The sequence below is a fragment of the Mucilaginibacter roseus genome (assembly GCF_021215455.1).
Taxonomy (GTDB): Bacteria; Bacteroidota; Bacteroidia; order Sphingobacteriales; family Sphingobacteriaceae; genus Mucilaginibacter; species Mucilaginibacter roseus.
The window spans coordinates 692059-749729 of the sequence record NZ_JAJPWV010000002.1 but is presented as its reverse complement, the minus strand read 5'-3'; the positions used below and the strand labels follow the sequence as shown (position 1 = coordinate 749729).

Below are 57671 nucleotides of genomic sequence, written 5' to 3'. Positions count from 1 at the left end.
TGCAACGCCATAGGCGCTCACCACGATGAAATAGAGATGACCTCAATGTTGTCTCCAATCATCCAGGTATGCGATGCAATATCAGGCGCACGCCCTGGTGCACGTCGTGAGGTGGTTGAAAGCTATATTAAACGTTTAAAGGAACTTGAAGACCTGGCCTTATCATATCCGGGTGTTGAAAAAACATTCGCTATACAAGCCGGCCGCGAACTGCGCGTAGTGGTTGAAAGTGAAAAGATAACCGACGCACAATCAGAAGTATTGGCGGCTGATATCTCCAACCGCATACAAACCGAAATGACCTATCCGGGCCAGATCAAGGTAACAGTGATTAGGGAAACGCGTTCAGTTTCATACGCAAAATAATAACAAACCCTCTGCCTGGCAGAGGGTTTTCGCTTTTACTACGGTGTCTAAAAATAAAACAGTACAAAAATCTTCTCCGACGGTAGAGCCCCGGCGCAAAGTCCACCAGCTCTTTGCAGCTTACGAGGCTGCCCATCAGCATCCGGTTAATAAAGTCATTAGCTATATAGCCACACCTTTTTTGTTTTTCGGTTTATTCGCACTGGTGTGGGCCATTCCATTTCCGCACATTGCTTTCTTAGGCCAGTATAACGGCTTTGTTAATTGGGCTTCCTTTGTGCTGGCTATAAGCGTATTTTGTTATTACCGGTTGTCGCCGGTGCTGTCATATTTCATTTTGTTTACTTACTTCGCGTTCAGCTTTTTTATTATCAAACTCGAGCATTGGGAACAAGCCGGTGGGCCTGCATTTTACATAGTTCCGCTGATAGTAACCGTTGTAAGTATCACTGCTATCATGCTTGCTGAAGGGTTAGAGCAGGCTAAACCCAGTGCTTCAGTGAGGCTACGAAACCTGCTTATAGGGCCTTTATATTTATGGCACCTCATACTAAAGCCATTGCGTCTGAATATTTAGGTTGTTAATATTGAATTAACATTTATACTAAATTAACGTAATGTACCTGTAACATACCGCTAACATTGGGTTAATAATTTTGCGCTTGATTAAAATCAGATCAAGTGAAAAAATTATTTACATTAATTGTTACCCTGCTCACGATAAACCTATCTGCAGGTAACTTATTTGCTCAGTCGGCCGGTAAAATAGCCGGTAAAATCATCGATCAAAAAACCGGGGAAACCCTCATTGGCGCTACAGTAGTGTTGCAAGGGTCAACCAAGGGCGCTGCTGCTAACGTTGAAGGCCGTTACTCGCTCGCTAACGTTGCGGCGGGCCGCTACACCGTAGAGGTTAAATATGTAGGTTATCAAACCAAATCAATATCCGATGTCGTGGTTAAAGCCGGCGCTACAACTAATCTGGATGTCAGCCTATCTGAGTCAGCCAGCAACGCCCTGGGCGAGGTAGTGATCAAAGCAACTTACCGACAGGCATCTGTAGCATCGTTATACGCCGCTCAAAAAAATAATGCATCTATATCTGATGGTATTTCATCAGAGGTAATCAAAAGGTCTCCGGATAGAAACACGGCCGACGTTTTAAAACGTGTAAGTGGTGCCACCGTGCAGGATAACAAGTTCGTGGTTATCCGCGGTTTGAGCGATCGTTATAACTTAGCTTTATTAGATAACACTGTACTACCAAGTACCGAGATCAATACCAGGGCTTTCTCTTTTGACATCGTTCCGTCATCACTGGTTGAAAACTTAACCATCACCAAAACAGCCACGCCTGACCTGCCTGCCGATTTTGCCGGTGGTGCCATCAATATCTCTACAAAAGATATTCCTGATCAAAACTTTATTAGTGTAGGTATAAGTGGTGGTTATAATACGGCGTCAACGTTTAAAGATTTTAAATCAGGCGCACGTAACGCTACCGATTATTTCGCATTTGATAATGGCGACAAATCACTAAGTAAAAACTTCCCGAACTTTACTCAGATAGAAAACGGACTTACCGCTCAGCAAAACGTTGCTGTTGCACGTAATATTCCGCTTAATCTGAAAACGTATACCAACACCGCGTTGCCAACTCAAAATCATCAATTTACTATTGGCCGTGTTAAGGATTTTGAAAATGGAAACCGTTTTGGTGCCATAGTAGGCCTTACTTACCGTAACTCGCAAAACATTGTAAATGATCTGAAGATCAACTATCTGGATTACCGTAATTATAGCGATGATATCACCAAGTTTTCTACAAGCGTAGGTGCGCTGGCTAACTTTGGTTACACCTATGGTAAAAGCAAAATTACCTTTAAAAACATCTATAACCGCGTATATGATGATCAGTACCTTGCACGTACCGGTGAGAATACCGCCCGCGGTGCTGATATTCGCTATTTTGCTTACGATCTGCTTCAAAAATCGTTGTTCAAGTCAACATTAGAAGGTACTAACCCGCTTGGCGATAAAGGCTCAAAAATTAACTGGACCTTGAGCTATGCCAACGTGATAAATGATCAGCCTGATCAGCGTAAGGTAGGTTATGCCCGTAACATAAGCGACAGGAATGATCCTGATGCCCAATTTATGGCTGACGTTACTACCGTTGGTAAGGATAATACTACCTTATTTTCAAAGCTGAATGAGAATAATTACAACGCCGCTGTTAATTACTCTCTGCCGCTAAAAATGTTCAATCAGTCGGCAACGTTTAAAGCCGGTTTAAGCAGCTACTATCGCGACAGGAACTTTGATCTGCGTTTCCTTGGCCTGCAAATTCGTTCAAGCAATGGCGATGAGATCAATAACTGGATCAGGACCTTGCCGCCAAGTCAGTTGTTTGACAAAGCTTTGCTTAACAATAACTATTATGAAGTGCGCGAGCCATTTGGTAACGTCGACTCATATAAAGCAAACTCTTTCACCAATGCGGCTTATGTCATGTTAGATAACAAGTTTGGTGAAAACCTGCGTGTAGTTTGGGGTGTACGTGCCGAGAAATTTAACCTGGAGCTTGATCCGAAAGGATTGAACGCTGAAACGATCAAAAAGGATTACCTGGACGTTTTACCATCGGCTAACTTTACTTACAGCCTTAACGAAAAAACAAACTTAAGAGCATCATATTACCGCACGCTTGCCCGTCCGGAATTCAGGGAGCTGGCACAATCTCAGGTATATGATTATGAGTTACTGCTTATCCGCCAGGGTGATCCAAACCTAAAACGCACCTTGATTGATAACTTTGACTTACGTTATGAGCTTTATCCTTCAGCAGGTCAAATTATTTCGGTATCAGCCTTCTACAAAAGGTTTAACAATGCTATAGAGGCCTACAATAACGATGTTACCTCAACCCGTATGATATCTTACTTTAACCCTGATAAAGCCTACTTATACGGTGCTGAATTGGAGTTACGCAAAAGCCTCGAATTTTTATCATCAGCTGATTTGTTAAAAAATACCACTGTTTACACAAACGTAGCTGTTATTAAATCAAGGGTTGATAACCCATCTAACGGTGGTGTCAATTTCCTTGAAGCCGGCAGACCGATGGTTGGCCAGGCGCCATACGTTATAAACGCAGGTTTACAGCATAGCTTCCTGAACAATAAATTTAACTTCAATGCTTTGTATAATCGTGTTGGCCGCAGGCTTTACCTGGCAGCAGGTACTTATGTGCCAAGTGTTTGGGAAGCGCCCCGTAACGTGGTTGACCTTCAGTTGAGCACTAAAATGCTTAAAGGTAAAGGTGAGTTAAAATTCAATGCTAACGATATATTGAACGCTCGTTACAACTATTACTTTGATAACAATACCAGTAAAAAGTATGAACCAAGTGCTGATGAGACATTACGTTCATACCGTGTAGGAACCAACTACTCGTTTACCTTCACTTATAACTTCTAAAATTAAATTAATGTAAACACAGCATGAGTATTATTAACACACATTTTAACGTGCGGTAATAATGAATTTATGTTGTGTTTACACTTTTGAGGAAAGAAACAGAAACGATAAAAATGAAAAAAAAATTATTACTTGTTTTACTGAGCGCGGCCGTTGTGGTAACAAGCTGCTCTAAGAGCGATTCAGATGGCGAACTGATTATACCTCCAATTACTGGTGGCGAAACAGGAAACGCGGTTACTGTGCAAGGCGATATTACAAGCAATACCACCTGGACTGCAGATAAGATTTACCTTTTAAAGGGTAATGTTTTTGTAACTAACAATGCCACGTTAACCATTGAGCCAGGTACAATAATTAAAGGTGACAAAGCAACTAAAGGTGCTTTGATTATTACCCGCGGTGCAAAAATAAATGCTACAGGTACTGTAGATAAACCAATCGTTTTTACATCAAACGTAGCTGCAGGTGCACGTAAAGAAGGTGATTGGGGTGGCTTGATCCTTTTAGGTAAAGCTAAAAACAATGGTGGTACATCAATCTCTATCGAAGGCATATCTGATGCTACCGATAAAGGTAAACACGGCGGTACTGATGATACTGATAACTCTGGTACTTTAAAATATGTACGTGTTGAGTTTGCCGGTATCGCTCTAAGCCCTGATAACGAGATCAACGGTATTACCTTTGGTAGCGTTGGTTCAGGCACTACAATTGATTATGTAGAGGTTTACCGCTCAGGTGACGACGCTTTCGAGTGGTTTGGTGGTTCAGTAAACGCTAAACACTTATTAGCTATCGATACCTGGGATGATGATTTTGATACCGACAACGGCTTTTCCGGTAAAATTCAATATGCTTTAGCCCAGCGTTTAGCTGCTACTGCTGACGTATCAGGCTCAAACGGTTTCGAGTCAGACAACAACGCAAACGGTACTAACGATGCCCCTCAAACTAACGCTGTATTCTCAAACGTTACCATATTAGGTCCGGTTGAAAAAGCAGACATGAGCAACATCAACGCTAACTTCCAGCACGGTGCTCAAATCCGTCGTAACTCTGCTATCAGCATCTTTAACTCTGTAATTGCGGGTTACACTGAAGGTGTTTTTTATGACGACGCTCGTCCGGCTAACAGCACTATCAATTCATCAAAAGCATTGTTAGATGGTACATCAGTATTCTCAGGTAATATTGTAGCTGGCAGCAATGGTAAAAGTAATCAAATCAAAGCTTCAAGCGCTGCGCTTGCTGCGGTTACTACCCTGCTAACTGCTGATAATAGCTTCTTGCCAGCATCTTATGCTTCAGATTTTTATACTGATCCATATAAGTTCTCAGCTGATATAGCTGGTGGTACAAGAGCTGGTGTTCCAAACTTTACTCAAAAATCAGGTTCAGTTGCGTTAACAGGTGCAGTTTTCACCAATGCTAAAGTAAACAACAGCTGGTTTGATAAAGTAGCTTTCAAAGGTGCTTTCGGTACCGAGAACTGGGCTTCTGGATGGGCAAGCTTTGATCCTCAAAGCCTTCCGTACACAACTCCTGGTGCTGTTAAATAATCAAATAGCAACTACATAGAAAAGGGTTGGCAATTTTGCCAACCCTTTTTGTTTTATGAGCTTTTTGCAAGTTTGTCGAGCATCTCCTGAGGTACCTTTTCCAGGTCGAGTACAAGGAAACCGTCAAGCGAGTCGGCAAACTTAGGATCGATATTAAAGCAGATGATCTTGGCATTTAAACCAATATACTGGCGAAGCAATACAGGTACCTTCATGCTGCGTACTTCGATGTCAGATATAATGCTATCAAGCATCTTGAAATTATCCTCGCCGCCTTTTAATATATCAGTATCAACGCTCGAAAAATCAACCTTGAATTTTTTACGCGGCTTTACGTACTGCGCCAGTTCATGATCAAAGTGATTGCGGTTGATATAATCAACAATGAGCGATTTAGAGAGATTTGAAAAGGAGTTACTGATGCTTACCGGCCCGATCAGGTAACGGTAGCGCGGGTTTTCAACCAGGTAGCGGAAGATTCCCTTCCACATTAGGAACAGCGGTATGGGCTTTTGCTGGTATTCCTTGCGGATGAATGACCGGCCAAGCTCCAGGCTTTTACGCAACACCGGCATTAATTGCGACTTTATTTTGAATAGCTCAGCCACATAAAAACCTTTTTTGCCCATGCTGTAAAATATCTCATCGCCCAGCCCTATGCGATATGCGCCAACAATCTTTTTGGATTCAATATCCCATATAAACAGGTGATGATAATAGATGTCATATTCGTCAAGGTCTATCTTTTTGTTGGTGCCTTCGCCCACTTCTCTAAACGTTATCTCGCGCAGGCGGCCAATCTCCCTAATCACACAAGGCACAGTTGATGGCGGCGCAATAAACAATTCGTAATTGCCTTCAGCCACATAGCGGTATTTTTCGCGCAATGCCGCAACTTCTTTTTCGAGCACGGCTGCATCGGTCTCAGCCACGATCTCCTCGGGTGTCTTACGTATCTTAAACAGGTTGCTTGGGCTAAACAGTTTTTTCTCCTCAGCCAATCCTGCACCTAAGGCATAGGTTTTGGCGCGTAAAAAACTTAATACTTTGGTGCCGTTATTATTATCAGGTATATCAGCATATTGAATAGGTTTGCCAATGCGCAGCTTAATGGTATGGCCCTGCTTGTTGAATAACTCCGACGGTAACTTTGCCGTGCGCAGGGTAGGGTGGATGAGGCTAAGCAGGTTAAATATTAAACCATTATTCCCGTGGAAATAAATAGGCACCACAGGCACTTTGGCTTTCGCTATGATTTTACCTACTACGGGATGCCACAATTTATCAGTCACCTCACGCTGGTCTATCTGGAACGTTGACACTTCGCCTGCCGGGAAGATGCCGATAGGGGTGCCATTAGTTAGCAGTTCAAGCGTATTCTTTAACCCGCTGATGCTCGACGAGTGGTCGATGTTTTCGAACGGGTTTACCGCGATAAAATAATCTGCCAGGTTAGGTATCTTTTTAAGCAGAAAGTTGGCCATTATTTTGGCATCAGGCCTAACGGTACAAAGCATTTTTAGTAATACCATACCCTCAATGCCACCATAAGGATGGTTGGCAATGGCAATAAACCCACCTTCGCGGGGTATGTTTTTAAGATCGGCCTCGTCATATTCAATGCTAACGCCGCAGCCTTCCAATATGGCGTCAACAAAATCAGGTCCTTGTTTGGGTTGGGCCTGGGCAAACAAATCGTTCACCTGGTTTATTTTCATCAACTCCATCAGCAAAGAAGCAAGTCCGGGCATTTTCAGCTTGTCCAGCTTGGTTGCTTTTGCAAATTCGTCGGTAGTTATTATTTTCATCAGTTAACGTAATCAGGTAATCGTGCACAAAAAAAATTAAATATCCGCAATTTTCTCTAATATTGATAGCGTAGCCCACTCAATATGGCATATTTAAATAAGCAACTGGCAATAACTAAAAAAACGTGGAACGGGCTGGTTGTATTATTTGCAATCATCATTGTTGTATATTTCTCGAGAATATATACTTTTAATGTTACTGCTGATATTATCGATGATAAAGCTCTAAAGGATCTGGTTAAGAAGCTGAACAGAGCAAATGCAGAGGCTAATTACCCCGTTGCCGCAATTAAAAAATTCAATCCCGACACGCTTTCACTATCCGGGTGGAAAAAGCTCGGTTTAACGGAAAGGCAGGCTACGGTTATCATGCACTATCGCCAAAAAGGCGGCAGGTTTTATACCAAGACAGATGTTGCCAGGCTTTACAGTATATCAGCCCGAAAATATAAACAACTCGAGCCTTTTATTGATCTGCCCGAAGGCAAGTCTGGTCATACTCACAAGGCAAAACTTATTGTACCGCTTGAGTTAAACAGCGCTGATACCGCTAAATTGAAAACGGTTTATGGCATTGGCCCCGCTTTTGCAAAACATATCATCAAGTACAGGGAATTGCTGGGTGGTTTTCATAGCAAACGGCAACTACTCGAAGTTTATGGTATGGATAGAGAGAAATACCAGGAAATTGGTGATCAGCTGAAAGTGAATCCGGCATATATTAAAAAGATTGATGTTAACCAGGCAGAAGCCGAGGAATTAAACCGTTTGCCATACCTTAATTACAAGCAGGCTAATGCCATAGTACAGTACCGGTTGCAGCATGGCGAATATTTATCGGCAGATGATTTGGCAGATATTGCGATATTAGACGCCGCAACTATAAATAAGATTAAGCCATATTTAGTATTTAAATGATAGCGCAAAAAATAAAGCAAGCCATACGTGATATACCTGATTTCCCGAAGGCGGGAATAGTATTTAAAGACATCACACCTATATTAAAGGATGCGGAACTATGCGTTGGGATTACTGATGCCTTTGTTGAGCAACTTAAAGACAAGCATATAGATGCCGTTGCAGGTGTGGAAAGCCGCGGCTTTTTGTTTGGGCTCACACTGGCTAATAAACTGGGTGTGCCGTTTGTGCCCGTGCGCAAGGCAGGTAAGCTTCCGTATACGGTAAAGCAAAAAGTTTATGATCTGGAATATGGTACCGCCACCATTGAACTGCATACCGATGCGTTTGAACCCGGCGCACGGATATTGATTCACGACGATTTATTAGCTACGGGGGGCACTGTAAGCGCCGCCAGCGAGTTGATACAGGAAATGGGTGGCGAGGTAGTGGGTTTTACCTTTGTGGTAGGCCTTGGTTTTTTAAACGGCCGCGAACGTATAGCGCCCGTAAGTGATAATATTATTGTATTGGCCGAATACTAAAATGCAAGTGCTTATAAATCATAAAAATAAAACGCAGCAGGCATTTTAAAAATCAAAACTTTATATCTACCTTTGTCGTCCCTGAAAGGAGGTATTTAAGAGCATATGATCATTATCAACGTTAAAGAAGGCGAATCATTAGATAAAGCGTTAAAACGCTTCAAAAAGAAATTTGAAAAAACTGGTGTTTTAAGAGAACTTCGCAGCCGCCAGGCTTTCGAGAAAAAATCAGTTACTCGCCGTACGGTAGTTAAAAACGCTATCTACAAACAAGGCTTAAACTTAGATACTACTGCGTAATTCTTTTCAGTCGATCAAGAATTTTTCAGTTTTTCTATAAAACATATTAAAAACTATTTGTACATTCAATTTACACGGATGCGCAAATAGTTTTTATGTTTTTAGAGCGTTTTATAAATTATTTACAGTTTGAGAAAAGGTATTCGCCACATACGGTTGCTGCGTACCGCTCAGATCTGGAACAGTTTTTCGCTCATCTAACCATAGGAGGGGGCACGCCTCAAAGCCCTTCCGAAATTTCACATCATGACATCCGCGCCTGGATGGTTACCCTCATGGACGAGGATAAGCGCAGCGCGCGCAGCGTTAACCGTAAAGTAGCCACTTTACGCAAATACTTTAAATTTTTATTGCAGGAGCAGGTAATTGACGTTAACCCCGCCGCCAGGGTAAATACGCCAAAGGTGCCTAAAACACTACCTGTGGTGGTTGAAGATTATAAGCTTGCCCGCATGCTGGATAATGAAACCGTTTTCGACGGGAGCTTTGAAAGCCAGCGGGATAAATTAGTGATCGAGTTGCTTTTTGGAACCGGCATCCGCCTTGCGGAGTTGTTGGGATTAACAGATGCAGATTATAACGCCCATGAGGGCACTATAAAGGTTTTGGGTAAGCGTAATAAACAGCGTATAGTACCTGTAAACCGTGAACTGTCCGTTTTGCTTGCTGGTTATATAGAGTTAAAGAAAATTCAAAATTTCGATAACAATTTGTTAACGCTGATCGTTACAAATAAAGGAGCAAACGCGTATCCGAAACTAATTTATTTGATAGTGCAAAAATACCTCTCCTACATATCAACCCAAAAAAAGCGCAGCCCGCATGTGCTGAGGCATACCTTTGCAACTACGCTTTTAAATAAAGGCGCGGACCTTAATTCTATTAAAGAATTACTGGGCCATGCCAGCCTCAGTGCAACGCAGGTGTATACGCACAACTCAGTTGAACGATTAAAGTCTATTTATAAACTCGCCCATCCCAAGGCATAAAAAGGAGGAACCATGAAAATCACAGTGCAATCAATTCATTTCACCGCAGACAAAAAATTGTTAGACTTTATCCAGAAGAAAGCAGATAAGCTCGACACCTTTTACGATCATATTGTAAGTGGCCAGGTTTATCTGAAACTGGAGAATGTTGAAGACGAAGCAAACAAAATAGCCGAGATAAAATTGCAGCTTCCGGGCAGCCAGTTGTTCGCCAAGGAGCAATGTAAAACGTTTGAAGAAGCAACCGACCTTGCCATTGAAGGCTTACGCAAGCAAATAGAAAAACACAAACAAAAGAAAAATGCAACCGAAGCGGCGGCTAAAAAAGCCATTTTAACCAACGCTGAGTACGAAATATAATTTATAAAATACTGTAAATCAAACAGCCAATCGGCAGGTATTTTACCTGCCGATTTTTTTTGTGAAAAAATTTGCAGGCGCATTTAAATTTTGTAGATTTGCAGTCCATTTCGGGAGGGTGCTTTTGCACAACGTGTAACTCGAAAAAGGACGTTCATTAAAATAAAAAAATAAAGTTTGTAATTAATAAACCATTGATATCTTTGCACCCACAATTGCGGGAAGATGCAGAGAGGACAAAGGTGAAAAGTATAAGCCTCCTTAGCTCAGCTGGTAGAGCAACTGACTTGTAATCAGTAGGTCATTGGTTCGATCCCGATAGGAGGCTCTTTTGTTAGTTTCAAAATTTGAGAATAACAAAACGGGGGGATACCAGAGCGGTCAAATGGGACGGACTGTAAATCCGTTGCTTCGGCTACGAAGGTTCGAATCCTTCTCCCCCCACATTATTGAATTCTAAAAATCTAAATGCCAAATCCAAAAGGTAACACTTCGGGTTTGGAATTTAGATTTTAGAGTTTAAAAAAAGCGGAAGTAGCTCAGTTGGTAGAGCGATAGCCTTCCAAGCTATAGGTCGCGAGTTCGAACCTCGTCTTCCGCTCAAGTACATAGCATGCAGAAGGCGGTTCGCAGTAAGCAGTTTAGCTGCAAACTGAAAACTGGTAACTGTAAGCTGAAAGAAAAATAAGCCGACGTAGCTCAGGGGTAGAGCACTTCCTTGGTAAGGAAGAGGTCATGGGTTCAAATCCCATTGTTGGCTCAGGTATTATATACAAAAGTTAAATTAACCTACAAATTAATATAAATCATGGCAAAAGAAAAGTTTGACCGTAGTAAGCCGCACTTAAACATCGGTACTATTGGTCACGTTGACCACGGCAAAACCACCCTTACAGCTGCAATTACTAAAGTTTTAGCTGATGCGGGTTTATCTGAAGCTCGTTCTTTCGATTCAATCGACTCTGCTCCTGAAGAAAAAGAGCGTGGTATAACAATCAATACTGCACACGTTGAGTACTCAACTGCTAACCGTCACTACGCTCACGTTGACTGTCCAGGTCACGCGGATTACGTGAAAAACATGGTTACCGGTGCTGCTCAGATGGACGGTGCAATCATCGTAGTTGCTGCTACTGATGGTCCGATGCCACAAACCCGTGAGCACATCCTGTTAGCTCGTCAGGTAGGTGTACCTGCACTTGTTGTTTTCATGAACAAAGTTGACATGGTTGATGATCCGGAATTATTAGAATTAGTTGAAATGGAAATTCGTGAATTATTATCATTCTACGAATATCCAGGTGATGATATTCCAGTTATCCAAGGTTCTGCACTTGGTGGCTTAAACGCTGATCCGAAATGGGTTGGTAAAATCATGGAGTTGATGGATGCTGTAGATAACTACATTCCAATCCCTCCACGTTTGACAGATCTTCCATTCTTGATGCCAGTTGAGGACGTGTTCTCAATCACTGGTCGTGGTACAGTTGCTACTGGCCGTATCGAGCGTGGTGTAATCAACTCTGGTGATCCGGTTGATATCCTGGGTATGGGTGCTGAGAACTTAAAATCAACCGTTACTGGTGTTGAGATGTTCCGCAAGATCCTTGACCGTGGTGAAGCTGGTGACAACGTAGGTTTATTGTTACGTGGTATTGAGAAAACTGATATCCGTCGTGGTATGGTTATCTGTAAACCAGGTTCAGTAACTCCTCACACAGATTTCAAAGCAGAAGTTTACGTACTTTCAAAAGCTGAAGGTGGCCGTCACACTCCATTCTTCAACAAATACCGTCCGCAATTCTATTTCCGTACTACTGACGTAACTGGTGAAATTTCACTTGCTGAAGGTGTAGAAATGGTTATGCCTGGTGATAACGTAACGATCACTGTAAAACTGATCAACGCTATCGCAATGGAAAAAGGCTTACGTTTCGCTATCCGTGAAGGTGGCAGAACAGTAGGTGCTGGTCAGGTAACTGAGATCTTAAACTAATCTCTCCTTATCCTGCAATAGCAGTAAAAGGTTAGGTTAATTATAAAACAAAGTACTCGGAAGCAATTCTGAGTACTTTGTTTAATATAACAAAACTAATCACACGGGAATAGTTCAACGGTAGAATAGAGGTCTCCAAAACCTTTGATCAGGGTTCGAATCCTTGTTCCCGTGCTTATACAGAGAGAGCAAACACTAAAATGGCTAACGTAACTGAGTATATAAAAGAGTCGTACATAGAGTTGACCGAGAAGGTAACCTGGCCTACATGGAGAGAGTTGCTTAACAGCGCTATTTTGGTGTTGGTAGCAGCTATCATCATTTCAGCGGTTATTTTCGGGATGGACCAGTTAATTGGTTACGTTCTGAAACAGTTCTATAGTTCACTGGCTTAATTTTTTGAATAGGATGAGTGATCAGTTAAAATGGTACGTGGTTAGAGCCATCAGTGGTAAAGAGAAAAAGGTTAAGCAATATATTGATGCCGAGGTTAGCCGTTTAGGTATTTCACATCTGGTACCTCAGGTGCTTATACCTACTGAAAAGTACTACCAGATGCGTGATGGAAAGAAGATCGCTAAAGAGCGTAACTACTTTCCGGGTTACGTTTTAATGGAAGCCGCTCTGGATGGTGAGCTTGAACACATCATAAAAAATATAAACAGTGTAATAGGCTTTTTAGGTGATAAAGCCGGAAATGCCATACCGCTACGCCAATCGGAAGTTAACCGTATTTTAGGTAAGGTTGACGAGATGACTACCCAAACCGAAACCATCAACGTGCCATACTATGTGGGCGAAAACGTGAAGGTGATGGACGGGCCTTTCAACGGTTTCAGCGGTGTGATTGAAGAGGTGAACGAAGAGAAGAAGAAACTAAAGGTAATGGTAAAGATATTCGGGCGACGTACGCCGCTTGAGTTGAATTACATGCAGGTAGAAAAGGAATAAACACAAAAGAGATCAAATACCGTAAAAAGCAATTCTTGCGGGGTTTGATCTCTTAAACATATTAAAGGAACGAGAAAAGAGAGCGAGTCTCAAACCTCACAATCTCACTACTCCTCCGCTAAAGATCTAAATGTTACATAGCTTCCACTTACTAACATTGAGTAATTAATTAAAGTAGAACAAAAATGGCAAAAGAAGTCGGTGCGTTAGTAAAACTACAAGTTAAAGGCGGCGCTGCAAATCCATCTCCTCCAATTGGCCCTGCATTGGGTGCAAAAGGTGTGAACATTATGGAGTTTTGCAAGCAGTTTAATGCACGTACCCAGGATCGTCCTGGTAAAGTGTTACCTGTGGTTATTACTGTGTACGTTGACAAGTCATTTGATTTTATCATTAAAACCCCTCCGGTAGCTATCCAGTTGCTTGAAGTGTCGGGTTTAAAAAGTGGTTCAGCTGAGCCTAACCGTAAAAAGGTAGCTACAGTAACCTGGGAACAGGTTGAAACCATTGCTAAAGATAAAATGACTGACTTAAACGCGTTCACAGTTGAATCGGCCATGAAAATGGTAGCAGGTACTGCGCGCAGCATGGGGATCAACGTATCAGGTACGGCTCCCTGGAACAATTAATTTTTAAAATCAGTTTAAGACAGTGGCAAGATTAACAAAAAATCAAAAAGCGGCACTATCCAAAATTGAGGCCAATAAAGCATACTCATTACAGGATGCTTCTGCTTTGGTAAAGGAAATTACCTTAACCAAGTTTGATGCATCAGTAGATATAGATGTACGTTTAGGTGTTGACCCACGTAAAGCCAATCAAATGGTGCGTGGTATAGCTACCTTACCTCATGGAACCGGTAAAACTGTACGTGTACTGGTACTTTGTACTCCTGAAAAAGAGCAGGAAGCAAAGGACGCAGGTGCAGATTACGTAGGTTTGGATGATTATATTGCCAAAATTGAAGGCGGATGGACTGATGTTGATATTATCATCACAATGCCAAGTGTTATGGCTAAAGTAGGTCGTTTGGGTCGTATATTAGGCCCGCGTAACCTGATGCCTAACCCTAAATCAGGTACCGTAACTACCGAGATCGGTAAAGCGGTAACTGAGGTAAAAGCTGGTAAGATCGACTTTAAGGTTGACAAAACCGGTATCATCCATGCCTCAATAGGAAAGTCATCTTTCCCTGCTGATAAGATTTATGAGAACGCTCTGGAAATTTTACAGACTATCTCTAAATTAAAACCATCAGCAGCAAAAGGAACATATTTCAAGAGTATCCACATCTCTTCAACTATGTCGCCAGGAATCGAAGTTGAAACCAAAACAGTAGCGGGGATCTAATCATGAATAAAGAAGAAAAATACGAACTTGTTCTTGCCCTCACTGAGCAAATCAAAGAGTACGGTAATTTCTATATTACTGATACTGCTGATTTAACGGTTGCAAAAATCAATGATATCCGCCGTAAGTGTTTTGAGAATGACATCAAAATACAGGTAGCTAAAAACAGCTTGATCAAAAAAGCTATGGAAGCTGCAGGTGGAGAATTTGATCCGATATATGATGTATTAAAAGGTTCATCATCTATACTTTTCTCAAAATCAGCAACAGCTCCGGCTAAGTTGATCAAACAATTGAGAAAACAAGGTGCTAAACCGGTATTAAAAGCAGCATACATCGATTCAGCTGTATTCATTGGTGATAACCAACTTGATACTTTGACCAAACTAAAGTCAAAAGAAGAGTTGATTGGCGAGATCATCGGATTACTGCAATCACCGGCCAAAAACGTTGTTTCAGCCCTTCAATCAGGCGGCAACAAGCTGGCAGGTATTGTAAAAACATTACAAGAGAGAGAAGGTTAACGAACACCTTATTAAAGTTCGCAATTAACAAACACAAAGCATTAAAGTAAAAATTTAAATAAAATGGCAGATTTAAAAGCGTTTGCTGAACAGTTGGTAAACTTAACAGTAAAAGAAGTAAACGAATTAGCTCAGATTTTAAAAGACGAGTATGGCATTGAGCCTGCTGCTGCAGCTGTTGCTGTTGCTGCTCCTGCTGCTGGTGGCGATGACGCTGCTCCTGCTGCTGCTGAGAAAACTTCATTCGACGTTATCCTGAAAGAAGCTGGCGGTCAGAAATTAGCTGTAGTTAAATTAGTTAAAGACTTAACCGGTCTTGGTTTGAAAGAAGCTAAAGATCTTGTTGACGGTGCACCAAAAGAATTAAAAGCTGGTGTATCTAAAGAAGAAGCTGAAGCTCTTAAAAAACAATTAGAAGAAGCCGGAGCTGTAGTTGAGGTTAAATAATTTAACCTAACACACAATAGCATCAGACTCCGACCGTTTTAGGTCGGGGTCTATTGCTGTTTATACAGGTTTTAGATTTGAGAGAGCAGATATGGGTATACAGATAGGTCTCAAATCGTTATGAATCAGGAAAGAAAACTCATATCTGACAGTATAAGTAAACTAAAATTTTAATCCCTTGGCAAACACAAAAAATCAAAGAGTAAACTTTGCAACCAGCCGTAAGGTATTGGAATACCCGGATTTCCTGGATGTTCAGTTACAATCTTTCCGGGAATTTTTTCAATTGGAAACAACTTCAGACAACCGTTATAAAGAAGGGTTGTTCAAAGTATTTGCCGAAAACTTTCCTATATCAGATTCAAGGAACATCTTCGTTCTTGAATTTCTTGATTATTTTATTGATCCGCCACGTTACGATATACAGGAATGTATTGAACGCGGATTAACTTACAGCGTGCCGTTAAAAGCAAAGCTTAAGTTATCATGTAATGACGAGGAGCATGAAGATTTTGAAACAATAGTACAGGACGTGTATTTGGGTACCATCCCTTACATGACGCCTAAAGGTACTTTTGTTATAAATGGTGCCGAGCGCGTTATCGTATCGCAATTGCACCGCTCACCAGGTGTGTTTTTTGGCCAAAGCCGCCACACCAACGGTACTAAACTTTACTCAGCCCGTGTAATTCCGTTTAAGGGATCGTGGATTGAGTTTGCTACTGACGTGAATAACGTTATGTATGCTTACATTGACCGTAAAAAGAAATTCCCGGTTACCACGCTGCTTCGCGCTATCGGTTACGATTCAGACAAGGACATCCTTGAGCTGTTTGAACTGGCCGATGAGGTTAAGGTGAGCAAATCAGGCCTGAAAAAATTCATTGGCCGTAAGCTTGCCGCGAGGGTGCTTAAAAAATGGGTTGAAGACTTTGTGGATGAGGATACCGGTGAAGTGGTATCTATTGACCGTAATGAGATCATCCTGGAGCGCGAAACCATACTGGAAGACGATCATATTGACATGATAATTGACGCGGGTGTAAAAACCATCATCCTTAACAAGGAAGATGCGGCCACCAGCGGCGATTATACCATTATATATAATACTTTACAGAAAGATACTTCAAACTCAGAGAAAGAAGCGGTTGAACACATTTACCGCCAGTTACGTAATGCTGAACCACCTGACGAGGAAACCGCTCGTGGTATCATCGACCGTTTATTCTTCTCTGATAAACGATATGATTTGGGTGATGTGGGTCGTTACCGCATTAACCGTAAGCTTAAGTTAGATACTTCTGAGGAGATCAAAGTATTAACTAAGCAGGATATCATCGCCATTGTCAAATATTTGATCAAACTGATCAACTCTAAAGCTGAGGTGGATGATATCGATCACTTGTCAAACCGTCGTGTACGTACCGTAGGTGAGCAGCTTTATGCTCAGTTCGGCGTAGGTTTGGCGCGTATGGCCCGTACCATACGTGAGCGTATGAACATTCGTGACAACGAGGTGTTCACACCAACCGACCTGATCAACGCGCGTACGCTATCATCAGTGATCAATTCTTTCTTCGGTACCAACCAGCTGTCACAGTTTATGGACCAAACCAACCCACTGGCAGAGATTACGCACAAGCGTCGTCTGTCAGCCTTAGGTCCGGGTGGTCTGTCTCGTGAGCGTGCCGGTTTCGAGGTTCGTGACGTTCACTACACCCACTACGGTCGTTTGTGTACTATCGAAACTCCGGAAGGTCCGAACATCGGTCTGATCTCATCTTTGTGCGTTCACGCCAAAATCAACAACCTGGGCTTTATCGAAACCCCCTACAAACGTGTGGTTGAAGGTAAGGTAGCGGTTGATGAGCCTGTTGTGTATTTGTCAGCAGAGGATGAGGACGGTAAAACCATTGCACAGGCAAACGCCATGTACGATGATAAAGGTAACTTTGATACCCCACGTGTTAAAGCACGTTTCGAAGGTGACTTCCCGGTAATTGAGCCTGAAAGGCTGGATTATATGGACGTTGCGCCGAACCAGATCACGTCTATAGCGGCATCACTGATTCCATTCCTGGAGCATGATGACGCCAACCGTGCATTGATGGGTTCGAACATGCAACGCCAGGCCGTGCCGCTTTTACGCCCTGAGGCGCCAATTGTAGGTACAGGTTTGGAAGGCCGTGTAGCAAAAGACTCTCGTACGCTGATCAACGCCGAAGGCGATGGTGTTGTGGAGTACGTTGATGCTAACGAGATCCGTATTAAATATGATCGCAATGAGCTTGACCGCCTGGTTTCGTTTGATGGCGATTCAAAATCATACCGCTTAACCAAGTTTAAGAAAACTAACCAGAGCACTACCATGAACCTTAAGCCTATTGTTAAAAAAGGCGAAAGGGTTGAAAAAGGCCAGGTGCTTTGCGAAGGTTATGCAACACAGGATGGCGAGCTGGCATTAGGCCGTAACCTAAAAGTGGCGTTCATGCCTTGGCAAGGATACAACTTTGAGGATGCGATCGTTATTTCAGAGCGTGTGGTATCTCAGGATATATTCACTTCGTTACACGTTGAGGAATTCGAGCTTGAAGTTCGTGATACCAAACGTGGTGAGGAAGAGCTGACTGCAGATATCCCTAACGTATCTGAAGAAGCTACCAAAGACCTTGACGAAGACGGTATCATCCGTGTAGGTGCTGAGGTTAAGGAAGGCGACATCCTGATCGGTAAGATCACTCCTAAGGGCGAATCAGATCCTTCTCCGGAAGAGAAACTGTTACGCGCGATATTTGGTGATAAAGCCGGCGACGTTAAAGATGCTTCGTTAAAAACTCCGCCGTCAATCAGCGGTGTGGTAATTGATACCAAGTTGTTCTCACGTGCTAAAAAGACTTCAAAAGCTGAAGAAAAAGCACAATTAGAGAAATTAGATACCAAGCATGACAGGGCTTTAAAAGAGCTTAAGGCTACTTTGGTTGACAAGTTGTTCGAGATTGTTAACGGCAAAACATCACAAGGGGTTTACAACGTTTACAAAGAGCTGTTTGTAGCTAAAGGCGTTAAGTTTACCCAAAAGATACTTGCTGAGCTTAACTACGAGAACATCAACCCAACTAAATGGACCACTGATGATGATAAGAATGATCAGATCAAATTACTGCTTCATAACTACAACATCAAGGTAAATGAGGAACTGGGCGCTTACCGTCGTGATAAATTCGCGATCAGCGTAGGTGACGAGCTTCCATCAGGTATAGTTCAGATGGCTAAGGTTTACATCGCTAAAAAGCGTAAGCTTAAAGTAGGTGATAAAATGGCTGGCCGTCACGGTAACAAGGGTATTGTTGCCCGTATAGTACGTGATGAGGATATGCCATTCCTGGATGATGGTACTCCGGTTGATATTGTACTTAACCCACTGGGTGTACCTTCGCGTATGAACCTTGGGCAGATATATGAAACTGTGTTAGGTTGGGCAGGTAAAGAGTTAGGCGTAAAATTCGCTACCCCGATATTTGACGGTGCAACCCACGAAGAGGTAGAGGAGTGGATTAAGAAAGCTGGTGTTCCCGAGTCAGGTCAAACTTACCTGCACAACGGCTTAACCGGTGAGCGTTTTGACCAGCCGACAACCGTAGGTATCATCTACATGCTTAAACTGGGCCACATGGTTGACGATAAGATGCACGCCCGTTCAATCGGTCCGTACTCGCTTATCACACAACAGCCATTGGGTGGTAAGGCACAATTTGGTGGTCAGCGTTTTGGTGAGATGGAGGTTTGGGCACTGGAAGCATTCGGTGCAGCTAACATCCTGCAGGAGATACTTACCGTTAAATCGGATGACGTTATCGGCCGTGCCAAAACTTATGAAGCCATTGTTAAAGGTGAAAACCTGCCTACACCATCAGTTCCGGAATCATTCAACGTATTGGTTCACGAGCTGCGCGGCTTAGGTTTGGATATTACGCTGGAATAATTAAAGAGTTATTGAAGGACTGAATTATTGATTTAATTCAGTCCTTTAAAATATTCAGTAGTTCAATAATTAATTCCTTCAATAATTAAAATCAAAGGGGACTATGTCTTACAAAAAGGATAATAAAATCAAAAGTAACTTTACCAGCATTACCATCAGTCTGGCCTCTCCGGAGTCTATACTGGAGCGTTCAAGCGGTGAGGTTTTGAAGCCGGAAACCATCAACTACAGGACTTACAAGCCTGAGCGCGATGGTTTATTTTGCGAACGTATCTTTGGTCCGGTTAAAGATTATGAGTGCCATTGCGGTAAATACAAACGTATCCGTTACAAAGGCATTGTGTGCGACCGCTGCGGTGTTGAAGTAACTGAGAAAAAAGTACGCCGTGAGCGCATGGGCCACATTAACTTAGTGGTTCCGGTTGCGCACATCTGGTACTTCCGTTCGTTACCAAACAAAATAGGTTATCTTTTAGGCTTACCAACCAAAAAGCTCGACCTTATTATTTACTACGAAAGATATGTAGTTATACAGCCAGGTATTAAAGAAGGTGACGGCATCCAGAAAATGGATTTCCTTACTGAAGAAGAATACCTTGATGTATTAGATACATTACCGAAAGAGAACCAATATCTTGACGACAAAGATCCGCAGAAGTTTGTGGCTAAGATGGGTGCTGAAGCGCTTGAAGAATTGTTAAAGCGTATTGACCTGGATTCACTTTCATACAACCTGCGTCACCAGGCTGCAAACGAGACTTCACAGCAACGTAAAAACGAAGCTTTGAAACGCTTGCAGGTTGTTGAGGCTTTCCGCGATGCTAAAAACCGTATAGAAAATAACCCGGAGTGGATGATCGTTAAGATCGTTCCGGTTATTCCACCTGAGCTGCGTCCGTTAGTTCCATTAGAGGGTGGACGTTTCGCTACGTCTGACTTGAACGACCTTTACCGTCGTGTGATCATCCGCAACAACCGTTTAAAACGTTTGATCGAGATCAAGGCTCCGGAAGTAATCTTGCGTAACGAAAAACGTATGCTACAGGAAGCTGTTGACTCGTTGTTCGACAACTCACGTAAGGTTAACGCGGTAAAAACTGAAGGTAACCGTGCCCTGAAATCACTTTCAGACATCCTGAAAGGTAAACAAGGCCGTTTCCGTCAAAACTTATTAGGTAAACGTGTAGATTACTCTGCCCGTTCGGTAATTGTTGTAGGGCCAAATCTTAAATTACACGAGTGCGGTTTACCGAAAGATATGGCAGCCGAGCTGTTTAAACCATTCATCATTCGCAAAATGATTGAGCGAGGTGTGGTTAAAACGGTAAAATCAGCCAAAAAGATCGTTGATCGTAAAGACCCACTGGTTTGGGATATATTAGAGAATGTACTTAAAGGTCACCCGGTATTACTAAACCGTGCGCCTACGCTGCACAGGTTAGGTATACAGGCGTTCCAACCGCGTTTGGTTGAAGGTAAAGCTATCCAACTGCACCCATTAACCTGTACCGCGTTCAACGCCGACTTTGACGGTGACCAGATGGCGGTTCACGTGCCGCTGGGTAACGCTGCTATTTTGGAGGCTCAGGTATTGATGCTTGCATCACACAACATCCTGAACCCTGCTAATGGTACGCCGATCACCGTACCTTCTCAGGACATGGTACTTGGTTTGTACTACATAACCAAAGGCCGTAAAACTGACGAGAAACGCGTGGTAAAAGGCGAAGGCCTGTCATTCTATTCTGCCGAAGAGGTTATCATCGCCTACAACGAGAAGAAGCTTGACCTGCATGCTTTTATCAAAGTAAAAGCAAACGTTAAAGAACGCGACGGCAGCATCGTAAATAAATTGATTGATACTACTGTAGGCCGCGTACTGTTTAATCAGCACGTACCTGAAGAGGTAGGTTATATTAATGAGCTGCTTACCAAAAAATCACTTCGTGATATTATTGGTGACGTGGTTAAAAACACCGGTATGGCACGTGCTGCCCAATTTCTTGATGATATTAAGGAGTTAGGTTTCAGAATGGCATTCCAGGGTGGTTTATCATTTAACCTGAAGGATATCAATATTCCGGAAGAAAAAGTTACGCTGATTGAACAAGCTTCGAAAGAAGTGGAAGAAGTTATGGGTAACTATAACATGGGTTTCATTACTAACAATGAGCGTTACAACCAGATCATCGATATCTGGACACGTATCAACAACCGCTTAACAGCGAATGTAATGAACATCCTTTCTACCGATAACCAGGGCTTTAACTCAGTGTACATGATGCTTGATTCAGGTGCACGTGGTTCTAAGGAGCAGATCCGTCAGCTTGCAGGTATGCGTGGTTTGATGGCTAAGCCTCAAAAATCCGGTTCAGGCGGCGAGATCATCGAAAACCCGATCCTTTCAAACTTTAAAGAAGGCCTTTCTGTATTAGAGTACTTTATCTCTACCCACGGTGCCCGTAAAGGTTTGGCGGATACGGCGTTGAAAACAGCGGATGCCGGTTACTTAACCCGTCGTTTACATGACGTTGCCCAGGATATGATTGTTGGAGAGGTTGATTGTGGTACCCTGCGTGGTATTTACACAACAGCGCTCAAGGACAATGAGGATATCGTAGAGCCATTGTACGACCGTATATTGGGCCGTACATCACTTCATGATGTTACCGATCCGCTTACTAACGAATTGTTAATATCAGCCGGTCAGGACATTACTGAAGAGATTGCTAAAAAGATTGAAAATTCTCCGCTGGAGGGTATCGAAATACGTTCGGTATTAACTTGCGAAAGCAAGCGTGGTGTATGTGCGCTATGCTACGGCCGTAACCTTGCAAGCGGTAAACGCGTGCAAAAAGGCGAGGCTGTTGGTGTTATCGCGGCACAGTCAATCGGTGAGCCGGGTACACAGCTTACACTTCGTACCTTCCACGTGGGTGGTACCGCGTCAAACATCGCGGCTGAATCTCAGATCAACGCAAGGTTTGATGGTGTTATCGAATTTGAGAACGTACGTACAGTTGAGTATGAAACAGAAGAAGGTCCTGTTGATGTAGTGTTAGGCCGTTCAGGCGAGTTCCGCATTATTGAGGAGGGCAGCAACAAAGTGATCATGACCAACAACATCCCATACGGTTCATACCTGTATATTAAGGATGGCAGCAAGATCACCAAAGGCGACCGTATCTGTTCATGGGATCCGTACAACGCGGTTATTATCTCTGAATTTGCCGGTACTGCAAGGTTCGACGCTGTATTAGAAGGTATTACTTTCCGTGAGGAGTCTGACGAGCAAACCGGTCACCGTGAAAAGGTAATTATTGACACCCGTGATAAAACAAAGAACCCGGTTATCCAGATTGCTGATAACAAAGGCGAGATCATCAAAGGATATAACATCCCGGTAGGTGCACACATTGCGGTTGACGAAGGTGATAAACTTAAAACCGGTCAGGTTATCGCTAAAATTCCTCGTTCAACTGGTAAAACCCGAGATATTACCGGTGGTTTACCACGTGTAACGGAATTGTTTGAAGCACGTAACCCATCAAACCCGGCCGTAGTTACCGAAATTGACGGTGTGGTAACTTTGGGTGGTGTTAAGCGTGGTAATCGTGAGATCACTATTGAGTCGAAAGACGGACAGGTGAAAAAATACCTGGTACCACTTTCAAAACACATCCTGGTACAGGATAATGACTTTATAAAAGCAGGTATGCCGCTTTCTGACGGTTCTATATCACCTGCCGATATTTTGGCCATTAAAGGCCCTGCAGCAGTGCAGGAGTACCTGGTAAATGGTATTCAGGAAGTTTACCGTTTGCAAGGTGTGAAGATCAACGACAAGCACTTTGAAGTTATCGTTCACCAGATGATGCAGAAAGTGTCTATCGAAGATGCGGGTGATACCCGTTTCCTTGAAAAAGAAGCTGTTGACAGCTGGGATTTCATGATGGAGAACGATGAGATATTTGACAAAAAGGTTGTTGTTGAGCCGGGAGATTCAACCACGCTTAAAGCCGGTCAGATCATTTCGTTACGTAAACTGCGTGATGAGAATTCGGCCCTTAAACGCCGTGACATGAAACTGGTTGAGGTGAGAGATGCCATTGCGGCAACATCAAGCCCGATACTGCAAGGTATCACCAGAGCGTCATTAGGCACTAAGTCGTTTATCTCGGCTGCATCGTTCCAGGAAACTACCAAAGTACTGAACGAAGCCGCTATCGCCGGTAAACGTGACAGTATGCTTGGTTTGAAAGAGAACGTAATCGTTGGTCACCTGATTCCGTCAGGTACCGGTTTACGCGAGTACGAAAACATCCGTGTTGGCTCTCAGGAAGAGTTTGACCGTTTGATGGCTTCAAAAACCGAAGACGTAGAAGCATAAAAACTTCGGCGAGCAAATATTTATCAAAGCCTTCCGTTATAACGGAAGGCTTTTTTATTTTAGGCCGTTGCAAACCTAAAAGTAAATTATCCGTTAACTTAAACTATTATGTTCAGTTTTTTTAAGAAGAAGGCGTTGCCTGAAGTGCGGTTTGACTGGCTGGGTACCGATATACACTCCCATTTACTACCCGGCATAGACGATGGCTCGCCCGATCTGCAATCGAGTATTTCCTACATCACATCCCTCAACCAATTGGGCTTTCAGAAATTTATATGCACACCGCACATCTTTATGGAAGTGCACCCTAATAATCTCAATACCATTACAGGCGCTCTTGAAAAGGTGCTGGCTGCGGATGAGATCAAACGGCTTGGTGTGAGCGTTTCTGCCGCCGCAGAGTATATGGTTGATAATGATTTTGGCCCGCTAATGAACGCTGGTGACGGTATGATGGAGCTACCGGGTAAGCATTTGCTTATCGAAATGTCATACCTATCAGAAACGCCGGATATTGAAAGTTACATATTTGAATTAAACGTACGCGGTTATAAACCGATACTTGCCCATCCCGAGCGCTATACTTTTTATCACCGTAAACCTGAAAAGATAAACCGGTTTAAGGATATGGGCTGCCTTTTGCAGCTCAACCTGCTATCGGTAACGGGGTATTATGGTCGGGAGGCTAAGCATACGGCATTGAAGTTACTTAAAGAAGGGGCCTATTCGCTGGCCGGTACTGATTTTCATCACGATAAACACTTGCAGGGCTTTTTAGATGCCCGCATCTGGAAAGATGTATATGATGAGGTTAAAGGATATGGCTTCCGTAACCAGGAATTATTTGGTTAAAATTGACAATTATTCAGCCGGCTGCCAAACAATCTACGGTATTTAACGTATTATACCTCAAAATATCAGGCTTAGTGATAGTTTGCAATTTTGATAATAAAAGGCTGTTAAAAATAAATTTCTTTTCATTTTTTTTCTATTTTAGTAAGAAAATTTAATTTAATATCTATCTTAGCACGGTAATACTGTGGTTGTTATAGTAGTTTAATAAATTCATAATAATTATTTTTCTATATAGTAATAAACCCAAGCTTTATAACTCACTTCAATCTATATATGAACAAGAAAATCACTAAAATTTGCTGTATTGGAGCAGGATATGTTGGTGGGCCTACAATGGCAGTAATCGCGCAAAAATGTCCGCACATAAAAGTTACCGTAGTCGATCTGAACGAAGCCCGCATTGCCGCCTGGAATGATCCAAATACAGAAAATATACCTGTTTATGAGCCCGGCCTGTCAGAAGTAGTTGCAGAAGCGCGTGGCCGTAACTTGTTCTTTTCAACCGAAGTGGATAAGGCTATTGATGAGGCCGAAATGATATTTATATCAGTAAACACGCCTACTAAAACCTATGGTACCGGTAAAGGTATGGCTGCTGACTTAAAGTACATCGAGCTATGCGCACGCCAGATTGCTCGTGTGGCTAAGGACGATAAAATTGTTGTTGAAAAATCAACCCTGCCGGTTCGTACCGCAGAGGCTGTTAAAAATATTTTACAAAACACCGGTAACGGTGTGAACTACCAGATACTGTCAAACCCGGAATTTTTGGCCGAGGGTACAGCTGTTGAGGATTTACATGCGCCTGACCGCGTATTGATTGGTGGCGACACCACACCCGAGGGGCAGGAAGCGCTTAACGCACTTGTTGAGGTTTACGCCAACTGGGTGCCACGCGAACGTATCTTGACCACTAACCTTTGGTCTTCTGAGCTGTCAAAGCTTACCGCTAACGCTTTCCTGGCACAGCGTGTATCATCAATTAATGCACTGTCTGAACTTTGCGAGCGTACCGGTGCTGATGTAACTGAGGTAGCCCGTTCAATCGGTACGGATAGCCGTATTGGCCCTAAGTTCCTTAAAGCTTCAGTAGGCTTTGGTGGTTCATGTTTTCAAAAGGATATTTTGAACCTTGTATATATTGCCCGCTCATATGGTTTGAAAGAAGTTGCTGATTACTGGGAGCAGGTGATCATTATGAACGATCATCAGAAAAGCCGTTTTGCTAACAACATCGTAAAAACGCTTTACAATACGGTATCTGGCAAAAAGATCGCTTTCCTGGGTTGGGCATTTAAAAAAGACACTAACGACACCCGTGAATCTGCCGCTATTTATGTAGCTGACGCTTTACTGAATGAAGAAGCAGGCATTGCGGTTTATGATCCTAAAGTACCGGAATCTCAGGTGTTTTTTGACCTGGATTATTTAGGTACCCGTAGCGCTGACAAAAACAAGCAACTGGTTACTAATTATACCGACCCTTACGAAGCTTGTAAAGATGCGCATGCTATTGCTATCCTTACCGAGTGGGACGAATTTAAAACATACGATTGGCAGCGCATTTTTGACAATATGAAAAAGCCTGCATTTTTGTTTGACGGCCGCAGCATAGTTGATTCTGCCGCCTTAACCGATATTGGTTTTAAAGTATATACTATCGGTAAATAAGCAACGGCTTATTGCCGCGATAAATTTTTGTATCAAACTAACTCCAGTCTGATTTTGCCGGTAAAAAGCTTGTTTAAAGGCTTTTTTACTGGCTTATAATAATTTGACTATAAGCGTATAGGTGTGGTGGTTTTTGCTATGGAAAAAAAGTGTTAGTATTGTAAAATGATCATTTTAATTTATGTATAGAATTTTTCGCGAGTGCAGGGTAATCATTGCATTTCTGTTGCTTAGCTATAGCTTCACATCCTGCGTATCTTATAAAAATGTCCCTTATTTTCAGGATCTGGATACAACCCAGGTAAAAATAGCTTTAGAGCAATACCGGCCGCAAATAGTACAGCCTAATGATGTATTGAGTATCAAAGTTACCTCGTTAAGCACTGAAAGCAACGCGTTGTTCGGCGATAACATGACCGAATCTCGCATGGGCGGTGGTAGCAATAATAATAATAACGCCAATACCTTACAATACGGCGGTTTCCTCGTAAACGAGTTGGGCGAAGTTGAACTGCCAACCCTTGGAAAAATTAAAGTAAAAGGACTAACCACTACCCAGGTTAAGGATACTGTAACCGCTTTGGCAGCACGATACGTTAAAAATCCTACTGTAACGGTACGTATGCTTAGCTTTAAGATATCCGTTACCGGTGATGTTACCAGGGCCGGTACCTTTCAGATCACGAATGAGCGGGTAAGCGTGCTTGAAGCCATAGCGCTTGCGGGCGATTTACGTGTTACAGCTCGCCGTGAAAATGTGTTGGTGATCAGGCAAAACGGCGATCAGATGCAGTTTGCCCGTTTGGACCTGCGTTCCAAAAAGGTATTTGAATCGCCATATTTTTACTTGAATAATAACGACGTGATATACGTTGAGCCAAACATTAAGCGTTTGGAACGAAACGAAAACTTATATCAAAACACTACGCTGATAGTAAGTCTATTAACAACCATATCATTATTAATTTACCGGTTTAGGTAATTAAGCCACCATCACTAACTATGCAAGACGGAACAGTAACTGCCCAAAACGTGCAAAATACTGACGAAGAATCGGTTGATTTTAAGCAAATATTATTCAGATATCTATACCACTGGCCGTTGTACCTTGTTGCAGCGGTTATTGCTATTTGTGCCGCTTTTTTTTACATGCGCTACACCCCACCGGTGTATCAAATGCAAACCTCTTTACTGATCAAGAACGACTCAAAAAATGGTGGTTCAGCACCCCAGATGGCTTTGAGCGAAATTGATCTGTTCTCGAACAATAAGGTGGTTGAAAACGAGATTGAGATATTAAAATCAAAAGCCCTGATGGAAAAGGTTGTTACCAACCTTAACCTGGGTATTGAATATTATTCAACTAATGACATTATTGAAAGGCCATTATACAAAAACGGGCCAATTGAAATGTATGCCATTGAGTTTAATCCTAATTCGCGTGCCTACGAACTGATGTTCACTTACCTGGGTGGCAATAAATTTGTGGTTCAGAACAAAGAGGGCGAAAAGTTTAACGGTGAATTCGGCAAAATATATCATAAGTTTTTCGGCTCGTGGAAAATTGATAACACCAAGGATGCTCAGGCATTCAAAGGCCATGAGATCAAGATCAAGATTGCTAAGCCCTATCTTATTGCCAATCGTTTATTAGGTAGCTTACTAATTACCCTGCCAAGTAAAAACGTAACTGTATTGCAAATTACACTGGAGGATGTTATACCGAAAAGAGGTACTGACATTTTAAACAGGTTGATTTTTGAGTACAACAAGGCCGCGGTTGAAGATAAAAACCTGGTTACTGAAAGCACGCTTAAATTTGTTCAGGATCGTTTAGATTCATTAGGCAGTGAGCTTAACATAGCTGAGCGCAGGGTAGAGGAATTTAAAAGCAGCAAGGGTTTAACCAATATATCATCAGAGGCTGATATGGTATTGAAGAATATTCAAACCGTTGATGCTAAATTGAATGAGGTTAATATTCAGTTAAGCGTTATAGAGGGTATCGAGAAATACGTTGCAAATGCTGACCAAGCCTCTTCAGTGCCTACTACGCTTGGCCTTAACGACCCCGTATTGTTAGGCTTGATTTCAAACTTAACTGATCTGGAAGCTAAAAGAAGCAGCATTTTGGCAAATGGTACGGCTAATAACCCATTATTAGAGCCGCTGCAGGTACAGATAGAAGCCTCAAAACGGGCGATAAGCGAGAGTGTGCAGGTAATGAAAAATTCATTACTGCTTACCAAGCGCGATCTTACTTCAACTACCAGCCGTATGGAAGGTGCTATTCGCCAGATACCTAAACAGGAACGCCAGTTTATTGACTTGCAGCGCCAGCAAACCATTAAGGATAACCTGGTGACCTACCTGTTGCAGAAGCGTGAAGAAGCTGCCTTATCGTACGCAGCAACCATTGCTGATAGCCGTGTTATTGATGAACCGTATGTTAACGATTCACCTATAAAACCCAAAGCGCAAATTGTTTACACATTGGCTTTGGTGTTAGGTTTAGTAGTGTCAACAGGTTACGTGTATATTAAAGATCAGCTTAACAATAAGATAGCCAGCCAACAAGATGTAATGGATAAAACCAAAGCACCTATACTTGGCCAAATCATGTTTAGTGATGGTTTTGAGCCGGTAGTGGTTAAGCCTAAAAGCCGTAAGGCAATTGCCGAGCAGTTCAGGGCCTTCCGTACAAACCTGCAGTTTGTGTTCGGCGCCAAGCAGGAGTCGCACGTTACGTTGTTTACATCCAGCATGTCCGGCGAGGGTAAAAGCTTCGTGGCGCTTAACCTGGGTGCAGCTTTCGCAATATCCAACCGTAAAACAGTTGTATTAGAGCTTGACTTACGTAAGCCGAAAATTTCAACCAGTTTAGGTATCGATAACTCTTTTGGTATAAGCAACTACCTGATCGGTAAAGCCACTAAAGAAGAAATTGTTAAACAAAGTGAGGTTCATCCTAACCTGTACATTATCAGTTCGGGGCCGATTCCGCCAAACCCGGCTGAGTTACTTGAGCAACAGGCAATGGACGAACTGATCGCTTATTTAAAGCAAAATTTTGATGAGGTTATTATTGACTCGCCTCCGGTGGGTTTGGTTACCGATACATTAATACTTGCCCGTCTTGCCGATTTGAGTTTGTACATTGTAAGGCATGGTTACACGCAAAAGAACCAGGTTCAAATGCTGAACCAGCTGTACGAAGAGCGTAAACTGCCAAAGTTAGGTATCGTGATGAACGCTATTCAATCATCAGGTAGTTATGGCTATGGTTATGGTTATGGCTACGGTTATGGTTATGGCTATGGTTACGGATATGGCTACTACTCAGATGATAGCAACCGTACTAATATGTCATTCAAGAAAAAATTAGCAAAATTTTTGAGCCGCTTTTAAATTGCGATAATTAACAAATGCATAGCATTAAATATGCATTTTATTAATAAAAACGTTGTTTTGATGACTAAATGCAAAAAATATAAACTATTTTTTGCATTTAGTCATTTTTTTTGCCTTAATTTGTATCAAGATAATAAATGAGTAGTTATATTACTCATTTACGATGTTAAATAAAGTGCGTTAAAACATCTACGTAGCACGCTTTAATTATATGCTCGAAACGCTGATTACATCGAAAACACGAATTAAATTGCTTTTGAAGTTTTTCCTCAATAGCGATACCAGGGCCTATTTGCGTAGCCTGGAGTCAGAGTTCGGTGAATCAAGTAATGCTATACGTTTAGAGCTAAACCGGTTTGAAGATGCCGGCCTGTTGGTATCTTCAGCTTCTGGAAATAAAAAATTATATCAGGCAAACCGCTCTCACCCCTTTTTTAACGAACTGAATAACATAATATTCAAGTTTGTTGGCATTGATGAAATAATTGAAAAAGTATTGCGCCGCATAGGCGATCTGCAATCAGCTTACATTACCGGCGATTTTGCTCGCGGCAGGGATAGTAAAGTGATAGACCTGTTGCTGGTAGGTGCCGAGTTAAACCGGGCTTACGCAGCTAAGTTGGTTGAAAAGGCAGAGAAAGTTATAAAGCGCAAAATTAGATTATTGATAATGGAAGCTGACGAAGTGGATAGTTACATTTCCACTAACGAAGCGCTATTGATATGGGAGCGGTAATAAAACAGATACCAAGAATATCCGATTGATAAATGAAACTGAATTTTAAAAACAACTTTATAGGCTATTTTCAATTTTACTATAATGTTATAGGCAACAGGTTGCTTTTAAATACCGGTTTAGGCATTATGGTAAGCTTTCTGGACGGTATGGGCCTGGCTATGTTTATGCCCCTGCTGCAATCAGTGAGTGATACCGGCGAAATGAAATCGTCAGGCAAATCAATGGGTAAACTGCACTTTTTAACAGATGCTATTACCTCACTCGGTTTCCAGATCAATCTTAATTCTATACTTGTTGTGCTGGTATTGCTGTTCGCTGTTAAAGGCGGACTTAAGTTTTTTCAGCAAAACGGGCAGGTTCAGCTGTGGTTCTACTTTATGCGCCGTATACGCTTTGCATTGCTTGCGCAGTTGCAAGGTTTAACCTATCGTAACTTTTTAAAATTAGATACCGGCCGTATCCAAAACACTTTAACCGGTGAGGTGGGCAGGCTTAACCAAACGGTTAAGTTTTATTTCAACGCCATCCAAGCAGCGGTGATGTTGTTAACCTATGTTGTGCTTGCGTTTTTGGCCAACTACCAGTTCGCGCTGATTGTGGGCGTAGGCGCGGGTATATCAAGCTTATTGTACAGACGGATTTATCGCTCAACCAAAAGCGCGTCATTAAGCATCTCAAAAACGGGTAACCAGTTCAACAAGCTGATTACGCAATCTATCTATTACTTTAAATACCTTAAATCAACCAACTATTTCGCACGGTTTTCTGATCACATCAAGGGCGTTATACGCGATTCGGAAGAGTTTAACAAAAAGATGGGTTACAACGCCGCTATTACTAATAGTGTTAAGGAGCCGGTTATTATTATAATTGTGGCCGGGGTAATATACCTGCAGGTAAGCTATATGGGCACCATGTTAAGTACCATCCTGTTAAGTTTGCTGCTTTTTTACAGAGCGCTTATGTCATTGGTACTGGTGCAAAATTTTTGGCAAAGCTTTATCCAGAACAGCGGTTCGATGGATTCAATTGCTACGCTTTATACCGAAATGGCAGAAGGGCAGGAGCATGAAGAAAATAAAGCTTACAAAGGTTTCGAGCAAGGTATACAAATATCAAACAGCTCATTTTCATACGATAAGGTTAAGCAGATACTGGACCGCGTAAACATATCAATACCAAAAAACAAGACTGTTGCTTTTGTAGGCGAAAGTGGTTCAGGTAAAACTACGCTGGCCAATATTTTGGTAGGTTTATTAAAACCTGATTCAGGCGAACTACTGGTTGACGGCGATGTGCTTAACCAGTATAACCTTAATAGCTTCCGTAACCGTATAGGTTATATATCGCAGGAAGCGGTGGTGTTTAACGATAACATATATAATAACATCACCTTTTGGGCTGAACGTACACCTGAAAACCTGGCGCGCTTTAATAAAGCGGTTGAGCTTGCTTCGTTAACCGCGTTTATTGATAGCTTGCCTGATAAAGAGAATACGATGTTGGGCGACCATGGTACGTTAGTATCGGGCGGGCAAAAGCAGCGTATATCCATTGCACGTGAGCTGTACAAGGATGCTGATATCCTGATATTGGATGAGGCTACCTCAGCGCTCGACTCTGAAACAGAGCGCGTGATACAGGACAATATTGAAAAACTGCATGGTACTTACACCATGATCATTATAGCACACCGCTTATCAACCATAAAAAATGCTGATACTATTTACTTGCTTGAACAAGGCAAGGTAGCCGCCAATGGCACGTTTGACGAAATGGTTGAAACGTCTGAACGTTTCAGGCGCATGGTGGAGTTGCAGGAAGTTTAAGACCCGGTTATAATATTTGCAGATGAATAAGAACGAAAGAATTTTTGGACTGGACCTGATGCGCTGCATAGCGATACTGTTTGTGCTGTTCAGTCATGCTCGGTTTTACCTGCCCATTGCCGATCAGCAAAGTATTACTGTGCTGGGCTTTTGGGGTGTGGAGCTTTTCTTTGTACTTAGTGGTTTCCTGATTGGCGGTATACTCATCAAAACGTTTGAAAAGGAAGCTACAGGTGGTTCTCTCAAAACCTTTTGGGTACGCCGGTGGATGCGTACGCTGCCTAACTATTATCTTTTCATTTTTATTAACATTGCCTGCGTGCTTTTACTTAAGCCGCCGCATATACGCATCCAGCATTTGAGCTGGTACTTCGTGTTTCTGCAAAACTTTGCCTGGGTTAAACCATCATTCTTCAACGTATCATGGAGTTTATGTATCGAGGAGTGGTTTTATATGTTCTACCCGCTGGCTGTGCTCTTCTTCAGATACGTATTTAAGTTCAGCATACGTAATGCATTCTTAACTGCAACGCTGCTGTTCATTATAGTGCCAATTGGTTTCCGCTTTTACTGCTTAACGGTTAAACACTATTATTTCTGGCAAACCAGGATGATCGTAATCAGCAGGCTTGATGCCATGATGACCGGTGTTTTTGTTGCCTTCCTGAAATTTTATCACCGTAAAACCTATGAGAAACTGGTTGGCCCGGGCGCCATCATAGGCGCGGTTATAGCCGCCGGCCTGTTTGTTTTCTATTTAAATAATAACGCTATGGAAGGTGTTAACCCGGTTATACAGGTATTCTTCCTTACCGTGATGACCATTGCATTCGCCTTGTTTTTACCGGCTTGCAATAATTTAAAAACAAAAAGTTCAAACTTTGTTTATACCGCTATATATAAAATTTCGCTATGGTCATATTCAATCTACCTAATAAACTTTCCGGTAGTATACGTACTCAACAAGGTTGAAGAAGAATTCGGGCTAAAAGGCGGTATATATTCACTCATATTCTTTGTGCTGTTTTTCGCGCTTAACTTAATTATATCAAGTTATCTGTACAGGTTTGTTGAAAAGCCGTTCCTTACGCTGCGCGATAAATATTTTAAAGAAGAGAAGCCGGGTACTGCGGTGCCCGCCACACCTATAATCAGGTAATAAATTAGTGGAGATAAGTGAGAGGTGATAATAATAGTATAAAACAATTGTAATCAAATTGAATAAATTCAGATGAGAAACTTACAGATCACTACACGCTGGTTAAACAAAGAGCAAAAAACGCTTAAAACTACGTTGGAAGAAGCCAGTGTTCCGGAATTAAGGCAGGGTGAAATTTTAGTTGAAATGCTTGCCATACCTATGCACGGAAGCTTTTGGCTGGCCTCGCACCCGGATGGTATACACCCTCGTCGTGATGAGTTTATGATTGATGATGAGTTTGTTTTTGGTAACGGCGGTGTTGGCCGTGTTATCCGCTCAAATGCTGACGCGCGCGAAATAGCCGAAGGTGATTATGTAACTGTTTTTGGCCATGTACCTTGCGAGCATTACGATTGTTACGCCTGTACCGTTTTACACCGTTATACCGAGTGCGATTATGGTGAAAGCACCATTATAGGCCATGGTAAACACAGCTACGATGGCTCATACGCTAAGTATGTGGTGTTACCTAAATATTCTTATGAAATATGCTATCGTAAACACGAAAACCCAACCATACAGCAATTAATGCCATTTATGTTCGGCTTCTTGATTGCCGATGTGCGTAACGCGCTTACCCGCCATGCCGATTCATTACGTATGCGCAGGTTATTACTGGTAGGGTCGGGTTTTTCAGGCTTGATTGCCGCTTACATACACAACCGCACCTGTCCGGAGTCAAGAATTTTTGTGCTTGATTCATCAGAGGAGCGTTTGGCAGTAATTAAAGCTATTGATCCGGAATCAATCGAAACTTATGTACTACCTGAAGAGATAGTAGGAGAGCTGAATAACAAGCAGCAAAGCCTTGGTTTCAGGCACGAACTGAACAGCAGCATTGAAGACATTGCGAAAAAAATGAAAGCGCATTTTGGTGGCCGTGGCTGTAACTTACTGTTCGATAGCTCATCAGGCAATACTGCGCCTATATGGGATAACAAAAACATCCTGAGCCCGTCAACGCACTGTATACCTTTCGGTTTCGGTTCGCATTACATCCTGTTAAATAAAGATCTGATCCAGTTTTCAGGCTTGAACATTATGATGTCTCGCGGGGTGGGTAACATCCGTAACCGTAAAGAGGTTATTGAGTTGATTAAAGCCGGTGCAAGCGCGTTTATAGAAGAACATTTGATTGAGCCGGCAATACGTTTGCAAGGTTTGGAAGAAGGAATAAAATATATTGATGAAATGCATAACCCGCCAAAGCCGTTGCACCAGGTTGGTCATGCTTATATAATTCCGAATCCTAACTTCAATGGGTAATGAGGATTGACTTGTTACTTCTGATGTACAATCGTCCGGAGCACACGTTAAGTACGCTTGAAGGATTGGCAGCCAACGGTATACCACACGTTAAAGCCTACCTGGATTACTCGGATAAACCCGAAGTGATCGAGAACCAAAAAAAGATACTTGACATTGTACACAACTTTAAAGGACTGAACATTACGCTTACGCAGCGTACCGAAAAGTTTGGTTTGGCAAAAAGTGTACGGACAGCGATGAGCGACGCATTTGCCGATGGAGCTGATGCCGCTATATTGCTTGAGGATGATTGTGTATTAAGACCGGGAGGCTATGAATTTTTCAGGCAAGGCCTTACCGAACTTAAGGAGAACAAGAAGATACGCAGCCTTTGCGGCTACCTGTTTCCGAATTGTAACTTTATATTTGATCCGGAAGCCGATTTATTGTTGCTCAACCGCTTTTCAACATGGGGCTGGGCAACCTGGGCCGACAGGTGGCAGCAATATGAGGTTGACCTGGCTAAGGTGGTTTCATTATTTGATACCATCGGTTTTTTGATAGAGGATTTTTCAAGCGATATGGCCATCCTCTCGAAATCCGAAAAATTTTTGAAAGGCCAAGTAGATATATGGAGTGTGAGCTGGATTTTGCTGCACTACCTCACATCAACCTTTGCAGTTTACCCTAAGGAAGCTGTAATTGACAATATCGGGCTTGATGGTAGCGGCGCCAATTGTGAAGATACCGAAGTATTTAAAACCGGTAAATCAAACGCAGTTATTAACCAGTACAACTGGAAAGGGCTTAACTACTTTTTAGAGAACGAGGAAATTATTAAAGAATTTATGGCCGTTAATGGCCTTAAAACATATCCGAAACCATAATGGAGAACGTAACAGAATCAGCAATCAATGTAAATGCCGCGGCTCTTGAAGCTTTTGCACAAAAGCTGCTGTTAGCTGCGGGTTTTGATGAGCTTTCGTCGCGCACCGCTGCCGAGGGTTTAGTGCAGGCATCATTGCGTGGTGTTGATTCGCATGGAATACGTTTATTGCCCCATTATGTAAAGGCTTTAAAGGCAGGGCGCTTAACACCGTCGCCGAAGTTCGAGTTTGAACAAACAGGACCGGCAACAGGAATCATTAATGCAGACCATGCACTGGGTTTCCCGGCAGGACAAACAGCTATTGACAAGGCTATGGAAATAGCCGCTGTACAGGGTATGGCAGGGGTAACCGTTACCAATTCATCGCACTGCGGTATGTTGGCGTACTACACTATCCAGGCGGCTAAGAAAGGATTTTTCGCCCTGGCAGTAACTAACACTACTCCACGACTTATTCCTACAGGATCAAAAAAAGCATTTTTGGGCACTAACCCATTTTGCTATGCCTTCCCGTTGCAAAACGAAGAGCCGCTGTGTTACGATGCTGCAACTACGCAGATCACCGGAAATAAAATACAGCTGTACCGTCAATTAGGGCTTGCTTTACCTGAAGGCGTAGCTGCTGACAAAGATGGCAACATTACTACCGATGCTAAAATCGCCGAATTGCTGGTGCCGTTTGGTGATTACAAGGGTTTCGGCATTGCTTTGCTGGTTGATATATTGTGCGGTGTGTTGTGCGGCATGCCTAACGGCGATCAGGTTAGTGCTATGTACGGCTCCGATATATCGGGCAAGAGGCTGCTTGGGCAGTTTTATTTGGTTTTTGATATCAACCGTTTCAGGCCGTTACATGCATTTGCGCAGGAATTACAGGAAGAAATGGAACGTTTGCGTGCTTTACCATCTGTTGATGGTCGCGCTATCATGGCACCCGGCGATCCGGAGAAACTGATCAGCGCTGAACGTTCTGCATCAGGCATACCTCTGGAGCCCGAAATTTTTGCATCGTTACAATCGGTTGCTGATGAATTGAATGTAACCGGAATTCATGAGATAATTTTAAACTGATATACACATTCTTGACATGGAGAAGAAATCAATAGTACTGGCCATTACACCGGCAAGAGGAGGTTCAAAAGGCGTTCCGCGTAAAAATATTATCGATTTAGGTGGCAAGCCACTTGTTGCGCATACCATTACACAAGCTAAGAAAGCCGCGTTGATCGACGAATATATTGTTAACAGCGAAGATGAGGAAATCCGCCAGGTAGCTGAAAAGTGGGGCGCCAATACCATGACCCGTCCGGATATGTATGCCCACGACCAGATATTGCAGGAAGTTGATTTACTGCTGAAGTGGACTGTTGAGCAATTTGAAGAAGCTAACCCGGATAAGCATGTCGATATCGTGGTATTGTTATATCCAACAGCACCGCTGCGTAATGTATCGGCCATTGATGCCGCTATTGATTTGGTGAAAAATCAAGGATATGATTCGGCATTAAGCTTATACTATGATACCCGTTACTTGTGGAGCGTAACCGACGAAGGCACAACCGTTGAGCCACGCAATTACGATCCTAACAAACGCATGCCTCGCCAAAAGGAATCATGGAACCAATGGGCAGAAAATAAAGCCATCTACGCCACCAAGCGTGATATATTGTTTTCCATTGGCCGTATCGGCCCAAAATGCGGTTACGTAGAAATGGAAAAATGGCGCTCAATAGACATAGACGAGCCCGTAGACCTTGAAATGGCCCGCGCCCTTTATCAAGCTAAAAAGGACATACTGGATTCGTAAACGACAACATACAGCAAGCAACTACCCATACAAACCATGATCATCGGAAAAGAATATAAAGACAAGTTTCTTCCCCACTGGGAGAAATGGAAACGCGTTACTTTCCGTGGATATAATTATGGTGGGATAATTGCAAATGAGCTATCTCATTTACATCATATAGATGGAGAAGGTAAAAAATTCTCGCTAAAGGCTGAATTTAAATCTCTACTTAAAAATATACTATATAAAAGTCAAAACATACCTATATCGATCACTGAACGAACAGGCAAGCAATCAAACAACCTAATTATAGGCTTTGTAATGGATGATGATAACCGTGGGGATTATTTAAAGCAATGCGATAACGTTTTAAATCAATTAGATGATTATACAATAAGAGTATTTACTATAGATAAAGACTTCAAAGTAAAAAGGAAATTTGCCTTTTGCGCTATAGTAGCTAAGTTTTCATTAATTATAAAAACTCTGACAGCTGTTCCAATACGTCAGTCTTTTAGGGTGCAATCTGTTGCAAAAAATATAAAGCTGCTTGCTAAATGCCTTTATTATTATGATTTAAGTCGGTTTATTGATTCGATTAATTTGTTGGAGAATTTGAATTTGCTGATTGTATTTTCAGACATGAAGCAGTATGGAAATATTTTTGTTCAATCGGCAAAGCAAAAAAAAATACTTACTGCTACAATGCAGCATGGAATTTATGTTCGACATAGAGATCACCAATACTCACAATCGGCTATTAATTATCTTAATTCACCTGCTGATTATTTGCTTGGATGGGGCGATAGTGTTGCAAGCGTGTTCAACGCTAATGGAAATTCTCGTAAAAATGTATTGCTATCAGGTAGTTCAGTAAAAGAATATCAAATAAGTAACTATTATACTGCTGCCAATGATAGTGTAATGGGACGTACAAATAGTTTTGTTATATTATTTTCACGCAGTACACTTAGACAGTCAAATGCGGATATGTTGCGTATTGCACAAACTGTGGCTAAGCAAACAGGGTATATGTTTAATGTACTAATGCATCCTACCAATAAGCTAGAGCATTATGCATTTGATAAATGCAGCAATTTAATAGAGGTTTACCAAAACTCATCAATGTTGGTAAGTCTTATTCAAAGTTCTGATTTTTGTATATGCCACTCAACTACGGTATATTTTACATCATTGTTAAAACGTAAAGCGTGTTTTAGATATAACGATGAGCACTTTATTGATTACGGAGGACTTGATGATATGTTTAATAATGAAAATGAGCTTTTAAATAAAATTACAAAGAATGATTATGTACTCGAAAACGAAAATCTTGAAAAGTTAGAAGCATTGCTTGAACATCAATTCGGAAGCCGAGAGCATACATATAAAAATAGTATTGAAACGCTGCTAAAGCAAGCTGTGAAAATTAAAAGTATCTTGTAAGATTGATTTACTATGAACAAAAAAGCCAGAATAATTGCATTTTATTTACCACAGTTTTATCCAATACCTGAAAATGATAAATTTTGGGGTAAAGGGTTTACCGAGTGGATAAATGTAGCGGCCGCCAAACCTCTTTATAAAGGGCATAAACAACCTGTTATTCCAGGTGATTTAAGTTTTTACGATTTACGTTTGCCTGAGATTCGAGAAGCACAAGCCAAACTGGCGAAGGAAAATGGAGTAGAGGCATTTTGTTACTGGCATTATTGGTTTGGCCGTGGCCGTCGTATTCTTGATCGTGTTTTTGATGAGGTAGTTCAATCTGGTAAACCCGATTTCCCATTTTGTCTTGGATGGGGTAATGAAACATGGTCAGGTATATGGCATGGTTCACCAGGAACTGTGCTTATAAAACAAGAATATCCTGACGTAAAAGATTTTGAAGATCATTTTAATACGGTATTACCTGCTTTTCTTGATAAGAGATATCTTACTGTAGATGGTAAACCATTGTTTCTAATATATCGCCCGGGTGATAAAGATTTTAATATTCAGCTTTTTGTTGAAACATGGCAAAGGCTTGCAAAGCAAAACGGGCTTCCGGGAGTTTACTTTGTAGGTGTGCTTAATGGGAAAAAACCGTCGGAGGTTAGTATGGATGCACTTGTATCTAATGCGATTAGCCCGGTTGTTACGCAAGTTGAGAAGAAAAAATACGGAAACATACAAATGAAAGCCCGTAGAAAGTTTCCATTGTATAATTCGTTCTTTTTACCACGCCGTATATCATACAAGGATTTTATTACTCAGCAAGAAGCAGACGGGTTGCCTGAAGGTTATTTGCCTAACATAGTACCGCGTTGGGATAATACGCCGCGGAGCAAAAAAAGAGGTGTGGTACTTATGGATTCCACAGCTGAGCTTTTTGAGGTGCATGTTAAAAGTGTTATTAAGTCAATTCAAAATAAACCAGAACAACAGCGTATAGCATTCCTTAAATCATGGAACGAATGGGCAGAAGGTAATTATATTGAGCCTGACCGTGAAACGGAAAATGCATATTTGGAGGTTTTGAAAAAGTGTGTAGAGATTTGATATATGAAAGTTTTATTAACATCTAATGCTAATAATCCGTATATAACAGAGCTTGTTGAAGGGCTGGCGGCTAAAGTAGAAATTGTGAATTCAGTTACAGAATTTTGGAATTCTGAAGCTATGTTTGATGTTATTCATATACAGTGGCCTGAAGAGTTGTTTAAATGGCTTGCTCCTTCAAAGCAACAATTAATTGAATTTAAAAACCGCATGATTATGTGGAGAAGTCGTGGCGCTAAGATAGTAGTTACACGACATAATGAATTGCCTAATAAAGCAGATGCCGAAAGGTTTAAAGAGTTATATGATTTTTCATATTCAACAGCGGATGCGGTAGTTCATTTGGGCGAATATAGCCTTGAAAATCTTGTAAGTAGAGGCTCAGGAACTTTAAATTCGTTAATACCACATCATATTTATACAAGTTACCCAAATTTTGTGGACCGTAAAGAAGCACGTAAAGAACTTGGTATAAAAGAAGATGCAAAAGTGATTTTGTGTTTTGGTAAGATCAGAAATAAGGAAGAGAAAGAATTTATATTTAATGCTTTTTCGAAAATAAATATAAAAAAAAAATATTTACTGATACCGGGTTTTTTTGAGAGACATTCTTTTAAAAAACATCCGGTAAGAAAAATATCAATACGGGTAAAACACATCCTAAGAAAAATGTTTTCAGATCAATGGCTGGGTTTTAAATTTGTTCATCACCGAAAAGTTCAGTTTTTTTTTAATGCGGCTGACGTTGTATTGATCCCCAGACTTGAAAATTTAACATCAGGAGTAATTTATTTATCATTGGCGTTTAATAAATATATAGTTGGTCCTGCAAATGGAAATATTACAGAAGTTTTAAGAGCATTTGATTTCCCTACTTTTAATGTTTCCGATGAAGAATCGGTAGTTGCTGCTATTGAAAAAGGATTATCGGCGAACACAAGTTCAACTATATCTGAAAAAGATAAAGAGCGATTCTTATTATCATACTCAATCAAACAACATATTGATCTATACACAACCCTAACCCAATAACTTTTCCCATGTCATTATCCACCCCATTTATCACCATAATCATACCTACTTATAACGATTGGGACAGGTTGATGTTGTGTTTGGAGGCGCTGGCGGGGCAAAGTTATCCAGTTGATAGTTTTGAAATTATTGTTGCTAATAACAACCCGCATGATAATGTGCCTGACGGCTATAACTTGCCTGCTAATTGTAAAGTAATCGCTGAAGGAAAACCGGGCTCGTACGCCGCGCGCAACGCGGCGCTTAAAATAGCAAAGGGCGAAATATTGGGGTTTACTGATTCTGATTGTATTCCTTATGCCAACTGGATAAGTACTGCGGTAGAGCATTTTAACAATCGGCCAAATAGTTATCGGATAGGCGGTAGTGTGGAGCTATTTTATCAATCCGCAAAACTTACTAAGGCTGAATTGTACGAAAGTGTTTTCGCTTTTAACCAGGAGCGTTATGTAAATGTTGAGGGCACCAGCATTACCGCTAACATGTTTACTAAAAGGGAAGTTTTTGATGCCGTTGGCGTTTTTGACGATACGCTCATGTCCGGTGGTGACTATGAGTGGGGCGTTCGGGCATTAAAGGGCGGTTTTGGAATAGATTATGTTCCTGAACTGGTCATAAAGCATCCGGCCCGGCATGATCTGAAGGAAATAGCTAATAAAGCCCGCCGTGTAGGTGGTGGACAAGCCGGTTTCCAAGAAAATAAAAAGATAAGTAAACTGGGTCACATGTTGCAGTTTGTAAAGGAAGTAAGGCCAACCGGCGGCGATATCAGGTACATATTAAAAAAAGGAAAAAACCTCTCTTTAAGCCAAAAGCTTGATGTTTTTTTTGTGCGGTATTACCTCAAGGCCGTGCGTTCGGCAGAGCGATATAGAGTATTAACAGGCAAAAATGCCAGCAGATTTTAACATGAAGTTCTCGGTCATCATACCAACATACAATCGCCCTGATTTTTTGAGGGAGGCATTGGCCAGTGTTGCAGCGCAAACCTATAAAAATTATGAGGTTGTTGTTGTTAATGATCATCAGCCTGATGCGGATGCTGTGAATAAAGTGTGCGGTGAGCTTGATAATGTTAAGGTGATACATCACGAACAGTCTATGGGTGGCAACGCCGCGCGTAATACCGGCATAAGCCATTCAGATGGCGAGCTCATCGCGTTTTTGGATGATGACGACCTATGGTTGCCAACAAAGCTCGAAGAGCATCTTAAAGCACACCAGGCAAGTGCAAATGTAGGGCTGGTTTATTCAGATTGCATACTGTTTAATGATGAAGATGGCAAAACCAGCGAAGCGAAGCGTGACCTGCCCGCTGATGTGTTGAATGCTATGCGCCAAGGCGATTTTTGCCCGATTACGACTACCTGTGTTACAGTGACTAAGCAAGCGGTAGAAGAGAGCGGACTATTCGATGAAAACCTGGTTTCTTTTCAGGACTGGGATATGTGGTTTCGCATCGCTCATCAGCATAAATTTGCGCATATAGATAAATCGCTGATCAAATTCAGAGAGCATTTTGGCGAACGCACATCAAAATCAATAGAAAAGCGTTTAAAAGGTTTGGGGCAGGTAGTGCAAAAATGGAAAGCCAAGGTAGATATGTCGGCGTTCCAAAACATTTTTCTGCGCAGAACTTACTACTTTTATGCCTGTGATCTGATAGCGGCAAACAAAAAGCTGAAAGCATTGTCTTACTCGTCAAAATTGCTTAGTCCGGCTTTATTGTCTATTGATTCACTCAAAAGGTTTATAAAGATATTGGTTGGTGTAACGCGTCCGGCGCGTACATCTCAACATAAAGTGTAACATGACGCTAAAAAAGAATTTAGCTTTTATATCGGTTTTCTTACTGATAGCAACGTCGGGCATTCCCTTCTTTCAAGGGCAGATGGGTTTTATCGCTATCGGTTTAATGTGCAGCTTAACAAGTTTTTTGTTGTATACTGACAGGAAGGTTGATAAGCGATTCCTGTTATTTATGACAGTTGTGTTGCTGGTGCAAATATTTCAGGGAGCGTCAGGCGGTCAATATTTCTGGTCAACGTATTTTGGTTTAATGCTCCGTTTTTTTTGGGGGTATATGGTTATCCGTACAACCAAGATGGATTTTTTGAAGTTGTACGTCAAGCAATTGTATTTCTTTTCATACATCAGTATATTTTTCTATCTGGCTATGGTGCTTGTGCCCAATTCCGAAACTATCTTCGGTAAGTTATCAGCGCCGTTCGCATTCTTCCCCTTCAGTTCAACGCTTGAAAATTCCGATCAAACTTTTCATATCATCATCTATAACTTTCATGGATACCGGTACTTGTATCAATCTAACGAATCGTTACAAATGATACGTAATTGTGGCCCGTTCTGGGAGCCGGGAGCGTTTGTAGGGTTCCTCATAATGTCATTGTTTTTCCTCTATATATCCGAGGGAACTATAAAAAACAAAAAGGGGCTTATATTCATCATAGCCATGGCCACAACATACAGTACCACAGGTTACCTGGCGTTGATGTTGTCGCTTTTTGTATTATTAAAGGCGGAATTTAATAAGTATAAAGTGGTAATAATCCCCTTGTTAGCGGCTATATCCATGTACGCGTTCTTTAATCTATCCTTTCTTAATAGTAAAATAAAAGACCAAAGTGCCAAGGACTCAGATAAGTCCCGTTTTGGCTCTGCGGCAAGAGATTTGGAGTTCTTTTTTGATAGTCCGTTTTTTGGGCAGGGGCGTAATGCCGAAAGTGCTTATGGCCAGGCAACATCGGGCGATGCTACAACCAATAACGGGTTAACCAGTACACTTGCTGGTATGGGTATTGTTTATATGGCAGCCTTTTCATGGATGATCATTTACTCACTCAAACGGTTAAGCAAGTTTTACCAGCGACGATCGGTTGTGCCGCTTTATTTCATTTTTTTGCTGATCAGTTTTTCTGAAACATATTATACCATACCTTTTTTCATGAGTCTGGCCTTTTTGTACGTCATTACAGATTATAAGATAGGTGCCACCGTAAAGAAGGGTTTTAAGATAGCTCCGGTAAAAGTTTCGTATTCATAACAAGAGAGGTAAGTATATAAGTAATTTTATATGAAAGTAGCATTAGTAGTTCCAACGTTTAACAGGAGCCAGATATTAATGAATCTGGTGAGTTATATCGAAAATCAAACTGTAAAGCCCGAGCTTTTTATAGTGGTTAATGATGGGTCTACCGATAATACCTCTGAATTGCTTGCCGCCCACCCCATCGTTACCGAGCTTAAAGGTGATGGCAATCTCTGGTGGACCGGTTCAGTTAACCTGGGCATCAAGTACGTATTAGATAATCATCCGGAGATTGACACCATCATCCTGCAAAACGATGATGTAATTATTGCTGACGACTGGCTGGAAACCTTAATTAAGGTTGGTGAGCAAAACCCGAAAGCTCTGGTGGGTTGTGCAGCCGTTGACTATCGCGACAAGCAATCCATAACATACGCCGGCAAATACACCAACAGCTGGTTCGCTTTCAACAAATTTGTTTATAAGGGTAAAAAGCTGGATGAAATTGACCGTGAACTGCCTATATATCCCTTTGATCTTATTGGCCGAGGAATACTGATACCGGTTGAAGTATTTCATAAAATAGGCTTATTTGATGCAGAACACTTTAAACATCGTGGCGATACCGAACTGCCGCTAAGGGCACGCAAAGCAGGCTACAAGCTTATATTGTCCTTTAAGCCCCTTGTTTTTGAAATGCCTGATAAAACGCACGGCGTTGATATTAAACAGAGGTATACTGTTAAAGATATCAAGCCATTCTTTTGGGATTTCAGATCATCAACCTACATTAAATATCGTTTTTACTACTCCAAGATAGTGGCTGATAATCCACTACAGTTCCTGACGTTTTTTACCTTCAGTTTAATGGCGCATTCGCGCAAATTTCTCAGGAGATTTAAGCTGGTATGAGCAGTCCGCTACGTTATTTAAGAGGGTTATCGCAATCGCTTAAAAAGCTGAGCCCCTCACTACATACCAAAGTGCTCAATGTCGCAAATCGCTCGTCTGAGCTATTTATGCTTAAAATTACCGATAAGGGAAAAGGCAACAAGGTAGACTACAGTAGTGTGCTTTTCAAAACCGTAAAGGTAAGGTTCAGCGGTAACAACAATACAGTTACACTGGGCAAAAATGCTAAGCTGCTTAACGTAACCATTCATGTTAAAGGCAGCGGGCATAATTTGTTTATCGGTGAGAATTGTATTATCCAAAATAGCAAATTTTGGTTTGAGGATGATAATAGCCGGATAGCGGTTGGCGAGGGCACAGATATGCGTGGAGCTGCTATAGCGGTAACCGAGCCATCAGGCAATATTACCATCGGCGATGGCTGCCTTTTCGCAGCAGGGCTCGACATCCGTAACGGCGATTCTCATTCTATATTAGATAAAACAACCGGCAAACGAATTAATTACGCGAGCGACATTAGCATTGCCGACCGTGTTTGGATAGGCCGTGATGTATCTATTTTAAAAGGAGCCCGCATAAGCAGCGAGTCGGTAATCGGTACGCGTTCACTGGTTCCGGGCAAACAATATCCGGCTAATGTACTGATAGCAGGAGTGCCGGCCAAAGTAGTCAAAGAAAATATAACCTGGGATGCCAAAAGAATATACGATAACGTATGACACCGCTTATCCAATTATTGCATTGTTTTGTTGAAAAAGCATGTAATTGATTAATTTATTATTAAAATTTTATTTTTTTGATTGTATTATTAAAAAAGTATTATTTAATGATTACTTTCGTAGAGTCGAATATTATATATCTGCCTGGGTGATGTAGTGTGATAAGTTTAAATACAGCATCATTTGATAAACCGAATATTCAACACTAAAATGATTTGCCTTAGGTCAATCATATATATCGATATAAACAATTAAGTTGTAATTAAATAGCTGATGCTTTTCAACTCCATCCAATTCGTTGTTTTTCTATTTATTGTATTAATTGTATACCGGTTGTTAAGCCAAAAAGGCCGGTTGTATTTTTTACTTGCCGCAAGTTACTTTTTTTACGCTTGCTGGAGCTTTAGCTACCTCGGGCTTATATTCTTTACCTCGTCATCATGCTTTTTGGCGGGCTTGCTTATTGAAAAGGCACCCGATAGGCGGCGAAAAAAGCTCTTTTTAACGTTGAGTATAGTCATCAACTTTTTAATACTGTTTATATTTAAGTATTTCAATTTTGTAGTACAGGCCGCCCAGGATATATCAACCTACTTTAACCACCCTGCTCATTTTGATTTTTTGGATATCCTGCTACCGGTAGGTATATCATTCTATACATTCCACTCCATCAGTTACGTAATTGACGTTTACCGCGGAGAGGTACAAACTGAAAAAAATATTTTCAGGTTCCTGCTCTTCGTTTCCTTTTTCCCGCAGTTGGTTGCCGGCCCTATAGCCCGTACGCGCGATTTGCTGCCGCAACTGCGCCATCTCGATAATTACAAGTATGAGAACTTCAGGAAAGGTTTTGTGCTTATTTTTTGGGGACTATTTAAAAAGATGGTGGTGGCCGACAGGCTGGCTATTGCTGTTAACCATGTGTATAACCATGTTGACCAGGCTTCATCCGTATCACTTATCATTGCGACCATATTTTTCACTTATCAGATCTATTGCGACTTTTCGGGTTACTCCGATATTGCCTTAGGTGTATCAAAGCTGTTTGGTATTGATTTGATGCTCAACTTTCGCTCACCGTATTTTTCAAAAACAGTTACAGAATTCTGGCGCAGGTGGCACATATCGCTTTCGACTTGGTTCCGCGATTATTTGTACATCCCGCTGGGGGGTAACAAAGTATCGCAAGGCAGATGGATATTTAACACTGTATTTGTATTTGTGATAAGCGGTTTATGGCACGGTGCAAATTACACCTTTTTAATATGGGGTGCTATACACGGTATAATGCTGGTTGTTGAGCGCTATGTGTATGGCCGTAGCATTCGCGATATTCAACCCGGCGTTGATTTTAAAAACATCATCCGCTGGGGTATAACCTATATTATCGTCATGATCGGCTGGGTATTTTTCCGGGCTAATAATATATCAGATAGCTTTGCCGTGTTTGGTAAAATATTCGAGTTCCGTAACGTAATGCCTGACGTAAGGAGCCTGTTTGTGCCGGGCGGCGCCGAAAGTTTAATCGGGTTAAAATTCTATGATTTTGTGCTGGCCATATTCTTTATCCTGATGCTGGTAACCGTATCATTTGCCGTACGCAAAAGCGGTATTATTAATGCCGTATTAAACCTGTCGGCAGTACCGCGCTGGGCTTTCTATATAGGAGTTACCTTCCTGGTGCTGTGGTTCGGAAAATTTGGTGTTAACGAGTTTGTTTATTTTCAGTTTTAAGCAATGGAGAAGAAGATATTAAGCAGGGCCGTAATTTATCTGGTAACCGTTGTAGTTATATGTGAGTTGCTGAGCTTTGTTATACCGGCAGAAAGCGTAACGGTGCAAAAAAATATGATCAACGCCGTTTATGCGCGGCGCGATAAGATTGAGTCGCTGGCCTTTGGCCGTTCACATGGCGGTTCGCTTGATTATAATATATGGGACAAAACAGGTAAAAACCTGTCAATGGGTGGGCAGGATATCGCATCTATTAAATATAGCCTGGATTACCTATCTCCGGAGTTGCCTCATTTACAGGAAGTTTTGATTTGTATTTCATACTCATCGTTGTATTTTGATAACGAGGCCCTTTCAAACGGAAACCTGAATGATGCACGTAAGGGATTGTATGCCGCCATCCCATCATATAAACTGATATCAGCGAACGATTATAATAATATGGTGTTCGGCAAGCTATTCGCTTTTATACAAGCCGATTATGGTTTTCGTAAGTTAGTTAAAGCGGTAAAAGAGAAAGAAGAGCAAAAAAAATCAAAACAAGTGGGCGATATTTTGGTTGATACAGCCAAAATGCTGCAATCGGCCAAGGTGGACGCCTTTGATCATAGCAAGGATAAAAAGCTTGCATTGCAGTACAACCCGGAAATACGTGAACAATATTTAAACTACCTGAAAGAGATAGCACTCGAACTAAAAGCCCGCAATGTAAAATGTATTTTTTATACGCCGCCTTTTTACAAGGCGTATACCGATAATTACCCGCCAAAGGATATTGAAGAGACAGAACGTGTAATGACTGATCTTTGTAAGCAGACGGGTACAACTTATTACGATTTTTCGGCTTATAGAACGATGGCTGATAATATGGCCCTTTACAGCAATGCCGATCACCTCAATCTTGCCGGTAAGGAGCAGTTTACCAAAACCTTTAAACAGGTGCTTCGCGATGGTAAGGGTCCGGCTGATTTTCCGGGCCTGAAGATATTTAAATAAGGGCGTTAACTTTTACTTAACCTGCCTTGGGTTGTACTTCAAAAAAGTGTTAATTAATTGTTGTGTTAATAAAATTTTATTTTATTGCGCTGATAATTAAAAAAATAGTATTTTTATGCGCATTTTAATGCAAATATCCACAGCGCGAAAAGTGGTCATTTGTTTATAAAATGCGATGTCGGGCTTTAAGCCGGCATTTATCTTTTGAAAAACGTAACCCGCATCGCTAACCTATGAGTAGATGGAAGTATATTAAAACAGTAAAGTTATCTGACTTATCCCTGCAACGGATAAAAAAGGTAATCATGAACCGTTTAAAATATATTCCGCATTCATTAGCCTGGAAGCTTAATACCGCTCCGGCCAAGCAAAGCAAGCTTAATTTGGATAAATACCGCGATCTGCATAAAGGCAAGCGTTGTTTTATCGTGGCTAACGGCCCCAGCCTTAAGGTTACAGATCTTACTCGGCTGGATGGTGAGTTTACCTTTGGTATGAACCGTATTTATCTATCCGGTTTCGAGCCCACTTATCTGGTGGTTACGGATATTGAAACCATGTTAAAACAGTTTACAGATGAATTCAGGGAGCGCAAAGGCCCTAAATTTTATAACTGGCGTACCCGCAACTGGTTTAAAAATGTACCCGATCTTACTTTTATTAATCTCGATTATAACGCGCGCTTTTCTACCAATCTGAATGAGTCCGGGTGGGGTGGGCACAGTGTAACGTTTCTTTGCCTTCAGCTCGCTTACCATATGGGTTTTAGCGAGGTGATACTGATAGGTAAGGATCATAGCTACAAAGGGCAGGGTGTACCCGGCCAGTTTGTTGCCGCCACTGATAAGGAAGAAAATCATTTTATAAAAGATTATATACCTAAGGGCAAAGGCTGGAAGATACCTGATTACAAAGGCGAGGAGCTGGCGTATGAACTGGCGCGCGAAGCATTTGAAAAGGATGGCCGTAAGGTATATGATGCTACGATAGGTGGAATGCTCGATATTTTCGAGAAAAAGGATTACAACTCATTGTTTACTAAAGAACAACCGGCATAAGCTGATAATATCATAGTTCAAATAAATTATTAATGAAATACGTAGCTGAGATTCCTGTACGATTAGGAAGCAAACGGGTCCCAAAGAAAAATCTTCGCCTGATAAATGGTAAGCCGATGGTAGGTTATGCTATTGAAGCCTGCAAGGGTTCAAAATATATCAGCGAAACCTATATCAACTCTGAGGCAGACATCATGAAGAAATTGTGCGATGATTATGGCGTACAGTTTTACAAACGTAAAGATGAGCTTGCCGAAGACCATATAGTTCAGGATCAGTTCAATTACGATTTTTTATTGAACGTTGAAACCGAAAACCTGGTAATGGTTAACCCGGTATCTCCACTGGTATTACCGGAAGATATTGACAACGCGATTAAGTATTACGAAGAAAACCAGCTGGATTGCCTGATCTCTGTCCGCGAAGAAAAGCTGCAATCGTTCTTCGATGGCAAGCCGCTAAATTTCAGCGATCAGGCGTTGTTACCGATGACTCAAACCCTGAAACCCGTTCAGCTTTGTGCCTGGACAGTGTGCATATGGAACGCTAAAAAGTTTATTGAGCATTACGAAAAACATGGTTATGCCGTATTTGTAGGCAACTATGGCTTATATCCGTTTGACCCGGTACGCTCTATTAAAGTAAGCACCGAAGAAGATTTTAAACTTGCAGAATTATATCTATCAGCAAAATCAGCTAACGCTGAAGTAACACCCGAATATTATGAATAAAGTATTGCTTTCACCTTCATCTTTTGGCGAATGTGGCCTACAGCCCATTGAACTGCTTGAAAATGCAGGTTATACCGTTATAAATAACCCATACAAACGTAAACTTACAGAAGCCGAAGCTATTGAGCTGGCTAAGGATTGCGTAGGCATAGTAGCCGGTGTTGAGCCGCTTACCGCCGCCGTAATGGATGCCCTGCCTGAGCTGAAAGTAATTAGCCGTGTAGGTGTAGGCATGGATAGTGTTGACCTGGAGCATGCCGCAAAAAAAGGCATTAAAGTGTTAAATACACCTGATGGCCCCACCCGTGGCGTTGCTGAATTAACCCTTGCCATGACGTTTGCCATGCTGCGAAAAATTCCGCAGGCTGATGCTGCCATGAAGAACAAGCAATGGAAAAAACAAACCGGTAACCTGATCATTAACAAAAAGATTGGTGTTATTGGTTTAGGCCGTATTGGCCGTATGGTAGCAGGTTTGTTCAGAGGGATAGGCAATCCGGTTCTCGGGTTTGATCTTTATCCTGACACGGCATGGGCCGAACAAGCCGGTGTTGAAATAGCCGATTTTGACACGGTAATTTCACAAGCCGATATTATTACGGTACACGTTCCGGGTAATGCGGATAAATCAGCGGTGATAGGCGCTAAAGAATTTGAGAAAATTAAGGACGGCGCGTTCCTGGTTAACATAGCTCGTGGTGGTGTTGTGGATGAAGAGGCTTTATATAACGCCCTTACGTCAGGCAAACTTTCATCAGCTGCGGTTGACGTTTATAACAAAGAGCCATATGATGGTCCGCTTTGCGAGTTAGATAACGTTATACTTACGCCGCACCTGGGTTCATACGCTACCGAGGGTAAGCTGCAAATGGAAATTGACGCAGCTCAAAATTTAGTTGACGCATTAGGATAATGGTATGAGCAGCTTATCGGGCAAGTTAAAAGCTGATATAAAGCAGTTGCGTGGAAAGGACAGAAAACCTTTGCCGGTACTCTTTTTAACAAAAAAGAATTATCGCATTGTTATTCTGTACCGCATACTTAATCATTTCCACAAAAACACTTTAGCATCGCTGTTATTATTGCCGTTGAGCTTATACTACAGGCTAATGACCAACAGGTACTGTGTTGACCTGCCCGTTGATACGCCGATAGGCGAAGGTTTCAGGCTTAACCACTGTTATTGCGTAGTTGTTAACCGTAAAGCGGTTATAGGTAACAATGTTTATGTAGGGCATAGCGTAACTATCGGCTCAAATGGCGACAGGTACCCGGTAATAGGTAACAACGTATTAATAGCGCCCGGCTGCCTGATAATAGGGGATGTAAAAATTGGCGACAACGTAATTATCGGCGCCGGTAGCCTGGTGGTAAAGGATGTTGAAGCCAACTCAATAGTTGGTGGGCACCCCAGTAAATTTTTGCGGGTAAAAGAATAGCACACACACACACACACACACAAAGAAAATAAATTATTAAAATTAGTATGAACTTAAAAGTTGGTATTATTGGTTACGGTGTAATGGGTAAAACCAGGCACCAGGCTATTGACGAACTGAAATGCGGCAAGGTTATCGCGGTATCTGAACCGAACAACCAGCCCGAAATTAATGGCTTACCCAATGTTGACCATGACGGGATCATCAAGCATCCTGATATCGACATTGTATTTGTTTGTACACCGAATTTTTTAAACAAGGAGCTTACCATACGCTCTTTAAACGCCGGCAAGCACGTTTTTTGCGAAAAACCGCCTGCATTTACAGAGGCTGACGTTGCCGAGATCCGCGAAGCCGAAGAAAAGAGCGGTAAAAAACTAATGTACGGTTTTAACCACCGCCATCATGACAGCGTTATCCGCATGAAGGAACTGATTGACAGTGGCGAGTATGGTAAAGTATTATGGTTGCGCGGCCGTTATGGCAAAAGCGTTACTGCTGATTACTTTAATCAATGGCGTGCTAAAAAAGAGCTGGCCGGTGGCGGTATCCTGATGGACCAGGGTATTCACATGCTTGATTTGTTCCTGTACCTTTCAGGCGATTACGATGTGGTTAAGGCCGAAGTATCGAACCTGTACTGGCACATGGATGTAGAGGATAACGCCTTCGTTATCTTAAAAGATACCAAAACTGGCAAAGTAGCATCACTCCACTCTACCATGACCCAATGGCGTCACCTTTTCTCATTAGAGATATTTCTTGAAAAAGGCTATATGGTACTGAATGGTTTGATCACCTCAACCATGTCATACGGTGAGGAAACCCTATCAGTAGCCCGTAACCGCTCAACGGCTCCTGCCGCTACCTGGAAGGATGAGGTTACCACCAAGTACACCAACAACAACAGCTGGCGTTACGAGGTAGAGCATTTCTTCGATGCAATCGAGAAAGATCAGCAGGTTACCATCGGTACATCTGACGATGCTCAAAAACTTATGCGAATTATTGACGAAGTATACAAACAAAAAGACTTTTAATAAAACAATCAATCATGGATAGAAAGAACACCGTAACCGAGCACTTAGTTAGCTACAAACAAAAGATCGTTGATCTGCTTGACCTGATCGATCCGGCAGAACTTGAACAAGTAATAACTGTTTTTATTGACACCTTTAAAAACGGTAAAACGGTATATGTTGCCGGTAATGGCGGCAGCGCGGCTACTGCATCACACATGCAGGCTGATTTCCGTTTCTTCGTACGTTATTTCTCAAAATTCCGCCCGAAGATTTTAGCACTTACTGACAATGCTCCGTTAATGACGGCTGTTGGTAACGATACTGACTTTAACGATATTTTTGTTGAGCAAATGCGTGGCGTATTCGGCGAGGGCGATACCCTGGTTGTAATTTCAGCAAGCGGTAACTCTGAAAACCTTGTTCGCGCGGTTGATTTCGCTAATGAGCAAGGCGGTAACTCTATTTCATTTATCGGCTTTAAAGGCGGTAAACTGAAAGAGAACAGCAAATACAAGATATATACGCCAAACCAGGATAAAGATTACGGCCCGATCGAGGATATTCACATGATCATCAACCACATCATTGTGAACTACCTGGCTAAGGACGAAGAATTTTTAAGCCTGTAAATAAGCAACCGCCGTATAAATGGATAATCAAATAGCTAAGCAAAGCCTTGATACCGCTGTTAAGGCGGCAACTAAAGCCGGGCAGGCCTTAAGAGAATTACTGGGCGCTGATATTAAGATAAATAGCAGCGTTGGTAAGGATATTAAGCTTGAGGCCGACCTGGTTGCAGAAAAGGCCATACTGGATACACTGCATGCCGAATCAGCCTTTGGTATACTGAGCGAAGAAGCCGGTGAGGTTTTGAATGCTGACGGTACGCAGGTTGATTCGCAATACCAGTGGATCGTTGATCCGCTGGATGGCAGCCTCAATTTCTCGAGGGGTATTGATATTTTTTGTACCTCTATCGGTTTATGGAACGGCAGCGAGCCGGTATTAGGTGTGGTGTATGATTTTATGCACGACAGGCTTTACACAGGCATAGTAGGCGAGGGTGCATGGCTTAACGGTGAACCGATCAGCGTAAGTGCTATAGCTGAAAAGAAGGATAGCATACTGGCTACGGGCTTCCCGGTTTATCTGAAATTTGATACAGCGGTTCTGCAGGATTTTGTTAAAAACATTCAGGATTATAAAAAAGTGCGGCTATTTGGTTCGGCAGCAACATCACTGGCCTATGTGGCCAAGGGTAGCGTTGAGGCTTACGCCGAAAACAACATCGCTATTTGGGATGTGGCTGCCGGGCTCGCACTTGTATTGGCCGCCGGCGGCAAAGCCGATATCAGCAACGGTACAGGCAAAAACTTCCTTAACGTTTACGCTTACAACAGTTTAATACAACAATAACACATGATCGTTGATTCACTCGAAAACCTGGAGTTTTACAAGAATATCCACGAGGATATTTATCTGGGTTTAAAATTTATTAAAGGCCTTGGCGCTGATGTTGAACCGGGTACATACACCGTTTCTCCAACGGCTAAAGCTATTGTGATGGAGTACGGCACCTCGTATGAAAACGACTTCGGTTACGAAACCCATCGCCACGTTATTGATGTACAATACTGTATTGTAAATACCGAATTAATACGCTGGGCGCATGTAGATACGCTTACACCCTATATCCCCTACGATGAGGAAAAGGACAGGCGTTTTTACCACAACAACACCGGTAACTTTACCCCGGTGTTAACAGGCAATGGCATATTCGCGGTGTTTTACCCGTCAGACGGGCACGCGCCGCAGTTATGCGTTAACGAGCCGGAGCAGATAAAGAAGGTGGTTATCAAAATTAAGTGCTGATAAAAAATATGGCAAAAAGTCATTATCTCCCCGCGCTGGATGGCCTCAGAGGCTTGTCGATTATGGTTGTATTACTCGGCCACATCGGACTAAATATTCCGGGCGGGTTTGGTGTGAACGTATTTTTCTTCATCAGTGGTTTGCTGATCACTAACCTGCTGCTTATCGAGTACGACAAAAACGAGCGTATCGATTTTAAGAATTTCTTTATCCGCAGGTTGCTCAGGCTATACCCGCCTTTGCTGTTGATGATACTGGTTACCTGCATAGTGCCACCACTCAATAAAGGAATTACTACGGATAAGGTTTGGCCGGCATTGTTTTATTACCAAAACTACTATTACATAGCCAACTTTGAGGCATTCCATTCCGGAGCGAGTAAGTCGTACTTTGGCTTTATCTGGTCATTAGCTATTGAGGAGCACTTCTATCTGCTGTTTCCATTCCTGTTCGCGTTTTTTGTAAAAAACAAAAAGGCGCTTATTGGTATCACTCTTACTATAATTGTTTCGGCTTTGGTTTTCCGGGTAATAGGTACTTATCGCTACGGTGTAAACCCATTTGCGTTTGAGTATTGCTACGCTGCAACAGAGTGCCGGTCAGACGCTATTATGATGGGCTGCCTGGCCAGTATATTGATATATATAGACCGGGATAACCGTTTTTTAAAGTTTGTATCATCGGTACCTGTATTTGTGATCGCTTTTATAGCTATGCTGCTAAGCATCGTAATTAAGGATCACCTTTTTAAACAGACTATAATGTACACCATACAAAGCCTTAGTTTCATGATCATGATACCGGCTATCTTGTATGATAAGAAATATGAGTTTTTAAACAGATTTTTTTCTACTAAACCATTGGTATTTACAGGCCGTTTAAGCTACTCGCTCTACCTTTTTCACCTGGTGTTTTACAGGCTCGAACTGGCCTATATCTCTAATGGTAAAAAGGATATACTGTATTACACGTTGGGTATACCCGGAGCATTTCTGTTAGCTACTATGAGTTATTACCTGGTTGAAAAGCCGGTTATGGGGCTAAGACGGAAGTTCGGTTCGGTAGCCGGTAAAAATACCGATACACCTGCCGGCACTGCTGTTCCGGAACATGAACCGCAGGTTGCCATTAAAAATTAAACATACGGACAGTTTCACCCTGTTCATAAACAGTAAAGCGGCATGGTTTAAGTGCCGCTTTTCAAATAAATATTAACGTTACTATGCAAAGCTTAATAAGGAAAGGTAAAACTATAATGCAGACCGATGGCCTGAAAGTATTTTCGGAGCGTTTGGTTAAATATGGCATTGTTAAGCTTAAGCGTGCCTTCCAAAAAAAGGATGAGCAAAATATCGAGAAATGGAGAGCGCTGAAAGATAAATATAAAGGGCAGCGTGTGTTTGTAGTAGGCGCAGGCCCAAGTATCAATAAAACGCCCTTGTATTTATTAAAGGATGAATACACCATGTGCTTTAACCGCATTAACCTGTTGTATGAGCGCCTTAACTGGCTGCCTGATTTTTACCTGGTTACTGATGATTTAAAGCTTAAAGAAATTTATAAAGAGATAGACGAAGAAATATTGCCGGTAGTTAAATATGCGTTTTTCCCTGATCTGCATCCCTCAAACGTCGATTTTAAAAGCTATCTGCCCGAGTCAGAGAAAATACACTGGCTGTATATGGACAAGCCGGAGTATTCGCTCAATTTACCGGAATGCGGCATTAACAAAACGGTAGTTAACGGCGGTTTGCAAATACTGGCTTACCTTGGTTTTGAAGAAATTTATATGCTGGGCGTTGACATGACCTTTGCCAAACGCAGCGTTGAAAAAATAAGCGAACGCGATTGGGTAGGTAAAAAAGATGATGACCCTAACCACTTTGACCCACGTTATGACGGTAAGGGCATGGCCTACCGCAACCCTACGGTTGAGGATATGATTGAGAACTTTAAGGCCGGCCGCCAGTTTTTTGATAAGCATGGTAAGAAGATATACAACGCCTCATTCGGTGGCGTGATGGAGGAGTACCCGCGTGCCAACCTGTATAATGTACTTGGCCTTTCAGAAGAAGAGCAGTTTAGGTTATTTGTGGATATGGTGTTGCCGGGTAATACTTTTAAAACGTTTGATGAGGCTTTCGCCGGTTATGTCACGCTTGTAAGTGCCGACGAGTTCACTACCGAAACAGGTGATTTTATCTGTAGTGCCGATATTGCCCCGGCCATGATCAATAAAGCGGTGTTTACACATATTCCGTTCGGACCGTATCAAGACAAATACGTATTCAAAAAACGATAATATTATATAGCAACAGATGAAGATATTATACGTTAGTTTAAAGTTGTTTGATGATTATAATAAACTTACGTAGTTAATCTTTGTCTCACTATAAAAACGTATCGTGATGAAGCATAAAATTTTTGCAATAAAATATCTGTTCCTGTTGGCTGCAAGCACTCCTGCTTTCGCGCAGTCAACCTATTACGTATCTGCCGATGGTAACGATGCTAATGCCGGTACATCCTCAAGTGCTCCTATAAAAAGTATTGATAAAGCCAATCAACTGGTGTTAAAACCAGGTGATGTACTATCTTTTAAAAAAGGCGACGTATTTAGTGGACAACTTAACATCAAACAATCAGGTACCAGCGCAGCGCCTATAAACATAAGTTCATACGGTAGCGGCAGTAAGCCGGTTATTGATGGCTCGGCAGTAGTTAGTGGTTGGAAACGTTCATCGGGAAACATTTGGGTGGCAAGCCTGAGCAATTACAACGGCAGCGCGATAAACCTTTTCGCAAATAACCAGCCATTGCCTTTAGGCAGGTATCCTAACAGTGGTTATTTAACTATCCGGTCGCATTCTGGCAAGACCCAGTTAACCAGCAAACAATCGTTAAATGGCGACTGGACCGGCGCCGATGTAGTAATACGCAAAAACCTGTGGCAGATTGATACCGACAAGATCATTAGTCAGCAAGGCAAT

At 41.9% G+C, this 57671-nt stretch carries 51 protein-coding genes and 5 tRNA genes (2 of these 56 only partly in view); 55 read left to right on the top strand and 1 reads right to left on the bottom strand.

Going from position 1 to position 57671, the window contains the following annotated elements; genetic code table 11:
• The 4 genes from rny to LT679_RS08175 form a co-directional block, all read left to right on the top strand.
• Nucleotides 1-366, top strand: the end of a protein-coding gene (rny, locus tag LT679_RS08190; RefSeq protein WP_232176967.1) for a ribonuclease Y. Its footprint begins 1197 nt before the window's first position; 366 of the gene's 1563 nt are visible here — the last part of the coding sequence; its start codon lies off the left edge, out of view; it ends in the stop codon at nt 364-366.
• Nucleotides 367-409: 43 nt separating this feature from the next.
• Complete coding sequence (locus tag LT679_RS08185) at nt 410-943, top strand: DUF962 domain-containing protein (RefSeq protein WP_232176966.1); 534 nt, start codon at nt 410-412, stop codon at nt 941-943.
• A 104-nt stretch (nt 944-1047) separates the two neighbouring features.
• Complete coding sequence (locus tag LT679_RS08180) at nt 1048-3846, top strand: TonB-dependent receptor (RefSeq protein ID WP_232176965.1); 2799 nt, start codon at nt 1048-1050, stop codon at nt 3844-3846.
• Between the two features lie 113 nt (nt 3847-3959).
• On the top strand, nt 3960-5408 hold the full coding sequence (locus LT679_RS08175; RefSeq protein ID WP_232176964.1) for a hypothetical protein: 1449 nt from the start codon (nt 3960-3962) through the stop codon (nt 5406-5408).
• Nucleotides 5409-5461: 53 nt separating this feature from the next.
• Here the strand turns inward: LT679_RS08175 and LT679_RS08170 are convergent, their stop codons facing one another.
• Nucleotides 5462-7216, bottom strand: coding sequence for a lysophospholipid acyltransferase family protein (locus LT679_RS08170; protein WP_232176963.1), 1755 nt, complete (start codon nt 7214-7216; stop codon nt 5462-5464).
• Between the two features lie 84 nt (nt 7217-7300).
• On the opposite strand from LT679_RS08170, the gene LT679_RS08165 reads away from it, so the two are divergent.
• From LT679_RS08165 to LT679_RS07915, 51 genes are all read left to right on the top strand, one after another.
• Nucleotides 7301-8134, top strand: coding sequence for a ComEA family DNA-binding protein (locus tag LT679_RS08165; protein WP_232176962.1), 834 nt, complete (start codon nt 7301-7303; stop codon nt 8132-8134).
• The gene (locus LT679_RS08160; RefSeq protein WP_232176961.1) at nt 8131-8658 is read left to right on the top strand and encodes an adenine phosphoribosyltransferase; all 528 of its coding nucleotides are present in this window, start codon (nt 8131-8133) and stop codon (nt 8656-8658) included. The genes LT679_RS08165 and LT679_RS08160 overlap by 4 nt, the downstream gene beginning before the upstream one ends.
• 105 nt (nt 8659-8763) lie before the next feature.
• Nucleotides 8764-8958, top strand: a complete 195-nt coding sequence (gene rpsU, locus LT679_RS08155; protein WP_228952509.1) for a 30S ribosomal protein S21 — start codon at nt 8764-8766, stop codon at nt 8956-8958.
• 95 nt (nt 8959-9053) lie between these two features.
• A complete protein-coding gene (locus LT679_RS08150; RefSeq protein ID WP_232176960.1) occupies nt 9054-9947 on the top strand; it encodes a tyrosine-type recombinase/integrase in 894 nt (297 codons plus the stop codon).
• Nucleotides 9948-9959: 12 nt separating this feature from the next.
• Nucleotides 9960-10307 (top strand): ribosome hibernation-promoting factor, HPF/YfiA family, encoded by a 348-nt coding sequence (gene hpf, locus LT679_RS08145; RefSeq protein WP_232176959.1) that lies wholly within the window; start codon nt 9960-9962, stop codon nt 10305-10307.
• Between the two features lie 255 nt (nt 10308-10562).
• Nucleotides 10563-10635 (top strand) — tRNA-Thr (locus LT679_RS08140).
• Nucleotides 10636-10670: 35 nt separating this feature from the next.
• Nucleotides 10671-10751 (top strand) — tRNA-Tyr (locus tag LT679_RS08135).
• A gap of 84 nt (nt 10752-10835) precedes the next feature.
• Nucleotides 10836-10908: transfer RNA gene (locus LT679_RS08130), tRNA-Gly, on the top strand.
• 87 nt (nt 10909-10995) lie between these two features.
• Nucleotides 10996-11067, top strand: a tRNA-Thr gene (locus LT679_RS08125).
• Nucleotides 11068-11115: 48 nt separating this feature from the next.
• Complete coding sequence (tuf, locus tag LT679_RS08120) at nt 11116-12303, top strand: elongation factor Tu (protein ID WP_232176958.1); 1188 nt, start codon at nt 11116-11118, stop codon at nt 12301-12303.
• Nucleotides 12304-12406: 103 nt separating this feature from the next.
• Nucleotides 12407-12477 (top strand) — tRNA-Trp (locus LT679_RS08115).
• 26 nt (nt 12478-12503) lie between these two features.
• Nucleotides 12504-12698, top strand: a complete 195-nt coding sequence (gene secE / locus LT679_RS08110) for a preprotein translocase subunit SecE (RefSeq protein WP_232176957.1) — start codon at nt 12504-12506, stop codon at nt 12696-12698.
• Nucleotides 12699-12711: 13 nt separating this feature from the next.
• Nucleotides 12712-13254 (top strand): transcription termination/antitermination protein NusG, encoded by a 543-nt coding sequence (nusG, locus tag LT679_RS08105; RefSeq protein WP_232176956.1) that lies wholly within the window; start codon nt 12712-12714, stop codon nt 13252-13254.
• 185 nt (nt 13255-13439) lie between these two features.
• A complete protein-coding gene (gene rplK / locus LT679_RS08100; protein ID WP_232176955.1) occupies nt 13440-13883 on the top strand; it encodes a 50S ribosomal protein L11 in 444 nt (147 codons plus the stop codon).
• A 22-nt stretch (nt 13884-13905) separates the two neighbouring features.
• Entirely contained in the window at nt 13906-14604 is a 699-nt protein-coding gene (gene rplA / locus LT679_RS08095) for a 50S ribosomal protein L1 (protein ID WP_232176954.1), read from the top strand.
• A 2-nt stretch (nt 14605-14606) separates the two neighbouring features.
• Nucleotides 14607-15128 carry a 50S ribosomal protein L10 gene (gene rplJ / locus LT679_RS08090; protein ID WP_232176953.1) on the top strand — a complete coding sequence of 174 codons (522 nt, stop codon included), beginning with the start codon at nt 14607-14609 and terminating at the stop codon, nt 15126-15128.
• Between the two features lie 63 nt (nt 15129-15191).
• Nucleotides 15192-15575: a 50S ribosomal protein L7/L12 gene (gene rplL, locus LT679_RS08085; protein ID WP_194102312.1), complete on the top strand. Its 384-nt coding sequence runs from the start codon at nt 15192-15194 to the stop codon at nt 15573-15575.
• Nucleotides 15576-15753: 178 nt separating this feature from the next.
• Nucleotides 15754-19557 carry a DNA-directed RNA polymerase subunit beta gene (rpoB, locus tag LT679_RS08080; protein WP_232176952.1) on the top strand — a complete coding sequence of 1268 codons (3804 nt, stop codon included), beginning with the start codon at nt 15754-15756 and terminating at the stop codon, nt 19555-19557.
• 103 nt (nt 19558-19660) lie between these two features.
• Nucleotides 19661-23947, top strand: a complete 4287-nt coding sequence (gene rpoC, locus LT679_RS08075; protein ID WP_232176951.1) for a DNA-directed RNA polymerase subunit beta' — start codon at nt 19661-19663, stop codon at nt 23945-23947.
• Between the two features lie 108 nt (nt 23948-24055).
• Nucleotides 24056-24799 carry a tyrosine-protein phosphatase gene (locus LT679_RS08070; protein WP_232176950.1) on the top strand — a complete coding sequence of 248 codons (744 nt, stop codon included), beginning with the start codon at nt 24056-24058 and terminating at the stop codon, nt 24797-24799.
• Nucleotides 24800-25075: 276 nt separating this feature from the next.
• Nucleotides 25076-26473 carry a UDP-glucose 6-dehydrogenase gene (locus LT679_RS08065; protein WP_232176949.1) on the top strand — a complete coding sequence of 466 codons (1398 nt, stop codon included), beginning with the start codon at nt 25076-25078 and terminating at the stop codon, nt 26471-26473.
• 181 nt (nt 26474-26654) lie between these two features.
• A complete protein-coding gene (locus LT679_RS08060; protein ID WP_232176948.1) occupies nt 26655-27455 on the top strand; it encodes a polysaccharide biosynthesis/export family protein in 801 nt (266 codons plus the stop codon).
• Between the two features lie 20 nt (nt 27456-27475).
• A complete protein-coding gene (locus LT679_RS08055) occupies nt 27476-29881 on the top strand; it encodes a GumC family protein (protein ID WP_232176947.1) in 2406 nt (801 codons plus the stop codon).
• Nucleotides 29882-30095: 214 nt separating this feature from the next.
• Complete coding sequence (locus LT679_RS08050; RefSeq protein WP_232176946.1) at nt 30096-30620, top strand: hypothetical protein; 525 nt, start codon at nt 30096-30098, stop codon at nt 30618-30620.
• Between the two features lie 32 nt (nt 30621-30652).
• Nucleotides 30653-32452 carry an ABC transporter ATP-binding protein gene (locus tag LT679_RS08045; protein ID WP_232176945.1) on the top strand — a complete coding sequence of 600 codons (1800 nt, stop codon included), beginning with the start codon at nt 30653-30655 and terminating at the stop codon, nt 32450-32452.
• A gap of 22 nt (nt 32453-32474) precedes the next feature.
• Nucleotides 32475-33611: an acyltransferase family protein gene (locus LT679_RS08040; RefSeq protein ID WP_232176944.1), complete on the top strand. Its 1137-nt coding sequence runs from the start codon at nt 32475-32477 to the stop codon at nt 33609-33611.
• A 72-nt stretch (nt 33612-33683) separates the two neighbouring features.
• Nucleotides 33684-34919 carry an alcohol dehydrogenase catalytic domain-containing protein gene (locus LT679_RS08035; protein WP_232176943.1) on the top strand — a complete coding sequence of 412 codons (1236 nt, stop codon included), beginning with the start codon at nt 33684-33686 and terminating at the stop codon, nt 34917-34919.
• Nucleotides 34920-34942: 23 nt separating this feature from the next.
• On the top strand, nt 34943-35788 hold the full coding sequence (locus tag LT679_RS08030; RefSeq protein WP_232176942.1) for a hypothetical protein: 846 nt from the start codon (nt 34943-34945) through the stop codon (nt 35786-35788).
• Entirely contained in the window at nt 35788-36861 is a 1074-nt protein-coding gene (locus LT679_RS08025; RefSeq protein WP_232176941.1) for an Ldh family oxidoreductase, read from the top strand. Before LT679_RS08030 ends, LT679_RS08025 begins: the two co-directional genes overlap by 1 nt.
• A gap of 16 nt (nt 36862-36877) precedes the next feature.
• Nucleotides 36878-37597, top strand: a complete 720-nt coding sequence (locus LT679_RS08020; protein ID WP_232176940.1) for an acylneuraminate cytidylyltransferase family protein — start codon at nt 36878-36880, stop codon at nt 37595-37597.
• Nucleotides 37598-37633: 36 nt separating this feature from the next.
• Nucleotides 37634-39025 (top strand): hypothetical protein, encoded by a 1392-nt coding sequence (locus LT679_RS08015; protein WP_232176939.1) that lies wholly within the window; start codon nt 37634-37636, stop codon nt 39023-39025.
• Nucleotides 39026-39037: 12 nt separating this feature from the next.
• Entirely contained in the window at nt 39038-40120 is a 1083-nt protein-coding gene (locus LT679_RS08010; protein WP_232176938.1) for a glycosyltransferase WbsX family protein, read from the top strand.
• A 3-nt stretch (nt 40121-40123) separates the two neighbouring features.
• Nucleotides 40124-41152, top strand: coding sequence for a glycosyltransferase family protein (locus LT679_RS08005; protein WP_232176937.1), 1029 nt, complete (start codon nt 40124-40126; stop codon nt 41150-41152).
• An 8-nt stretch (nt 41153-41160) separates the two neighbouring features.
• A complete protein-coding gene (locus LT679_RS08000; protein ID WP_232176936.1) occupies nt 41161-42060 on the top strand; it encodes a glycosyltransferase in 900 nt (299 codons plus the stop codon).
• On the top strand, nt 42044-42961 hold the full coding sequence (locus LT679_RS07995; RefSeq protein ID WP_232176935.1) for a glycosyltransferase family 2 protein: 918 nt from the start codon (nt 42044-42046) through the stop codon (nt 42959-42961). The genes LT679_RS08000 and LT679_RS07995 overlap by 17 nt, the downstream gene beginning before the upstream one ends.
• 1 nt (nt 42962) lies before the next feature.
• Nucleotides 42963-44213 carry an O-antigen ligase family protein gene (locus LT679_RS07990; RefSeq protein ID WP_232176934.1) on the top strand — a complete coding sequence of 417 codons (1251 nt, stop codon included), beginning with the start codon at nt 42963-42965 and terminating at the stop codon, nt 44211-44213.
• A 30-nt stretch (nt 44214-44243) separates the two neighbouring features.
• Entirely contained in the window at nt 44244-45110 is an 867-nt protein-coding gene (locus tag LT679_RS07985; protein ID WP_232176933.1) for a glycosyltransferase family 2 protein, read from the top strand.
• Nucleotides 45107-45829, top strand: coding sequence for an acyltransferase (locus LT679_RS07980; RefSeq protein WP_232176932.1), 723 nt, complete (start codon nt 45107-45109; stop codon nt 45827-45829). The genes LT679_RS07985 and LT679_RS07980 overlap by 4 nt, the downstream gene beginning before the upstream one ends.
• Before the next feature lie 333 nt (nt 45830-46162).
• Nucleotides 46163-47563, top strand: coding sequence for an MBOAT family O-acyltransferase (locus LT679_RS07975; protein ID WP_232176931.1), 1401 nt, complete (start codon nt 46163-46165; stop codon nt 47561-47563).
• Between the two features lie 3 nt (nt 47564-47566).
• Nucleotides 47567-48559 carry a hypothetical protein gene (locus LT679_RS07970; protein ID WP_232176930.1) on the top strand — a complete coding sequence of 331 codons (993 nt, stop codon included), beginning with the start codon at nt 47567-47569 and terminating at the stop codon, nt 48557-48559.
• 233 nt (nt 48560-48792) lie between these two features.
• Nucleotides 48793-49617: a 6-hydroxymethylpterin diphosphokinase MptE-like protein gene (locus LT679_RS07965; protein ID WP_232176929.1), complete on the top strand. Its 825-nt coding sequence runs from the start codon at nt 48793-48795 to the stop codon at nt 49615-49617.
• Nucleotides 49618-49649: 32 nt separating this feature from the next.
• Complete coding sequence (locus tag LT679_RS07960; protein WP_232176928.1) at nt 49650-50348, top strand: acylneuraminate cytidylyltransferase family protein; 699 nt, start codon at nt 49650-49652, stop codon at nt 50346-50348.
• The gene (locus LT679_RS07955; RefSeq protein WP_232176927.1) at nt 50341-51261 is read left to right on the top strand and encodes a phosphoglycerate dehydrogenase; all 921 of its coding nucleotides are present in this window, start codon (nt 50341-50343) and stop codon (nt 51259-51261) included. The genes LT679_RS07960 and LT679_RS07955 overlap by 8 nt, the downstream gene beginning before the upstream one ends.
• A 4-nt stretch (nt 51262-51265) precedes the next feature.
• Complete coding sequence (locus LT679_RS18700; RefSeq protein WP_317206536.1) at nt 51266-51787, top strand: serine acetyltransferase; 522 nt, start codon at nt 51266-51268, stop codon at nt 51785-51787.
• A gap of 47 nt (nt 51788-51834) precedes the next feature.
• On the top strand, nt 51835-52827 hold the full coding sequence (locus tag LT679_RS07945) for a Gfo/Idh/MocA family protein (protein ID WP_232176926.1): 993 nt from the start codon (nt 51835-51837) through the stop codon (nt 52825-52827).
• Nucleotides 52828-52841: 14 nt separating this feature from the next.
• Nucleotides 52842-53438: an SIS domain-containing protein gene (locus tag LT679_RS07940; protein ID WP_232176925.1), complete on the top strand. Its 597-nt coding sequence runs from the start codon at nt 52842-52844 to the stop codon at nt 53436-53438.
• A 19-nt stretch (nt 53439-53457) separates the two neighbouring features.
• On the top strand, nt 53458-54225 hold the full coding sequence (locus LT679_RS07935; RefSeq protein ID WP_232176924.1) for an inositol monophosphatase family protein: 768 nt from the start codon (nt 53458-53460) through the stop codon (nt 54223-54225).
• 3 nt (nt 54226-54228) lie between these two features.
• On the top strand, nt 54229-54681 hold the full coding sequence (locus tag LT679_RS07930; RefSeq protein ID WP_232176923.1) for a YhcH/YjgK/YiaL family protein: 453 nt from the start codon (nt 54229-54231) through the stop codon (nt 54679-54681).
• 8 nt (nt 54682-54689) lie between these two features.
• Entirely contained in the window at nt 54690-55820 is a 1131-nt protein-coding gene (locus LT679_RS07925; protein WP_232176922.1) for an acyltransferase family protein, read from the top strand.
• Between the two features lie 83 nt (nt 55821-55903).
• A complete protein-coding gene (locus LT679_RS07920; protein WP_232176921.1) occupies nt 55904-56983 on the top strand; it encodes a 6-hydroxymethylpterin diphosphokinase MptE-like protein in 1080 nt (359 codons plus the stop codon).
• A 106-nt stretch (nt 56984-57089) separates the two neighbouring features.
• Nucleotides 57090-57671 carry the start of a right-handed parallel beta-helix repeat-containing protein gene (locus tag LT679_RS07915; protein WP_232176920.1) on the top strand. 1221 nt of this gene lie beyond the right edge of the window, so the window shows 582 of its 1803 coding nt (coding positions 1-582); its start codon is at nt 57090-57092; its stop codon lies off the right edge, out of view.

Coding starts and splice junctions, on each gene's coding strand:
- LT679_RS08175 (WP_232176964.1), top strand. CDS start 3,960: ATGAAAAAAAAATTATTACTTGTTTTACTGAGCGCGGCCGTTGTGGTA.
- LT679_RS08170 (WP_232176963.1), bottom strand. CDS start 7,216: ATGAAAATAATAACTACCGACGAATTTGCAAAAGCAACCAAGCTGGAC.
- LT679_RS08165 (WP_232176962.1), top strand. CDS start 7,301: ATGGCATATTTAAATAAGCAACTGGCAATAACTAAAAAAACGTGGAAC.
- LT679_RS08160 (WP_232176961.1), top strand. CDS start 8,131: ATGATAGCGCAAAAAATAAAGCAAGCCATACGTGATATACCTGATTTC.
- rpsU (WP_228952509.1), top strand. CDS start 8,764: ATGATCATTATCAACGTTAAAGAAGGCGAATCATTAGATAAAGCGTTA.
- LT679_RS08150 (WP_232176960.1), top strand. CDS start 9,054: ATGTTTTTAGAGCGTTTTATAAATTATTTACAGTTTGAGAAAAGGTAT.
- hpf (WP_232176959.1), top strand. CDS start 9,960: ATGAAAATCACAGTGCAATCAATTCATTTCACCGCAGACAAAAAATTG.
- tuf (WP_232176958.1), top strand. CDS start 11,116: ATGGCAAAAGAAAAGTTTGACCGTAGTAAGCCGCACTTAAACATCGGT.
- secE (WP_232176957.1), top strand. CDS start 12,504: ATGGCTAACGTAACTGAGTATATAAAAGAGTCGTACATAGAGTTGACC.
- nusG (WP_232176956.1), top strand. CDS start 12,712: ATGAGTGATCAGTTAAAATGGTACGTGGTTAGAGCCATCAGTGGTAAA.
- rplK (WP_232176955.1), top strand. CDS start 13,440: ATGGCAAAAGAAGTCGGTGCGTTAGTAAAACTACAAGTTAAAGGCGGC.
- rplJ (WP_232176953.1), top strand. CDS start 14,607: ATGAATAAAGAAGAAAAATACGAACTTGTTCTTGCCCTCACTGAGCAA.
- rplL (WP_194102312.1), top strand. CDS start 15,192: ATGGCAGATTTAAAAGCGTTTGCTGAACAGTTGGTAAACTTAACAGTA.
- rpoC (WP_232176951.1), top strand. CDS start 19,661: ATGTCTTACAAAAAGGATAATAAAATCAAAAGTAACTTTACCAGCATT.
- LT679_RS08070 (WP_232176950.1), top strand. CDS start 24,056: ATGTTCAGTTTTTTTAAGAAGAAGGCGTTGCCTGAAGTGCGGTTTGAC.
- LT679_RS08065 (WP_232176949.1), top strand. CDS start 25,076: ATGAACAAGAAAATCACTAAAATTTGCTGTATTGGAGCAGGATATGTT.
- LT679_RS08060 (WP_232176948.1), top strand. CDS start 26,655: ATGTATAGAATTTTTCGCGAGTGCAGGGTAATCATTGCATTTCTGTTG.
- LT679_RS08055 (WP_232176947.1), top strand. CDS start 27,476: ATGCAAGACGGAACAGTAACTGCCCAAAACGTGCAAAATACTGACGAA.
- LT679_RS08050 (WP_232176946.1), top strand. CDS start 30,096: ATGCTCGAAACGCTGATTACATCGAAAACACGAATTAAATTGCTTTTG.
- LT679_RS08045 (WP_232176945.1), top strand. CDS start 30,653: ATGAAACTGAATTTTAAAAACAACTTTATAGGCTATTTTCAATTTTAC.
- LT679_RS08040 (WP_232176944.1), top strand. CDS start 32,475: ATGAATAAGAACGAAAGAATTTTTGGACTGGACCTGATGCGCTGCATA.
- LT679_RS08035 (WP_232176943.1), top strand. CDS start 33,684: ATGAGAAACTTACAGATCACTACACGCTGGTTAAACAAAGAGCAAAAA.
- LT679_RS08030 (WP_232176942.1), top strand. CDS start 34,943: ATGTACAATCGTCCGGAGCACACGTTAAGTACGCTTGAAGGATTGGCA.
- LT679_RS08025 (WP_232176941.1), top strand. CDS start 35,788: ATGGAGAACGTAACAGAATCAGCAATCAATGTAAATGCCGCGGCTCTT.
- LT679_RS08020 (WP_232176940.1), top strand. CDS start 36,878: ATGGAGAAGAAATCAATAGTACTGGCCATTACACCGGCAAGAGGAGGT.
- LT679_RS08015 (WP_232176939.1), top strand. CDS start 37,634: ATGATCATCGGAAAAGAATATAAAGACAAGTTTCTTCCCCACTGGGAG.
- LT679_RS08010 (WP_232176938.1), top strand. CDS start 39,038: ATGAACAAAAAAGCCAGAATAATTGCATTTTATTTACCACAGTTTTAT.
- LT679_RS08005 (WP_232176937.1), top strand. CDS start 40,124: ATGAAAGTTTTATTAACATCTAATGCTAATAATCCGTATATAACAGAG.
- LT679_RS08000 (WP_232176936.1), top strand. CDS start 41,161: ATGTCATTATCCACCCCATTTATCACCATAATCATACCTACTTATAAC.
- LT679_RS07995 (WP_232176935.1), top strand. CDS start 42,044: ATGCCAGCAGATTTTAACATGAAGTTCTCGGTCATCATACCAACATAC.
- LT679_RS07990 (WP_232176934.1), top strand. CDS start 42,963: ATGACGCTAAAAAAGAATTTAGCTTTTATATCGGTTTTCTTACTGATA.
- LT679_RS07985 (WP_232176933.1), top strand. CDS start 44,244: ATGAAAGTAGCATTAGTAGTTCCAACGTTTAACAGGAGCCAGATATTA.
- LT679_RS07980 (WP_232176932.1), top strand. CDS start 45,107: ATGAGCAGTCCGCTACGTTATTTAAGAGGGTTATCGCAATCGCTTAAA.
- LT679_RS07970 (WP_232176930.1), top strand. CDS start 47,567: ATGGAGAAGAAGATATTAAGCAGGGCCGTAATTTATCTGGTAACCGTT.
- LT679_RS07965 (WP_232176929.1), top strand. CDS start 48,793: ATGAGTAGATGGAAGTATATTAAAACAGTAAAGTTATCTGACTTATCC.
- LT679_RS07960 (WP_232176928.1), top strand. CDS start 49,650: ATGAAATACGTAGCTGAGATTCCTGTACGATTAGGAAGCAAACGGGTC.
- LT679_RS07955 (WP_232176927.1), top strand. CDS start 50,341: ATGAATAAAGTATTGCTTTCACCTTCATCTTTTGGCGAATGTGGCCTA.
- LT679_RS18700 (WP_317206536.1), top strand. CDS start 51,266: ATGAGCAGCTTATCGGGCAAGTTAAAAGCTGATATAAAGCAGTTGCGT.
- LT679_RS07945 (WP_232176926.1), top strand. CDS start 51,835: ATGAACTTAAAAGTTGGTATTATTGGTTACGGTGTAATGGGTAAAACC.
- LT679_RS07940 (WP_232176925.1), top strand. CDS start 52,842: ATGGATAGAAAGAACACCGTAACCGAGCACTTAGTTAGCTACAAACAA.
- LT679_RS07935 (WP_232176924.1), top strand. CDS start 53,458: ATGGATAATCAAATAGCTAAGCAAAGCCTTGATACCGCTGTTAAGGCG.
- LT679_RS07930 (WP_232176923.1), top strand. CDS start 54,229: ATGATCGTTGATTCACTCGAAAACCTGGAGTTTTACAAGAATATCCAC.
- LT679_RS07925 (WP_232176922.1), top strand. CDS start 54,690: ATGGCAAAAAGTCATTATCTCCCCGCGCTGGATGGCCTCAGAGGCTTG.
- LT679_RS07920 (WP_232176921.1), top strand. CDS start 55,904: ATGCAAAGCTTAATAAGGAAAGGTAAAACTATAATGCAGACCGATGGC.